Origin of the sequence: Pseudomonas sp. Irchel s3f7 (assembly GCF_900187615.1) — a bacterium.
Taxonomy (GTDB): Bacteria; Pseudomonadota; Gammaproteobacteria; order Pseudomonadales; family Pseudomonadaceae; genus Aquipseudomonas.
In genome coordinates this window covers 1-57,671 of the sequence record NZ_FYDO01000010.1, presented here as the reverse complement: position 1 = coordinate 57,671, position 57,671 = coordinate 1, and the positions used below count along the sequence as shown (strand labels likewise).

General features: G+C 58.2%; 44 protein-coding genes and 1 pseudogene (1 of these 45 running past the window's edge). 27 read left to right on the top strand and 18 right to left on the bottom strand.

What is annotated here, in order from left to right; translation table 11 throughout:
• Positions 1-24, bottom strand: partial view of an ATP-binding protein gene (locus CKW19_RS10655; protein ID WP_095057873.1) — the 5' portion only. The gene continues 1,137 nt to the left of window position 1, outside the view; only the first 24 of its 1,161 coding nucleotides appear in the window; it begins with the start codon at positions 22-24; its stop codon lies beyond the left edge, outside the window.
• Positions 25-190: 166 nt separating this feature from the next.
• Positions 191-1,618, bottom strand: a complete 1,428-nt coding sequence (locus CKW19_RS29480; protein WP_143500315.1) for a TnsD family Tn7-like transposition protein — start codon at positions 1,616-1,618, stop codon at positions 191-193.
• A gap of 657 nt (positions 1,619-2,275) precedes the next feature.
• On the opposite strand from CKW19_RS29480, the gene CKW19_RS10645 reads away from it, so the two are divergent.
• The 3 genes from CKW19_RS10645 (at position 2,276) to CKW19_RS10635 (ending at position 6,590) form a co-directional block, all read left to right on the top strand.
• Positions 2,276-3,238, top strand: a complete 963-nt coding sequence (locus CKW19_RS10645; protein WP_095057871.1) for a transposase — start codon at positions 2,276-2,278, stop codon at positions 3,236-3,238.
• Between the two features lie 104 nt (positions 3,239-3,342).
• Positions 3,343-5,244, top strand: a complete 1,902-nt coding sequence (locus CKW19_RS29030; RefSeq protein WP_256580319.1) for a transposase — start codon at positions 3,343-3,345, stop codon at positions 5,242-5,244.
• Positions 5,241-6,590 carry a transposase gene (locus CKW19_RS10635; RefSeq protein ID WP_095057870.1) on the top strand — a complete coding sequence of 450 codons (1,350 nt, stop codon included), beginning with the start codon at positions 5,241-5,243 and terminating at the stop codon, positions 6,588-6,590. The genes CKW19_RS29030 and CKW19_RS10635 overlap by 4 nt, the downstream gene beginning before the upstream one ends.
• Before the next feature lie 235 nt (positions 6,591-6,825).
• Here the strand turns inward: CKW19_RS10635 and CKW19_RS10630 are convergent, their stop codons facing one another.
• The 3 genes from CKW19_RS10630 to aspA all read right to left on the bottom strand — a co-directional run bounded on the left by CKW19_RS10630 (position 6,826) and on the right by aspA (position 10,623).
• Positions 6,826-7,824 carry an AraC family transcriptional regulator gene (locus tag CKW19_RS10630; RefSeq protein WP_095057869.1) on the bottom strand — a complete coding sequence of 333 codons (999 nt, stop codon included), beginning with the start codon at positions 7,822-7,824 and terminating at the stop codon, positions 6,826-6,828.
• A gap of 182 nt (positions 7,825-8,006) precedes the next feature.
• The gene (locus tag CKW19_RS10625; protein WP_095057868.1) at positions 8,007-9,011 is read right to left on the bottom strand and encodes an asparaginase; all 1,005 of its coding nucleotides are present in this window, start codon (positions 9,009-9,011) and stop codon (positions 8,007-8,009) included.
• Positions 9,012-9,198: 187 nt separating this feature from the next.
• A complete protein-coding gene (gene aspA, locus CKW19_RS10620) occupies positions 9,199-10,623 on the bottom strand; it encodes an aspartate ammonia-lyase (protein ID WP_008045549.1) in 1,425 nt (474 codons plus the stop codon).
• Between the two features lie 180 nt (positions 10,624-10,803).
• Between aspA and CKW19_RS10615 the strand changes: the two genes are divergently transcribed.
• Entirely contained in the window at positions 10,804-11,715 is a 912-nt protein-coding gene (locus CKW19_RS10615; RefSeq protein ID WP_095057867.1) for a LysR substrate-binding domain-containing protein, read from the top strand.
• A gap of 61 nt (positions 11,716-11,776) precedes the next feature.
• Here the strand turns inward: CKW19_RS10615 and CKW19_RS10610 are convergent, their stop codons facing one another.
• Positions 11,777-12,334, bottom strand: a complete 558-nt coding sequence (locus CKW19_RS10610) for a hypothetical protein (protein WP_095057866.1) — start codon at positions 12,332-12,334, stop codon at positions 11,777-11,779.
• An 85-nt stretch (positions 12,335-12,419) separates the two neighbouring features.
• Positions 12,420-13,010 (bottom strand): reprolysin-like metallopeptidase, encoded by a 591-nt coding sequence (locus CKW19_RS10605; protein WP_095057865.1) that lies wholly within the window; start codon positions 13,008-13,010, stop codon positions 12,420-12,422.
• 363 nt (positions 13,011-13,373) lie between these two features.
• Between CKW19_RS10605 and purE the strand changes: the two genes are divergently transcribed.
• From purE to CKW19_RS10585, 4 genes are all read left to right on the top strand, one after another.
• Entirely contained in the window at positions 13,374-13,865 is a 492-nt protein-coding gene (gene purE / locus CKW19_RS10600; protein WP_034149342.1) for a 5-(carboxyamino)imidazole ribonucleotide mutase, read from the top strand.
• An 11-nt stretch (positions 13,866-13,876) separates the two neighbouring features.
• Positions 13,877-14,959: a 5-(carboxyamino)imidazole ribonucleotide synthase gene (locus CKW19_RS10595; RefSeq protein ID WP_095057864.1), complete on the top strand. Its 1,083-nt coding sequence runs from the start codon at positions 13,877-13,879 to the stop codon at positions 14,957-14,959.
• Positions 14,960-15,072: 113 nt separating this feature from the next.
• A complete protein-coding gene (locus CKW19_RS10590; protein WP_095057863.1) occupies positions 15,073-15,318 on the top strand; it encodes a GlsB/YeaQ/YmgE family stress response membrane protein in 246 nt (81 codons plus the stop codon).
• Positions 15,319-15,400: 82 nt separating this feature from the next.
• Positions 15,401-15,937, top strand: coding sequence for a DUF3299 domain-containing protein (locus CKW19_RS10585; protein ID WP_095057862.1), 537 nt, complete (start codon positions 15,401-15,403; stop codon positions 15,935-15,937).
• A gap of 75 nt (positions 15,938-16,012) precedes the next feature.
• Here the strand turns inward: CKW19_RS10585 and CKW19_RS10580 are convergent, their stop codons facing one another.
• Together CKW19_RS10580 and CKW19_RS10575 are read right to left on the bottom strand one after the other, a co-directional pair.
• Positions 16,013-16,912, bottom strand: coding sequence for a D-hexose-6-phosphate mutarotase (locus tag CKW19_RS10580; protein WP_095057861.1), 900 nt, complete (start codon positions 16,910-16,912; stop codon positions 16,013-16,015).
• Between the two features lie 69 nt (positions 16,913-16,981).
• Positions 16,982-17,386, bottom strand: a complete 405-nt coding sequence (locus tag CKW19_RS10575) for an acyl-CoA thioesterase (RefSeq protein WP_053164119.1) — start codon at positions 17,384-17,386, stop codon at positions 16,982-16,984.
• A gap of 372 nt (positions 17,387-17,758) precedes the next feature.
• Between CKW19_RS10575 and CKW19_RS10570 the strand changes: the two genes are divergently transcribed.
• The 8 genes from CKW19_RS10570 to CKW19_RS10535 all read left to right on the top strand — a co-directional run bounded on the left by CKW19_RS10570 (position 17,759) and on the right by CKW19_RS10535 (position 28,521).
• Positions 17,759-19,057 (top strand): MFS transporter, encoded by a 1,299-nt coding sequence (locus tag CKW19_RS10570; protein ID WP_095057860.1) that lies wholly within the window; start codon positions 17,759-17,761, stop codon positions 19,055-19,057.
• A 235-nt stretch (positions 19,058-19,292) separates the two neighbouring features.
• Positions 19,293-20,294: a phosphate ABC transporter substrate-binding protein PstS family protein gene (locus CKW19_RS10565; RefSeq protein WP_095057859.1), complete on the top strand. Its 1,002-nt coding sequence runs from the start codon at positions 19,293-19,295 to the stop codon at positions 20,292-20,294.
• 465 nt (positions 20,295-20,759) lie between these two features.
• Complete coding sequence (locus CKW19_RS10560) at positions 20,760-22,793, top strand: ABC transporter permease subunit (protein ID WP_177408800.1); 2,034 nt, start codon at positions 20,760-20,762, stop codon at positions 22,791-22,793.
• A 16-nt stretch (positions 22,794-22,809) separates the two neighbouring features.
• Positions 22,810-24,480: a phosphate ABC transporter permease PstA gene (gene pstA / locus CKW19_RS10555; protein ID WP_095057857.1), complete on the top strand. Its 1,671-nt coding sequence runs from the start codon at positions 22,810-22,812 to the stop codon at positions 24,478-24,480.
• Between the two features lie 164 nt (positions 24,481-24,644).
• Positions 24,645-25,478, top strand: coding sequence for a phosphate ABC transporter ATP-binding protein PstB (gene pstB / locus CKW19_RS10550; protein ID WP_095057856.1), 834 nt, complete (start codon positions 24,645-24,647; stop codon positions 25,476-25,478).
• A 120-nt stretch (positions 25,479-25,598) separates the two neighbouring features.
• A complete protein-coding gene (gene phoU, locus CKW19_RS10545) occupies positions 25,599-26,360 on the top strand; it encodes a phosphate signaling complex protein PhoU (protein ID WP_008064514.1) in 762 nt (253 codons plus the stop codon).
• A 168-nt stretch (positions 26,361-26,528) separates the two neighbouring features.
• Positions 26,529-27,425: a response regulator gene (locus CKW19_RS10540; RefSeq protein ID WP_095057855.1), complete on the top strand. Its 897-nt coding sequence runs from the start codon at positions 26,529-26,531 to the stop codon at positions 27,423-27,425.
• Between the two features lie 175 nt (positions 27,426-27,600).
• A complete protein-coding gene (locus CKW19_RS10535) occupies positions 27,601-28,521 on the top strand; it encodes a peptidoglycan DD-metalloendopeptidase family protein (protein ID WP_095057854.1) in 921 nt (306 codons plus the stop codon).
• A 69-nt stretch (positions 28,522-28,590) separates the two neighbouring features.
• Here the strand turns inward: CKW19_RS10535 and CKW19_RS10530 are convergent, their stop codons facing one another.
• From CKW19_RS10530 to phoB, 3 genes are all read right to left on the bottom strand, one after another.
• Positions 28,591-29,931 (bottom strand): hemolysin family protein, encoded by a 1,341-nt coding sequence (locus CKW19_RS10530; RefSeq protein ID WP_095057853.1) that lies wholly within the window; start codon positions 29,929-29,931, stop codon positions 28,591-28,593.
• A 124-nt stretch (positions 29,932-30,055) separates the two neighbouring features.
• Positions 30,056-31,342 (bottom strand): phosphate regulon sensor histidine kinase PhoR, encoded by a 1,287-nt coding sequence (gene phoR / locus CKW19_RS10525; protein ID WP_256580321.1) that lies wholly within the window; start codon positions 31,340-31,342, stop codon positions 30,056-30,058.
• 75 nt (positions 31,343-31,417) lie between these two features.
• The gene (gene phoB / locus CKW19_RS10520; RefSeq protein WP_003229608.1) at positions 31,418-32,107 is read right to left on the bottom strand and encodes a phosphate regulon transcriptional regulator PhoB; all 690 of its coding nucleotides are present in this window, start codon (positions 32,105-32,107) and stop codon (positions 31,418-31,420) included.
• Between the two features lie 151 nt (positions 32,108-32,258).
• Between phoB and CKW19_RS10515 the strand changes: the two genes are divergently transcribed.
• A complete protein-coding gene (locus CKW19_RS10515) occupies positions 32,259-32,642 on the top strand; it encodes a hypothetical protein (protein ID WP_095057851.1) in 384 nt (127 codons plus the stop codon).
• A gap of 57 nt (positions 32,643-32,699) precedes the next feature.
• Here CKW19_RS10515 and ubiA read toward each other — a convergent pair whose 3' ends face one another.
• Together ubiA and CKW19_RS10505 are read right to left on the bottom strand one after the other, a co-directional pair.
• The gene (gene ubiA, locus CKW19_RS10510) at positions 32,700-33,590 is read right to left on the bottom strand and encodes a 4-hydroxybenzoate octaprenyltransferase (protein ID WP_095057850.1); all 891 of its coding nucleotides are present in this window, start codon (positions 33,588-33,590) and stop codon (positions 32,700-32,702) included.
• Entirely contained in the window at positions 33,590-34,153 is a 564-nt protein-coding gene (locus CKW19_RS10505) for a chorismate lyase (RefSeq protein ID WP_095057849.1), read from the bottom strand. The genes ubiA and CKW19_RS10505 overlap by 1 nt, the downstream gene beginning before the upstream one ends.
• A gap of 200 nt (positions 34,154-34,353) precedes the next feature.
• Here CKW19_RS10505 and CKW19_RS10500 point away from each other — a divergent pair, with 200 nt between their 5' ends.
• The 3 genes from CKW19_RS10500 (at position 34,354) to CKW19_RS10490 (ending at position 36,160) form a co-directional block, all read left to right on the top strand.
• Positions 34,354-34,521 (top strand): rubredoxin, encoded by a 168-nt coding sequence (locus tag CKW19_RS10500; protein WP_003437744.1) that lies wholly within the window; start codon positions 34,354-34,356, stop codon positions 34,519-34,521.
• 20 nt (positions 34,522-34,541) lie between these two features.
• A complete protein-coding gene (locus CKW19_RS10495; RefSeq protein ID WP_095057848.1) occupies positions 34,542-35,690 on the top strand; it encodes an NAD(P)/FAD-dependent oxidoreductase in 1,149 nt (382 codons plus the stop codon).
• A 194-nt stretch (positions 35,691-35,884) separates the two neighbouring features.
• A complete protein-coding gene (locus tag CKW19_RS10490) occupies positions 35,885-36,160 on the top strand; it encodes an HU family DNA-binding protein (protein WP_003195589.1) in 276 nt (91 codons plus the stop codon).
• Between the two features lie 93 nt (positions 36,161-36,253).
• Here CKW19_RS10490 and CKW19_RS10485 read toward each other — a convergent pair whose 3' ends face one another.
• From CKW19_RS10485 to CKW19_RS10475, 3 genes are all read right to left on the bottom strand, one after another.
• Positions 36,254-36,649 carry a DUF6124 family protein gene (locus CKW19_RS10485; protein ID WP_095057847.1) on the bottom strand — a complete coding sequence of 132 codons (396 nt, stop codon included), beginning with the start codon at positions 36,647-36,649 and terminating at the stop codon, positions 36,254-36,256.
• A gap of 553 nt (positions 36,650-37,202) precedes the next feature.
• Positions 37,203-37,541 carry a tryptophan synthase subunit beta gene (locus tag CKW19_RS10480; protein WP_095057846.1) on the bottom strand — a complete coding sequence of 113 codons (339 nt, stop codon included), beginning with the start codon at positions 37,539-37,541 and terminating at the stop codon, positions 37,203-37,205.
• 146 nt (positions 37,542-37,687) lie between these two features.
• Entirely contained in the window at positions 37,688-47,701 is a 10,014-nt protein-coding gene (locus CKW19_RS10475; protein ID WP_160012832.1) for a retention module-containing protein, read from the bottom strand.
• Positions 47,702-48,058: 357 nt separating this feature from the next.
• Between CKW19_RS10475 and CKW19_RS10470 the strand changes: the two genes are divergently transcribed.
• The 7 genes from CKW19_RS10470 (at position 48,059) to CKW19_RS10440 (ending at position 56,997) form a co-directional block, all read left to right on the top strand.
• A complete protein-coding gene (locus CKW19_RS10470; protein WP_095057844.1) occupies positions 48,059-49,411 on the top strand; it encodes a TolC family outer membrane protein in 1,353 nt (450 codons plus the stop codon).
• A 35-nt stretch (positions 49,412-49,446) separates the two neighbouring features.
• Positions 49,447-51,603, top strand: coding sequence for a type I secretion system permease/ATPase (locus CKW19_RS10465; protein ID WP_095057843.1), 2,157 nt, complete (start codon positions 49,447-49,449; stop codon positions 51,601-51,603).
• On the top strand, positions 51,593-52,960 hold the full coding sequence (locus CKW19_RS10460) for an HlyD family type I secretion periplasmic adaptor subunit (protein WP_095057842.1): 1,368 nt from the start codon (positions 51,593-51,595) through the stop codon (positions 52,958-52,960). Before CKW19_RS10465 ends, CKW19_RS10460 begins: the two co-directional genes overlap by 11 nt.
• A gap of 351 nt (positions 52,961-53,311) precedes the next feature.
• Positions 53,312-54,199 (top strand): TauD/TfdA family dioxygenase, encoded by an 888-nt coding sequence (locus CKW19_RS10455; RefSeq protein ID WP_095057841.1) that lies wholly within the window; start codon positions 53,312-53,314, stop codon positions 54,197-54,199.
• Positions 54,200-54,217: 18 nt separating this feature from the next.
• The gene (locus tag CKW19_RS10450) at positions 54,218-55,243 is read left to right on the top strand and encodes an ABC transporter substrate-binding protein (RefSeq protein ID WP_095057840.1); all 1,026 of its coding nucleotides are present in this window, start codon (positions 54,218-54,220) and stop codon (positions 55,241-55,243) included.
• A gap of 5 nt (positions 55,244-55,248) precedes the next feature.
• Complete coding sequence (locus CKW19_RS10445; RefSeq protein WP_095057839.1) at positions 55,249-56,109, top strand: ABC transporter ATP-binding protein; 861 nt, start codon at positions 55,249-55,251, stop codon at positions 56,107-56,109.
• Positions 56,110-56,130: 21 nt separating this feature from the next.
• Positions 56,131-56,997, top strand: coding sequence for an ABC transporter permease (locus CKW19_RS10440; protein WP_095057838.1), 867 nt, complete (start codon positions 56,131-56,133; stop codon positions 56,995-56,997).
• A 538-nt stretch (positions 56,998-57,535) separates the two neighbouring features.
• On the opposite strand, the pseudogene CKW19_RS10435 reads toward CKW19_RS10440, so the two are convergent.
• Positions 57,536-57,671: pseudogene (locus CKW19_RS10435) on the bottom strand (IS256 family transposase); the annotation flags it as partial.

Genomic DNA, 57,671 nt, shown 5'->3' with positions numbered 1-57,671 from the left:
GCGGTAAAAATTTTTCTGGGACATGGCTGGCCCTTGATGAGATCTATAGGGAATAAAAGCGTTTGAAGCCTAATTTGAGCGGGATTCAGCATCGCGTCCAGCCAGCGTTGAGAGTAGCCCGCTACCTTTGAAGACGCTTAGGATGGAACTGGCGACCTGATCATACCTTTGCCTAACGATCTGCTGGCAGCTATGGGGTTTGCGCTCCCTCTGATGGCGACTTTCCGCAACGTAGGTAACGTGTTTGTGCAAGCAGCCACACTCGATCATTTCTATATAGCCATGCATAAATGCCTGGTATCTCTAGGCGAATGCTTTTTGCGCTAGCGCCTGAATGGGCCAGGACGGTGTCATGCCATTTTGATCGATGTTCTCGAAGGGCCGTCTGCTGGAGCTGCTCAGCCCGCAATTTCAGTATCGTTGGGGCCGAGCTGGGCAATCCATTGGCAGTGCAAATGGGTTGCCCGAACTTGGCAGTGATTGAATCAGTAGAGTCACCATTCATAAGGCGCTTTAAGGCAGGGTCACGAATCTCCGGCTTGAGCTTTTCGGGTCTACAGAGAGTGTTTTCACTTGGCAGCTCATCGGTCATTGGTGCAACTGTCACAGCCAGGGGGGCCTCCTGCTGCGTGATGGGGCGCTCCGGGGGCTGGAGTAGACCTTCTAGCCGGTCATAAGCTTCGATGAACGATTCCAGTCGACCAAAAAGCCAAGTGATTATCGTTAGGTGCTTAAGCGGAGTGTAATAACCACAGGGATTACGGGTGAGCTGCTTGAGGACGGCTTCTGCGCCCTGCGTCGTCGTGGGCAGAGTATGGAGAGGAGCGTAGGTCTGAAGCAGTGATGCGTACTCTGAGAATGAGGTTGCGATCAGCGTTCTATCTTGGCCGGTGATGCACAGTCGGGTTAATGCATTCTGATAGACGGATCTCACAATCATTGGGTTAAAGCGCCTGGACATCGCGTAGCTCGCAAGATCCAACACACCCTTTCCTAATCGCTGAAGTGCTTCGTGAACTGCGGTAGAAGGTACTGACGCTGTCTGCGGCGCAAGAACATCGTCGCAAGGTAAAGCGAAGTGAAGACGTCCAGGCCATTGGTAATTCACGGCGCTTTCTCGTAGCACCAACCCGTGAATAGGGCACAGAACTACCCCAGGGTATTGGTGCGATAGGTGCCAGAAAGCTACCCGATGGATGTCTAGATCCGTAGCCATGCAGGCTGTGCAGGCTTTCAAAGGATGCTCTGCACCGAAACGCCCAGCTAGAAGTCCCAAGCGATACTTGATCGCCCCAATATCAGCTTTCTCCGCGCTTTGAACCAGTTCTGGGATCTGCTGATCCGACTGAAATGGAAAAAATAGTGGGAGAATCGTGTGTTCCCTGATGATCGATGTCGGATCACCCCATGCCGACGGTGCTTGGGTTGTTAGGGCGCCAAGATTCCGAGGAAAGTCCAGTGTGGTGGTGCCGTGATGACGGCTGAACAGCCAATCTAATGTGTCTGAGGTTTTCAAATTCCCCAAAAATTTATGCTGACGGCAACAAAGACTGTAGAGCGTCTCATCCTCGAACCATCGGACGAATAAGTCACGCGATTGACCGGCTGAACTATTCACGATTATGGCCGTTAACGAACCACACTCATGGTAAACACTTCGCCTTACTTTGCGAAGTGCTCTGTTAGCACTAAAAACAGTAGTGCCGTTACTGTTAAGTTCGATCCGCTATTTTGACAATGAATAGAAGAATTCGGTAACGATGGTGAGAGTGCAGAGGCACGCATCCAGAATGAAGCCGGAGTGGCTTTTGGTTGTCATCGAATAATTTTAAGCGGTACCATATTTCGTTTTACCGAAGAATTTAGTTTTCCAATCGTTCGTTTGTACCACGGGATCTCGAAGTTTGTACTACGCAGATCTCACATTCGTACCACAGACCTTTATATCGCCCGTGCTACGGGAGTGCTAATTGATAGCGGAGTTAAAATGAAAACTTAGCTAGTTCTACAGCTAGAAATCAGATAGACAAAGGCCCAAGTGCTACCTTGGGCCCTTGTGGATAAGTCAGAATTGCGCCCTGACAAATCCATTGTCTATTCCATACATGTGGGACGTCAAGTCTTGCACGACTTCGTTCGTCCACAAGTTGGTACGCGTTATCCACAGATACACGTGTGCTCAGCTGCCCGCTGGATAAGGGGTTCGTCCAACACCATAGCTGTTATCCCCAGCTAACCGTGCGTAGACGTTCCTATAAGACATTGGATTAGTAGTATGAAATTTCAGGATAAATTTACCCAGATCATGAGCCGTCAGAGTCGGTTCGAATGGGGAGATGAATACATTCCGTCAACATTGGCGGTCCCACGTGAAGCGCCCAAGGGCTCGCGCATAAGCAAGCTTAACAGTGCAAAGCTGGGCCGTGCGTTGCATGCTCTGTCGACACCCGAACGGGTGTTCGCACAACTTGCGCTTTGTCATCCAGACCTCCTTGATATCCACGAGCAAAAAATGCTGTGGCCTTTCAGCGCGGGTCATCCACTTCGAGGTCACCCGCTGACGAAAGGAACCTTTCCGGCGTCTGTACGTGGAACAGTAGAGATAGCCAAGGAAATAGGGTTCAAGCACCACCTGTTCGTGTACGAAGGTGTAGATGGTAGACGCCAGAAGATCCCTTTTCCCTACCAAGGGGACCTTCTCATATATATGAAGGGTCATGACGGCATCCCCTACGCCGTCAACTGGACGGTCAAAGACCGTGAGGAAGCATTTCGCGAGAGAAGATATTCGAAACCAAAAACACCAATCCAGCAGAAGAAAGATCGCGATCATGGTGAGTTGCGGACTGAGCTGGAGAGAGCCTACTACGCCAGCGCAGGAATCAGAACGGTGCAGGTTTCCCTAGATAGGGTAGAACCTGAGGTCATCGCAAATCTTGATCTGCTTTTCGTCGTGCACGACATCCCTCTGAGCCATGATTCGGCATTGCTCAATGAATTCAGCGCAGAAGTAATGGAGGCAGTTCTAGCGGGAAATCCGGTCGCGTATGTGGCGATACAATATGGAAAGCGCTGGGGTAGGCGTGATCAGTTTCTTACTAGAATCTATCAGGATATTTGGAATCAGAAACTTCCCATAAATTTTTTCGAAAACATTCATGTCGACCGTCCATTTAACACCGACGGAGGGGATCTATTTTCAGTCTATGGTTCGCTCTTTGAAGAGTCGGCGCCATGAGGATGGGGTCTCGAATCATTGCGCCTGAGGGATTTCTCTGTCTCTCCAAGGACGTTACATATCACTTTTTAAACAGTAATGGCAACCTCAACAGGGTTCGACTAGTGCTGTTTAGTGATGACGGTAAGATGTTGGGCGCGAATTTAATTACCCTAACCAGGATCGAATTTGAAGATGCGCTCGAGCATGGATTATTGTTGGAGGACGGTACTGTAGACAAATTTCCTCCTTGGCTTTCGGGCATTCAAGGTGTTTCTATCCAGCAGTTGGAAAGCCGAAGGCATTCTGCAAAAGAAACATATGATCAAAAGGTTAATAAGCGATATGCGGCCATATCCGATCTTGTAGGACGACGGGATGAAATTCTATCGTGTGATGATCCTGACGCATTTATTAACGCGCACGCTAAATCGATGCGTCCCGTGCAGAATACAGTGCGACTGAGATTATGGTTCTACACGTATATTATATTTGGAAATAACAAGTGGGCGTTAATGCCCCCCTTACATCGCATTGGCGGTTGGAATCGCCTTGATCCGGCACGAAAAAATAAGCTGGGCAGCCCTTCGCGGAAAGGTAAGCACTATGGGTATCACTCTGATGCCGAAATGAGGGAAAAGATAATAGAAGGATTTATAAAATATAAATCTATTACCAAGACATGGGAGAAAGTCTATGGTGATGTGGTTACCAAAATTTTTGGATGCAAATCATTTTATTTAAATGGCTCTATGCAATTTCAGCACCCTGAGGGCAAGGCTTTTCCCACGTTCAATCAGTATAGGTCGCACGTTAAGCGGTACTTTAGCCCGCGTGATCTTTTATTCGAATTAAAAGGCCAACACAAAGCAAAATTAAAGTTGGGTGCCGCGGGAAGCTTTGCTGATAGCATTACCAATATATATCAGCGCGTTGAGTTTGATGGATATTATATATCTGACAAGATCAGTGGGGTTATAGAGGGGAGCGCGATAGAGAGCTTTTGTGTAGTCCGTGCTGTATGCGGTTTGTCGGGTGCCATACTGGGTATAGGCTTTGCCGAGTCTAAAGAGAATATGGATGCTTACAATATGGCGCTGTTTTGTATGGCTATAGGTAAAGTTAAATATTGTGAGCTCTTCGGTGTTGATATAGAACCGTGGGAATGGCCAGGTGATGGGCTTTCAGGCGGCATCATATTTGATCGAGGGCCCGCTGCGTGTTACCCAAGTAAGCCACATGTCAACTGGCTGAAAGCTCACGAGTGTACTCCAAGTTACTCTGGACAATCCAAAGGAATCATAGAATCTTCTCATCGTAGGGATAAAAAATTATTAGGTCAGCCTTCGTATAAGCATAGCAAGTTTAATTTCGTTGAGATGTGTCGGCGGGAGATTGTGCAGGCAATAGAAGACAATCGTTGTTCAGATGCGTCCCGCCGGATGAACGACGATATGTATCGAGCCGGTGTCAAGCCCACCCCTCTCGGCATTTTCAATTATCACGACGGTATTGGTCGTAACTCGTGTATCAGCATGGAGTTTGATACGGCGGTAAGATCATTTCTGAAAGCGTGTCCAGCATGTATAAAAAAAGATGCAGTCTATTTTTACGGGCGGAAATACAGAACTCCAGAACTAGAGGCTAGTGGAGTATTCGATTTGGCTGCAAGGAGCGGCGTTATTAATGTCAGTGTCTTTGTGATGGCGATGTGTGTTAGGCATATATGGGTTGAAGTCAATGGGGTTTTGTACGAACTAGACTTTGTCCGACCTGCTAGTGCGCACCCAGGGATGGCGGACACTACATTGCGGGGTCTACAGGAAATTGACCAATTGCGACGTGATGCAAATGCGGATCATAGGGAAGAAAAGCCAGCAATTCAGCAATTCTACGGACAAAAAATCAAAAGCCTGACCGAAAAAGATCGGGATGCTGGCGAGCGAAAACTTGGGAGACCCCCTAAAAACGGAGCGGCTGAGCGTGATACGGCAGACTATAAGCGATTTCAAGGAAAAACCAAATGAACGTACAAGTAAGAGCGCGTTTTGACGATTGTTTGGACTTGGACCAAATCAGAGCGCGGGTAACTGTAAGGCCTCAACCACTAATTGAGTTGAGCGGTATTGATCCTCTTATTGCTGCAGAACTTATGGAGGAGTCTTTAAAGAATATTTACGTGCCTAACAAATTTTCACTGAGTTTCATTAAGGAAATGTTGGGTCGGGCGTCTCTCCATAATGCAGATTTATTTAAAAGCGAAACCGAGTATGTCTCCAGAGTTTACAATCCTCCCGAAGTAGAGAAATTTCCAGTATGTTTAACTGGTTTGGCGGGAATCGGCAAGAGTCAGACTATTGCAGCTTTGAGAAAAGTCTGTCCACCGGCTATGGATTTTAACTGCAGTCATTTCGAGGGGGCGATCGAGCTGATTTCTCATTGGTATGTCAGTGCCAGAGGAAAGTCTAGCGGTAAGCAACTGTTGTTAGACGTTGTGTTGGGCGATCTAGAGGCGGGAAAAAAAACGAACGTTGCAAAGTTACTCGTTGAAAGTCGGCGGCGAGCAAATCTATACGGCGTCTCACTCGCAATGCTTGACGAAACTCAGCACATAACCGGCTCCGGCGCATCTAAGGTAACTGACATTCTGTTGACGATGGCTGCTATCGGTCTTCCAGTAATATTCGTTTCTAACTACAGCCTCGTGCATAAGCTAATTCGCCGAAATAGCGAAGATAAGCAGAGGCTCCTCTCGGAGCCTCGGATCATGCTGCCTGATCATCCTGAGAGCCAAGACTGGAAAGATTATGTAAGTGAGTGCATTCGGGTCTGCAATGGGCAGATTCAAGTCGAGACAAATGACCTGATCATAGAGCTTTACCGTTCTACTTTTGGGATTAAGCGGCTCGCTGTACAACTCCTTAAGCTCGCTTACATAGAGTGTCGCAGCGCCGGCAGAGAATCTATAAAACTTGCCGATATAAACAAGGCATATAAGTCTAGTGCGTATTCAAGCAATTCGAAAGAGGTCGAAGAGCTAAACCTTCAGTCTCTGCAGCCTCGTACGACTGGTATTCATCTGGATTTGCGGTGTCCATTCGATCTTCCAATCGATAGAAATTCCAATGTTCTGAACTTTGCTCGTGAGGATCGAGACAATCGCGTGAACGCAGCCGTCTTTGACTCATCCCTTAATGAAAAAGAGCGAATGGCGATGAAGCATATCGGCCTGTTGCCTGGTGACGTTGCACGATCTAGTAAGCAGGTCCGTCGTCCGCCGGTACCGAAGGTTTCAGATGAAGAAATGACAAAGTCTTTTCTCGAAATCGTCGACTCATTAAAACCGACATCGAAGCCTAATAAACCTAGATGACGGCGCCACTGCGATACCTTGTGTCCAACCAGGATGGAACGGAAGGAAACAGAGATGCGCGATGAAAAAAAGCCTTAAAATTCAATTGGTTAATGGCGGGAGACAGTTTTTATTCCCTAGAGCATTATGATTAGGCAGTTTTTGTGATGATTGAGACAGTTTTGCCGCGTTGGTTTTCGGGTCCTGAAACCCGTGTAATACGGGGGCTTCGCAGGACAGTTTTTATTATCTAAATTCATCCGTGTGGGCGGAACTGGCTCGGCGCCACACCGCTCCAGCGCACAAACGCATGGCGAAAACTCGCGGTCTCGCTGAAGCCCAAAGCCTCGGCGATTTGATAGATCGGCAGCTGATCCTCACACAACATTTGCTTGGCCTGCTCGAAACGCAATTCGTCGAGCAATTCCTGATAGCTGCAACCCAGATCCTTGAGATGTCGGCGCAAGGTGCGCGCTGAGCAGTTCATCTGCTCGGCCAGCCCTTCGAGGCCTGGCGCGGCATTGAGCTGTGCGCTGAGCAATTGCCGAATCCGCCCCAGCCAGGCCTGACGTCCGGTGAACTCTACATTCTGTTTGCGGCAGCGCTCGGCCATCGTTTGATGGGTGATGATATCGGCCAGTGGCAAGGGTTGATCGAGCCAGCGTTTGTCGAAAGCGAACGCATTGTTGGGGCCCTCGAACTGCAGCGGGCAATTGAAATGCTCGGCGTAGGTCGCTTCGTAGTCGGGCGCGGTATGTTCGAAACGTGCGGCGAGCAAGGGCAGCGGGTGGCCGAGCAAGTCGTCGCAGGTGACTTTCAGTGAAACCAGGCAGAACTCGGCATTGAACACCGCCATCGAGGGGCTTTCACGATAATCGGCGGCAGAGAACCAAACCCGTTCGCCATCTTCTTCCAGGCTCAGCTCGAACACTGTTCCCAATAGCGCCGGATAGCGCATCGCCAGACGCAAAGCGTCACCGAAGGTGGCACTGGTGAGCAGGGCGTAACCGAGCATGCCGTAGCAGGAGACGTGCATCCGCCGGCCCAGTTCCAGGCCGATATCGCGTTTGAGCGCGACGGCGTTGGCGCAGACCTGCATCTCTTGATTGGTGGTGATGTGCGTGTCGGCCCGGCTCAGGTCCGCCGCACTGATACCGCTGCCGGCCAGCAGTGCCTCGCTGGACAAACCCTCGGCCTTGAAGGTGTTGAGGATCAGCGAAACGGCGTTGAGAGTGGTGAGGTGGGAGTGGAGCATGAGTACTTCCAGCCTTTGGGATGCTGGAACACGGAGCAAGTTGTGTGCCGAGACTGGTTGGGCTGGCATCGATCCTGTAGGAGCGGGCTTGCCCGCGATTGCGGTGTGTCATTCACGAGAATGCCGGATGTGCCGCCGTCATCGCGGGCAAGCCCGCTCCCACAGGTTTACAGGGTGTCAGGTCAATTCAGTTCGCCGCACAGGTCCAGTTCGACAAGTCGCCGTACTTCCTCTGTATCAAGCCCCGCACCCAGCAGAGCATGCAACTTGCCGAACGCCGCTTCGCGGGTCATGCCGCCACCCGACAACACGCCCACATCGCGCAAACGGCTGCCGGCCTCATACACATCCAGCTCGACGCCTCCTTCATGGCACTGCGTCAACGCGACCACCACCACACCCTTGTCCCGCGCACGGCCCAGGCTGGCGAGAAACTCGGGGTTGTCGCCCGGCCCGGTGCCGCTGCCGTAGCACTCCAGCACCAGACCCTGGATGCCGCTGTCGACCAGGCCATTGAGAATCCCGGCGCTGATGCCGGGAAACAGCGGCAGCACTGCAACGTTCGCCAGCTGTTTGGGTTGCTGGTAGTTCAGCTGTTGCGGCATCGAAGACACTTTCACGCCACCACCCTGGCGCTCCAGGCGCTTGAACGGATGACGACCGAAACTGCGGACCTTCGCGCAATGGGTCGGGTCAAGCAGCTCGCCGTGAAAGTACAAGTGAACGCCCGGCGCCAGGCCTTGGCCAAGGGCAACCAAAGCGCCGCCGAGATTTTCCCAGGCATCGCTGTCGGTCACGCCGGCCGGCAGCATGGAGCCGGTGAAACACACGCGAGCATGCAGGCCGAGCAACTGGAAACTCATGGCGGCGGCGCTGTAGGCCAGAGTGTCGGTGCCATGCAGGATCAGCACGCTGTCGCAGCCTTGCACATCCACCGCATCGACCACTGCTTCACGCAATTGCTGCCAATACACCGGCGTCATGTTGGCGCTGTCGATCAGCGGCGACATCTCGCGAAAGCGCCACTGCGGTACAACCAGTTCAGGCTGACTGTGCAGGTAATCGCGCATCCGCGCTTCGAAACCGGACGCCGGGGCCAGGCCATGCGCGCTGGCTTGCATGCCGATGGTGCCGCCGGTGTAGAGCACCATGACGTGCTGGGCGGCAGGGTAGGTCGAGGCATTCATGGTGGATCTCCGAAAAAACTGAAACGGCTTGAGGCGGAGCATGACGCTGAGCGTCAGCCGTGTCACGTCGTACGGTACCGAAAAAAAAGCAAAAAAAAGGGCCTGGAGAATGATCTCCAGGCCCTCAAAAGGTGAGAGGTGTCTAGTCCCTCGACCTGGTGAGCGGTGCTACAAGTAACGCGTCGGTTCAGGCTTTGAGCGGAACCAGACGCGGAGCAATCATGTTTTCCGGGCGCAGGATGTCGGCGAGCATGGCTTCGTCGAGCAGACCTTCTTCGCGCACCAGTTCCAGCACGCCGCGGCCGCTTTCAAGGGCGAGGCCGGCGATACGGGTGGCGTTTTTGTAGCCGATGTACGGGTTCAGCGCGGTGACCAGGCCGATCGAGTGCTCGACCAGTTCACGGCAGCGGGCTTCGTTAGCGGTGATGCCGACGATGCAGTGCTCGCGCAGCATGTCCATGGCGCGTTGCAACAGGCGGATCGAGTCGAAGATCTTGAAAGCGATCAGCGGCTCCATCACGTTCAGTTGCAGTTGGCCGCCTTCGGCTGCCATGGTCAGGGCCAGGTCGTTACCGATGACCTGGAACGCTACCTGGTTCACGGCTTCCGGGATAACCGGGTTGACCTTGCCTGGCATGATCGAGCTGCCTGGCTGACGTGCCGGCAGGTTGATTTCGTTGATGCCGGTACGCGGGCCGCTGGACAGCAGGCGCAGGTCGTTGCAGATCTTCGACAGCTTGACCGCGGTGCGCTTGAGCATGCCGGAGAACAGTACGAAGGCGCCCATGTCGGACGTGGCTTCGATCAGGTCGGCCGCCGGAACCAGCGGTTGACCGCTGATCAGCGCCAGGCGCTGTACCGCCAGCGCTTGATAACGCGGGTCGGCGTTGATGCCGGTGCCGATCGCGGTGCCGCCCAGGTTCACTTCAGTCAGCAGTTCCGGGGCCAGCGTCTTCAGACGGGCCAGGTCTTCGCCCATGGTGGTGGCGAAAGCGCGGAATTCCTGACCCAGGGTCATTGGTACGGCGTCTTGCAGCTGGGTACGACCCATCTTCAGGACGTGGTTGAATTCCTGGCCCTTGGCCGCGAACGCCTGAATCAGGCTGTCGAGGCTGGCCAGCAGCGCGTCGTGACCCAGTAACAGACCCAAGCGGATTGCCGTCGGGTAGGCGTCGTTGGTCGACTGCGCCATGTTCACGTCGTCGTTCGGGTGCAGGTATTGGTATTCGCCTTTCTGATGGCCCATTGCTTCGAGCGCAATGTTGGCGATCACTTCGTTGGCGTTCATGTTGGTGGAAGTACCGGCGCCACCTTGAATCATGTCGACCACGAACTCTTCGTGGAAATCACCGCGGATCAATCGTGCACAGGCTTCGCTGATGGCAGCGTGTTTGGCTTCGCTCAGATGACCCAGCTCGCGGTTAGCGTCGGCAGCGGCCTGTTTGACCATTGCCAGGCCCACAACCAGTTTCGGGTAATGCGAAATCGGAACGCCCGAGAGGCGGAAGTTGTTCACCGCTCGCAGGGTCTGGATGCCGTAATACGCTTGAGCCGGTACTTCGAGGGCGCCAAGCAGGTCGTTTTCTGTGCGGAAAGATGCAGCGGAGGACATGATAGAAATCATCTCGATATGAACCCGGTCTATGCCGGAACGCTGCGAATGCTAGGCTCGTGGAGATTTTTGGGCCAATGCTGTTAAACACTAGGCTATGCATATTCGGCATAATGCCCGTGTGACGCCGGATTGACGGCGAGCGTGTGACCTAAATTGGTGCGTGTCCGGGAGGACGTGATGAATCTGGAAAGCAAATGGCTGGAGGACTTTAGTGCTCTGGCTGCCACCCGCAGTTTCTCCCAGGCGGCTGAACGACGTTTCGTCACGCAGCCGGCGTTCAGTCGGCGCATCCGCAGTCTGGAGGCAGCGTTGGGGCTGCAGTTGGTCAATCGCTCGCGCACGCCGATCGAGCTGACGGCAGCGGGGCAATTGTTTCTGGTCACTGCCCGAACCGTGGTTGAGCAACTCGGTGAAGTGCTGCGCCATCTCCATCACCTGGAAGGCGGGCAGGGCGAAGTGATGCAGGTCGCGGCCGCGCACTCGCTGGCGCTGGGTTTCTTTCCGCGCTGGATCGCACAGCTGCGTAACGAAGGTTTGAACATCGCCACACGCTTGGTGGCGACCAACGTCGGCGACGCCGTGCATGCCCTGCGCGAAGGCGGATGCGACCTGATGCTGGCGTTCTATGACCCGGACGCGGCGATGCAGATGGACCCGGAAATTTTCCCCTCGTTGCACCTGGGGCACACCGAAATGCTGCCGGTCTGCGCGGCGGATGCGGATGGCAAACCGCTGTTCGATCTGGAAGGCGAGGGCAGCGTGCCATTGCTGGCCTACAGCGCCGGTGCGTTTCTTGGCCGTTCGGTGAACATGTTGTTGCGACAACGGGCATTGCGCTTCACCACCATCTACGAAACTGCCATGGCCGATAGCCTGAAAAGCATGGCCCTGGAAGGTTTGGGCATCGCCTGGGTACCGCAACTTAGCGTGCGCGCCGAACTGGCGCGCGGTGAGCTGGTGGTTTGTGGTGGGCCGCAATGGCATGTGCCGCTGGAGATCCGTTTGTATCGCTGCGCACTGGTGCGCAAGGCGAATGTGCGGTTGCTCTGGCGCAAGCTTGAAGGGGGCGCGGCGAGCTCTGCTGTATGAGGGCGAAATCCTCCTGGCCACGCGAGTGGCCTGGATCCAGCGGCGTTGTCGCAATCCTGTCTCAATCGTACTGACCGAGGTAACGGCGAATATTGTCCTCATTGCTTTGGCTGAAGCGGGCGCCGATACCGTCAGCGGTTGCATGCATGAGCGACTTGGCGGGTCCGTAGTAAGTCGTGATGTCGCCGCTGTCCTCATGGCTCGCACCGAGCATGTGACCCAGTTCGTGGGCCGCAGTGAAATAGTCCGTGATCGATGCGACTGCGAAAGCGCCTGGACTGGCAGCCACCCCCAGGGTTGTTTCGTTAATGATGTCGCGCGTTAACAGCATGTATTTGTGAATGGCATTTTCGAAACTACCGTTAGTATTTTTTACATAAAGTACGACTTCGGCATTAAATTTTTTAAGAAGGTGCTGAAGATCCTCGGTTTTGTAATCGATGCTGCTGATGCCAGGCGCGTCTGAAGGTTTTATGAATTCGGTATTCATGTCGCGACCTGAAATTACGGTGATGTGGTCTTCCAGCCAGTCAAAGTAATGACTGCAGAGCAGATTCAGGTTTTGGTCTTTCAGATCTTCATGCAAAAAAACGGTTAAGGTAATCGGAAGTAGCGGCATCAGTGATTCCTTTCTATGGAAGCGCTATATCGACAAGTCAGAATTTCAAAATGGGTTTTGGTGTCGGTTGTTGGCGGTACTTTGACTATGCAAATTTGTTGAGGTGTTCGCGAATGTTTTCCCTGTTCTTGTCACTGTATCGATAGGCGTTTCCGCGCACGCCTGAGAACGAGTCCGACAACATGATCGAATCGTGCCACCAGCCGTCATAGATGACTTCGCTGTCTTCATGTGTTGCGCCAAGCATGTGTCCAATTTCATGTGCGGGAGCGCGGACGGATGTGATTGCTGCAATTGCACAGTGCCCTTTGATTTCGGCGTATCCGAGTGTCACTGCGATAAGTCCGCCTGCCGTTGCGTTGATGTTGTTTCGAGTCAATAAAAGGACTTTGGTCAGGTTCGACTCATACTCGCCGGTTTGCGTCAGGCTTATATACCAGTCTTGTATCAAGTCTCTCCAGCCATCCAGCGATGCCGAAGCGTCTTCGTTCCTGAAGTTGTACTCTGCCAGTTTCGGTACTTCATCGTGATGAAGCATATAAAACCGGACATCCCGCCCGGAAATGGATTCGAGCTCTGGTTTTAGCCACGAAAAATAATCGGCATATAAAGCAGCTTTTTGATGGTTTTGAAGGTCTTTATGAATGACGATCATTATCGAGATGGGTTTTTTCATGTTTTGAACTTCCTGTTCAGTTACGTATCAATGTCATTGATAATTATCTTGGTGTAAGTCTTCTGGCAAGTTTCAAGTTGTTTTAAGTTATTTAAGGTGTTCGATATTTACTGATCCAGAAAATCAGGGAAGTTCACGATCGGCCGGCATTCGATTGACTGACTTGATAGTCAGGAAATACCTGTTTTTTGCCCGTATGACAGATGGTCACCACAGGGGCTGTTTATCTGCTTCTTTGAGGTATACTGCGCGGCCTTCGGCCGGTTACGACCGGCCATAATTTCGTACAATCAAGCCACGCATAATGCGTGGCTTGTTGTTTTTTGATGCGCCTGCGGGCGCCCAGAGAGAAGAGGCACGACGATGAGTGCATTGGTTGGCGTGATCATGGGCTCCAAGTCCGATTGGTCCACCCTTAGCCACACCGCCGATATGCTGGAAAAGCTCGGCATCCCTTACGAGGTGAAAGTGGTTTCTGCCCACCGCACCCCGGACCTGCTGTTCCAGTACGCTGAAGAAGCCGAGGCGCGTGGCATCGAGGTGATCATTGCCGGTGCCGGTGGCGCGGCCCACTTGCCTGGCATGTGTGCGGCCAAGACCCACCTGCCGGTGCTCGGTGTGCCGGTGCAGTCGGCGATGCTCTCGGGCGTCGATTCGCTGCTCTCTATTGTGCAGATGCCTGCGGGCATTCCGGTCGCCACCCTGGCCATCGGCAAGGCTGGTGCGATCAACGCTGCCTTGCTGTCGGCGAGCATCCTGGGCGCCAAGCACCCGCAGTTCCATGAAGTGCTGAAAACCTTCCGTGCTGAGCAGACAGACAGCGTCCTGGAAAATCCAGACCCACGCATCGCCTGAGGTTGTTGACGATGAAGATCGGTGTAATCGGTGGCGGCCAGTTGGGTCGCATGTTGGCGCTGGCGGGCACTCCGCTGGGCATGAACTTCGCTTTCCTCGACCCGGCGCCGGACGCTTGCGCGGCGGCGTTGGGCGAACACCTGCGTGCCGACTACGGCGATCAGGATCACTTGCGTCAACTGGCCGATGAAGTCGATCTGGTGACGTTCGAGTTCGAAAGCGTTCCAGCCGAAACCGTGGCGTTCCTGTCGCAGTTCGTGCCGGTTTATCCGAGCGCCGAGGCCCTGCGCATCGCCCGCGATCGCTGGTTCGAAAAGAGCATGTTCAAGGACCTGGGGATTCCAACCCCGGCGTTCGCCGACATCCAGTCCCAGGCTGATCTCGATGCCGCCGTGGCTTCCATCGGCCTGCCGGCCGTGCTCAAAACCCGCACCCTGGGTTACGACGGCAAGGGCCAGAAAGTCCTGCGCACCCCTGAAGACGTCGTCGGCACGTTTGCTGAGCTCGGTAGCGTGGCGTGCCTGCTGGAAGGCTTCGTGCCGTTCACTGGCGAAGTCTCGCTGATCGCCGTGCGCGCTCGAGATGGCGAAACGAAGTTCTATCCGCTGGTGCACAACACCCACGACAGCGGCATTCTCAAGCTGTCCGTGGCCAGCACCGATCACCCGCTGCAAGCCCTGGCCGAAGACTACTCCAGCCGTGTGCTCAAGCAGCTGAATTATGTCGGCGTGATGGCGTTCGAGTTCTTTGAAGTCGACGGTGGCCTGAAAGCCAACGAAATCGCCCCGCGTGTGCACAATTCCGGGCACTGGACCACCGAAGGCGCCGAGTGCAGCCAGTTCGAAAACCACCTGCGGGCCGTGGCCGGTCTGCCGTTGGGTTCGACGGCCAAGGTTGGCGAAAGCGCCATGCTCAACTTCATCGGTAAAGTACCGGACACCGAGAAAGTCGTGGCCATCGCCGATTGCCATCTGCATCATTACGGCAAGGCGTTCAAGGTCGGCCGCAAGGTCGGTCACGCCAACCTGCGTTGTGCAGACCGCGAGACGCTGGCCGCGCAGATCCTCAAGGTCGAAGCGCTCATCGCCGAATAGTTTCATGTGGCAGCGGTGGAACCATTGAGGTTGCACCGTTCTCTGATGGCAGGATGCCAAAGTCTGACTAGGCTTTGGCTAGGACTCAGCCAATTCAATCAGAGGGAAATGCCATGGGAATTATCGGAACCATCTTTATCGGCTTGATTGTCGGCCTGCTCGCGCGGTTCCTGAAACCGGGCGATGACAACATGGGCTGGATCATGACCATCCTGCTCGGTATCGGCGGTTCGCTGGCAGCCACCTACGGCGGCCAGGCCCTGGGTATTTATCATGCGGGTGAAGGTGCCGGCTTCATCGGTGCACTGGTAGGCGCTGTTGTATTGCTGGTGATCTACGGCCTGGTCAAAAAGAACTGATTCAAGTGACAAACCCTCTCGGCCGTGCAAGCCGGGAGGGCTAGAATGCTCGGCGATTTCCTTATCCTTGCCGAGCACCTTCATGCGCCGTCTTCTGCTGACTTTTCTATTACTGGGTGCGGGCCTTGCCCATGCCGGCGAGCTGCCGGAAACCGACTGGCTCGACCTGATGCCCAAGTCGGACCAGAAAGCCCTCGAGGCCATGCCCGAAATCGATCACGACTCGCCCGAAGCCACTGGCACCTTTACCGAAAAGGGTGGGATGAAGCAGGCCAAAGGTTTGCCGGCGGTGATGTATTCGACCAAAACCGTTGCGTCGATGAACGACAAGAACATTCGTATCGGCGGTTATCCGGTGCCGCTGGAAACCGACGCCAAGGGGCACAGCACATTGTTCTTCCTCGTGCCGTATCCGGGCGCCTGCATCCATGTGCCGCCTCCGCCGCCCAACCAGTTGGTGCTGGTGCGGTATCCGAAAGGCTTGAAGCTGAACGATATCTACACGCCGCTGTGGGTGACCGGTACGTTGAAGGTCGAGAAGGTCAGCAATGATCTGGCTGATGCGGCGTATGCGCTGGATGCGGCGAAGGTCAGAGTCGTGGAAGAGTCGGATTTGTAAAAGTACTGTAGGCGCCGGCTTGCTGGCGATAGCGATCTTGAGGGCGCCATCGCCGGCAAGCCGGCGCCTACAGGTTTACAGCGGTTTGCTGCCGATACTCACGCCAAGGGTATGACTGGCACCCGGTGCCAGATTCACCACATCACCCATCACGTTCGCCGTCTCGATGCACAGCATGCGTTGCCAGCCATCGTCAGCCATGTCGCTGAACGCGGCGGCGCGAGCGATCCATGGATTCCAGATCACCGCCGAACGCGAGCCGCTGCTGGTGAGTTCGATGCGTCGTTCCCATTGCGGATCAACGATGCTCAATTGCGCCGGCGTGTCGAGGTAGATGCGGTCGGTTTCGCCGGCAAAATGCAGGTCACCGCGCTGGGTGACAGTTTTCCAGTCGTCCAGGGTCTCGATGTAGTTCAAACCATCGAGGCCTTCGACATGCACCTGGCGCACATCACTGACGGCGAAATAACTGTGCAGCGCCTGGCTGATGCTGACGGTTTCAGCGCCCTGGTTATGGCTGGTCAGGCTGATATGCAGTTGCTCATCCAGACGAATGCTCAGCTTCAAGTCCACCTGGTGCGGCCAGCCTGGCAGGCCACCTTCGGGGTAGGGCAGAAGGAACTCGATCTTCAGGCTTTCGCCTTCGGCTTCGATGCCGCCCAACTCCCAGTCCATCGCTCGCACCAACCCGTGAGCCGGCGGCGCTTCAGCGCTGACGCGCATCGCCTGGACACTTTGCGGATTGCGCGTCAGGTTGCCAAACCACGGCCAACAAACTGGCACGCCGGCGCGGATGCTCTTGCCGGTCTTGAACACGGCCTCGTCATTGAGCCAGATCAGCGGCGGCTCGCCCGCCAGTTGATAACTGAGGATGTGCGCGCCTTGCTGGGCCACCAGTAATTCGGCCTGACCGTGGCGGATACGCCAGCAGTTCAGTTCATCCAGTTTTACCGCTTCAACGTTGGGCGTGTTCATGGGACAGCTCTCGATCAGGAACAATGACGACTACAGACCGCAAAACAAACGCCAGGTTTAGAATCGCCTTCAGCGAGCCCTTGCTGGAACCGAGCGGGTGCGACCGCTGCCATCGATGGCGACGAACACAAACACCGCTTCGGTCACTTTACGCCACTCGCTGGACAACGGATCGTCGCTCCAGACTTCAACCATCATCTTGATCGAGCTGCGGCCGATTTCCAGCGCCTGGGTATAAAAGGAGAGCTGAGCACCCACCGCCACCGGCACCAGGAACGCCATACGGTCGATCGCCACGGTGGCGACGCGCCCGCCAGCAACCTTGCTGGCCATCGCCGTGCCTGCCAAATCCATCTGCGCCACCAGCCAGCCGCCGAAAATATCGCCGAAGCCATTGGTTTCGCGAGGAAGCGCGGTGATTTGCAGGGCCAGGTCGCCTTGCGGGATTGGATCTTCTTGTTCGAGCTCTATCATGCCGGGGGTGCCTCTGACCCGTGACTCTTCGTTGGTACTGCTGGTGGTAGCCGTCTTCGGGAAAAACGATTCAGCACCGAACATACTACGTTCGTCACGTTTTCCTAAGGCGTCTAAAGGGAAACTCTGCGAAATCGGCTGGCCTCGGTGAATGAGGCCAACGACGTCTTCGCACAGCAACCCCTCGAAAACCGGAGCAGGCTGCGAGTATATCGGTCGGTAGACTCCGAGACGACCGTCCGGTTCTCATTTTGACCGTCAAAAACGCACCTCTATGTGCTTTTTCGAACAATTTGCTATCGTGCCCGACCTGCCCAAGCCTCTACCAGCGTTGTTGAGGTTGCAAATCCGACTATAAGAGAAGCCCTTGCCATGACCCCAGCGCCCTCGAGCATCGCGCAACCCGAGCAACCCGCACGTCCATTGACCGGCAACGACTACAAGACGCTGTCGCTGTCCGCTCTGGGCGGTGCGCTTGAGTTCTACGACTTCATCATCTTCGTGTTTTTTGCCACCGTGGTGGGCAAGCTGTTCTTCCCGCCGGACATGCCCGAGTGGATGCGCCTGATGCAGACGTTCGGCATCTTCGCTGCCGGTTACCTGGCGCGGCCGCTGGGCGGCATTGTGATGGCGCACTTTGGCGACCTGCTGGGTCGCAAGAAGATGTTCACCTTGAGCATTTTCATGATGGCGGTGCCGACCCTGATCATGGGCCTGTTGCCGACCTATGCGCAGATTGGCCTGTGGGCACCGATCCTGTTGCTGTTGATGCGGGTGATTCAGGGCGCGGCGATTGGTGGTGAAGTGCCGGGGGCGTGGGTCTTTGTTTCCGAACACGTGCCGCAGCGTCACATCGGTTACGCCTGCGGCACCCTGACCAGCGGCCTGACGGCGGGGATCTTGCTGGGTTCTCTGGTCGCTACCGCAATCAACAGCATTTATACCCCGGTGGAAGTGGCGGATTACGCCTGGCGGATCCCGTTCCTGCTGGGCGGCGTGTTCGGCCTGTTCTCGGTGTACCTGCGTCGCTGGCTGCACGAAACCCCGGTGTTCGCCGAGTTGCAACTGCGCAAGGCCCTGGCCGAAGAAGTGCCGCTGCGTGCGGTGCTGCGTGACCATCGTGGCGCCATCGCGATTTCGATGCTGCTGACCTGGTTGTTGTCTGCCGCTATCGTGGTGTTGATCCTGATGACCCCGACCGTTCTGCAAACGGTCTATCACTTCTCGCCCACCACGTCCCTGCAGGCGAACAGCGTGGCGATCGTATTCCTGAGTTTTGGCTGCATCGTTGCCGGCGCACTGGCCGATCGCTTCGGTGCGGGACGCGTCTTCGTCTTTGGCTGTGCGGCGTTGCTGGCCAGTTCCTGGACCTTCTACCACAGCCTGGCCGACCATCCCGACTGGCTGTTCCCGATGTACGCCCTGACCGGTCTGCTGGTCGGCACCATCGGCGCGGTGCCGTACGTGATGGTCAAAGCGTTTCCGCCGGTGGTGCGCTTCAGCGGTCTGTCGTTCTCCTACAACGTGGCCTACGCGATTTTCGGCGGCCTGACGCCGATGGTTGTCAGCTTGCTGCTCAAGGAGAGTGCAATGGGCCCCGCTTATTATGTGGCGGTGCTGTGCGGGGTCGGGATTGTGGTGGGTGCGTATCTCTGGAAGAAGGGTCGCTGATTTCGACTTTTTCATTGTCTGTACCGGCCCAATCGCCAGCAGGCTGGCTCCCACACTTGGCATGCATTTCAACTGTGGGAGCCAGCCTGCTGGCGATTGAGGGCGGCGCGAATCATCCTGCAAATAACCGAATGCTGGCCTTTCATCCAATTGTCATATTTCAGCCATAGAGTGTTCACACGGCCTGCTGATACTTGGCCCCGACTTAACACACCCTATCTGCTAGGAGTAAGGCATGAAACTGAAGCGTTTGATGGCGGCAATGACTTTTGTCGCTGCTGGCGTTGCGACTGCCAACGCGGTTGCCGCTGTTGACCCTGCTATCCCGAGCTACACCAAGACCACTGGTGTGTCGGGCAACCTGTCCAGCGTTGGTTCCGATACTCTGGCCAACCTCATGACCCTCTGGGCTGAGAACTACAAAAAAGAATACCCGAACGTAAACATCCAGATTCAGGCCGCTGGCTCCGCCACTGCGCCACCTGCGCTGACTGAAGGCACCTCCAACCTGGGCCCGATGAGCCGCAAGATGAAGGACACCGAACTGGCTGCCTTCGAGCAGAAGTACGGCTACAAGCCAACCGCTATCCCGGTTGCCGTGGACGCCCTGGCTGTTTTCGTTCACAAGGACAACCCGATCCAGCACCTGACCATGGAACAAGTCGACGCGGTCTTCTCGTCCACTCGTCTGTGCGGCGCTAAAGCCGACGTGAAAACCTGGGGTGACCTGGGCGTGACCGGCGACCTGGCCAACAAGCCGGTTCAACTGTTCGGTCGTAACTCGGTATCCGGCACTTACGGCTACTTCAAAGAAGAAGCCCTGTGCAAAGGCGACTACAAGCCAAACGTGAACGAACAACCAGGTTCGGCTTCGGTCGTGCAGTCGATCAGCTCCTCGCTGAACGGCATCGGTTACTCGGGCATCGGCTACAAGACCGCTAGCGTGAAGACCGTGCCTCTGGCCAAGAAAGGCAGCCAGGACTTCGTCGAAGACACCGAAGAAAACGCCCTGAACGGCAAGTATCCTCTGTCGCGCTTCCTGTACGTCTACGTCAACAAAGCCCCGAACAAGCCTCTGGCCCCGCTGGAAGCCGAGTTCGTGAAACTGATTCTGTCCAAGCAGGGTCAGGAAGTTGTGGTGAAAGACGGCTACATCCCACTGCCGGCCAAGGTTGCTGCAAAAGCACTGGCTGACCTGGGTCTGAAAGAAGGCGGCCCTGAAGTCGCAAAAAAGTAAAACCCTGAGTCCGGGCTAGTCCCGGACTCTGTAGGAGCCGGCTTGCTGGCGATGGTCATCCATCCGCAGAAAATGTGTCGGATGTACCATTTTCGCCAGCAAGCCGGCTCCTACACCCCCAAATTTCTCTATCCGCTGCTGGCTACCCCCAGCGGCGGATTTGTCGCGTCACTGCACTGTCATCTTTCTGTCATACAGGATCGCTAGGGTGTGCGAATGAATGATCTGGCCAATTCCAACATGACTACTAATCCCCCCAAGCGGATTGATTTCAATACGCCTGAGTTGCAACGCAAGCGCCGCATCCGCGCGCTCAAAGATCGGCTGACTCGCTGGTACGTCCTCGTGGGCGGCCTCGCTGTTCTCGGCGCGATCACCCTGATTTTCTTCTTCCTTGCCTACGTCGTTGCGCCCCTGTTCCAGGGTGCCAGCCTGACGTCCAAGGACGCCATCACGCCAGCCTGGATGCAAGACGCCGGCAAGCCGTTGATGTTCTCCCTGGAAGAGCAGAACCAGGTGGCCATGCGGGTTTCCGACAAGGGCCAGGCATTGTTCTTCGATATCGACAGTGGCGCCGAACTCAAGCGCGTCGATCTGCCTGTTCCGGCCGGTACCACCGTAACCTCCATCGGTAAAGACCAGCCAGGGCAACCGTTGGTAGCCGTGGGCTTGTCCAACGGCCAGGCACTGGTGTTCCGCCACACTTACAAAGTCAGCTACCCGGACGGCAAGAAAACCATCTCGCCGGCCATCGAGTATCCGTATGGCGAAGCGCCAATCGCGCTGAACGAAGCCGGCGGTGCCCTTGAGAACGTCAGCCTCAACGCCAACGATTCGACCCTGATGCTGGTCGGCTCCACCGGTTCGCAACTCAATGTTCTGTCGCTGACCAGCGAAGAAAACATGATGACCGGCGAAGTCACCAACGAGCAGAAGCGCATCGACCTGCCGCAAATGACCGAGCCGGTGAAGAACATCTTCGTCGACCCGCGTCAGCAGTGGCTGTACGTGATTAACGGGCGTGCCCAGGCCGACGTGTTCAGCCTGCGCGACAAGAGCCTCAACGGGCGCTACAAATTGCTGGAAAACGCCGACGCTGAAATCACCGCCAGCACTCAACTGGTGGGCGGTATCTCGCTGATCCTTGGCGATTCCAACGGCGGTCTGGCCCAGTGGTTCATGGCGCGTGACCCCGATGGCGAACAACGTCTGAAGCAGATCCGTACCTTCCAGATGGGCACCACGCCTATCGTTGAAATTACCGCCGAAGAGCGCCGCAAGGGTTTCATTGCACTCGACGCCTCCGGCAAGCTCGGCGTGTTCCACAGCACCGCCCACCGCACTTTGCTGGTGGAGCCGGTTGTTGAAGGCAAGGGTGTTTTCGGTCTGTCGCCTCGCGCCAACCGCCTGATCGTGGAAGCCGGTGGCAAGCTTCAACCGCTGCTGCTCGACAACCCGCACCCGGAAGTCTCGTGGAGCGCGTTGTGGAGCAAGGTCTGGTACGAGAACTACGACGAGCCTAAGTACGTCTGGCAATCGACCGCCGCCAACACCGACTTCGAACCGAAACTGAGCCTGTCGCCGCTGACCTTCGGTACCTTGAAAGCGGCGTTCTACGCGATGCTGCTGGCCGCTCCGCTGGCCGTTGCGGCGGCGATCTACACCGCGTACTTCATGGCTCCGGGCATGCGCCGCAAGGTCAAGCCGGTGATCGAGCTGATGGAAGCGATGCCGACGGTGATCCTCGGCTTCTTCGCCGGCCTGTTCCTCGCACCGTATGTGGAAGGGCATTTACCGGGCATCTTCAGCCTGCTGATGCTGCTGCCGATCGGTATTCTGGTTGCCGGCTTCGCCTTCAGCCGCCTGCCTGAGTCGATTCGCCTGAAAGTCCCTGATGGCTGGGAAAGCGCCTTGCTGATCCCGGTGATCCTGTTCGTGGGCTGGCTCTCGCTGTACATGAGCCCGTTCATGGAGAACTGGTTCTTCGGCGGCGACATGCGCATGTGGATTTCCCACGACCTGGGCATCACCTACGACCAGCGCAACGCACTGGTGGTCGGTCTGGCCATGGGCTTCGCGGTTATCCCGAACATCTACTCCATCGCCGAAGACGCCGTGTTCAGCGTGCCACGTGGCCTGACCCTGGGCTCTCTGGCCCTCGGTGCGACGCCGTGGCAGACGATGACCCGCGTGGTGATCCTCACCGCCAGCCCGGGCATCTTCTCGGCACTGATGATCGGCATGGGCCGTGCGGTCGGTGAAACCATGATCGTGTTGATGGCCACCGGTAACACCCCGGTCATGGAAATGAACCTGTTCGAAGGCCTGCGCACCCTGGCCGCCAACGTTGCGGTGGAAATGCCCGAATCGGAAGTCGGCGGCAGCCACTACCGCGTGCTGTTCCTCTCGGCGCTGGTGCTGCTGTTGTTCACCTTCATCATGAACACCCTCGCAGAACTGATTCGTCAGCGTCTGCGCAAGAAATACTCGTCGCTTTAAGCAAAGGTAGAAGTCTGTGAAACAGAACTCCCTGAAAGGATGGTTCAAGAGCGGCGCCCCCGGCGTCTGGATCAGCGGTGGCGCGGTGTCCATCGCGGTCATCATGACCATTGGCCTGCTGGCAGTGATTGCCGTGCGCGGTCTGGGTCACTTCTGGCCGGCGGACCTGATCCACGCCAGCTACGACGTACCGGGCCAGGCTAATCACCTGGTCATCGGTGAAGTGGTGCAGAAAGAAGAAGTGCCACGTGCGCGTCTCAAGAGCGCGGGCCTGCCAGTGCCGGACCAAGGCCCTGAGTTCATGACCCGCGAGCTGATCAAGGTCGGCAACCGTGACTTGAACGGCACCGACTTCACCTGGATCGTCGGCGAATGGCTGACCAACCAGAAGACGCCACCTGAGCTGATGGCTATCGAGCGTCGTGAATGGGGCAACTTCTACGGCTACCTGGTCAACGTCAAACAGGATGGCAAGGTCATCGCCGAAGGCGAGGCATCGTGGCCTGAGCTGCAAGCGCGGATCGACCGCGTGAACGGGCTTGCTGCGCAACTGAAGTCGCTGGAAAAGACCGACATCGGCGCGATCAACGCCGGTCTCGAACGTATCCGCCTGCACACTCGCAAACTGGAACTGGAAGGCAAGCTCGATGCCGCCGCGCAAGCGGACATGGAATCCGAGCGCGCCGAGCTGAATGCGCGTTATCAGGACGTTGAAGCGCGCTTGGCCGATCTGCATGCGCAGTTCAACCGCGACAGCCTGACCGCCCGCGACGCCAACGGTAAAGAAGTCGAAATCGGCCTGGGTAAAGTGGTTCACGCCTACCAGCCGAACGCCATGGGCACGTTCACCAAGATCGGTTTCTACTTCAGCAAGGTCTGGGAATTCCTGAGCGACGACCCGCGTGAAGCGAACACCGAAGGCGGGATTTTCCCGGCGATCTTCGGCACCGTGATGATGACCCTGATCATGGCGATGATCGTGACCCCGTTCGGCGTGCTGGCGGCGGTGTACCTGCGTGAATACGCCAAGCAGAACGCGTTGACCCGCATTATCCGCATCGCGGTGAACAACCTGGCGGGTGTTCCGGCCATCGTTTACGGCGTGTTCGGTCTGGGCTTCTTCGTTTACGTGCTGGGGGGTTCGGTCGACCGTCTGTTCTTCCCTGAAGCATTGCCGGCACCGACTTTCGGTACACCGGGTCTGCTCTGGGCTTCGTTGACCCTGGCGCTGCTGGCGGTGCCGGTGGTGATCGTGGCGACCGAAGAAGGTCTGGCGCGGATTCCTCGCACCGTGCGTGAGGGCTCGCTGGCCCTGGGCGCGACCAAGGCTGAAACCCTGTGGAAGATCGTGCTGCCGATGGCCAGCCCGGCCATGATGACCGGCATGATCCTCGCCGTGGCCCGTGCCGCCGGTGAAGTGGCGCCGCTGATGCTGGTGGGTGTGGTGAAACTGGCGCCGTCGTTGCCGCTGGACGGTAACTACCCGTACCTGCACCTGGACCAGAAGATCATGCACTTGGGCTTCCACATTTATGACGTCGGTTTCCAGAGCCCGAACGTCGAAGCCGCACGACCGCTGGTCTACGCCACGGCGCTGCTGCTGGTGCTGGTGATCGCGACGTTGAACCTGTCGGCGGTCTACATCCGGAACCACCTGCGCGAGAAGTACAAAGCGCTGGATAGCTGATCAACCCTGTAGGAGCCGGCTTGCTGGCGAAGGCATCACCATGGTGAGCCTGCTGGACCGAGTTGCCAGCATCGCCAGCAAGCCGGCTCCTACAAAGAATTGTGTAACCCGCGGGCACGGCCCGCGGTCTACTGAACCGAATTTGTTAGCACAGGGAGCCTCCCATGCAGCACGAAACACATACCCACGGCATCAACATGTCGGCGCTGGGTCGCGACAAGCAGAGCCTGAACCTCGAGCAGGAAACCGTAGCCATCGAAGTGCCGGGCCTGAGCCTGTTCTACGGTGACAAACAAGCGCTGTTCGACGTCAGCATGAACATCCCGAAACAGCGCGTGACCGCCTTCATCGGCCCGTCCGGCTGCGGCAAGTCCACGCTGCTGCGGACCTTCAACCGCATGAACGACCTGGTCGATGGCTGCCGCGTGGACGGGGCGATCAACCTGTACGGCAACAACATCTATCGCAAGGGCGAAGACGTGGCCGAGCTGCGCCGTCGCGTCGGCATGGTGTTCCAGAAGCCGAACCCGTTCCCGAAAACCATCTACGAGAACGTGGTCTACGGCCTGCGTATCCAGGGCATCAACAAAAAGCGTGTCCTTGATGAAGCCGTTGAGTGGGCGTTGAAAGGCGCGGCACTCTGGGAGGAAGTCAAAGACCGTCTGCACGAGTCGGCACTGGGCCTGTCCGGTGGTCAACAGCAACGTCTGGTGATCGCCCGCACCATCGCCGTAGAGCCGGAAGTGCTGCTGCTCGACGAACCGTGCTCGGCACTCGACCCGATCTCCACGCTGAAAGTCGAAGAGCTGATCTACGAGCTGAAATCCAAGTTCACCATCGTCATCGTGACCCACAACATGCAGCAGGCCGCGCGGGTTTCCGACTACACGGCGTTCATGTACATGGGCAAACTGGTGGAATTCGGTGATACCGACACCCTGTTCACCAATCCGGCGAAGAAGCAGACCGAAGACTACATCACGGGCCGATACGGCTAGCCGAACAGCCGCCAGCTACAAGCTACAAGCGGCAAGATAGAAGCGGTGCGATTTCAGGATTTATACATAACTGCTTGAAGCTTGCAGCTTGAAGCTTGCAACTTTCGCGGAGCGAAAAAGATGATTAGTAAAGAAGGCCTTACCCACCACATTTCCGCGCAGTTCAACGCCGAACTTGAGGAAGTGCGCAGCCACCTCCTGGCGATGGGCGGGCTGGTCGAGAAGCAGGTCAACGACGCGGTGACCGCGCTGATCGAGGCCGATTCCGGCCTGGCCCAGCAGGTGCGCGAGATCGACGACCAGATCAACCAGATGGAACGCAACATCGACGAAGAATGCCTGCGCATTTTGGCCCGTCGTCAGCCGGCTGCGTCCGACTTGCGTCTGATCATCAGCATCTCCAAGTCGGTGATCGACCTGGAGCGCATCGGTGACGAAGCGACCAAGATTGCCCGTCGCGCCATTCAGTTGTGCGAAGAAGGCGAAGCGCCACGCGGTTACGTCGAGGTTCGCCACATTGGCGACCAGGTGCGCAACATGGTTCGCGATGCATTGGACGCGTTCGCCCGTTTCGACGCCGATCTGGCATTGTCGGTGGCGCAGTACGACAAGATCATCGACCGCGAGTACAAGACAGCCCTGCGTGAGCTGGCGACCTACATGATGGAAGACCCGCGCTCTATCTCGCGAGTCTTGAGCATTATCTGGGTGCTGCGTTCGCTGGAGCGCATCGGCGACCACGCGCGCAATATTTCGGAGCTGGTGATTTACCTGGTGCGCGGTACCGACGTGCGACACCTGGGCCTCAAGCGCATGAAGGAAGAAGTTGAAGGAACCAGCGGCGAAACCGCTAATGTTCCGGGCAAATCTGACGATAAGTAAGGTTGCCCACGTAAAGCGCCCGGCCTTTTGGCCGGGCGTTTTCGTTTGCGGCTCACGAATTCGAAAAGCAGCACCCCGCGAACGAAAAGTCCGGCGTGACTGAAGGTTTTTGGCAAAGTGCCATCAGCAAAGCGGTATGCTGGCCGGGATTTTTTAAAGGGGTTTTGGATGAGTAAGGTCAGTGTGTTGGTCGTGGACGATGCCTCGTTCATTCGTGACCTGGTGAAGAAGTGCCTGCGCAACTATTTCCCCGGCATGCGGATCGAAGACGCGGTCAACGGCAAAAAGGCGCAAGCCATGTTGGCCAAGGAAGCGTTCGACCTGGTCCTGTGCGACTGGGAAATGCCCGAAATGTCCGGCCTTGAACTGCTGACCTGGTGCCGCGAGCAAGACAACCTCAAAACCATGCCCTTCGTCATGGTGACCAGCCGTGGCGACAAAGAGAACGTCGTCCAGGCAATTCAGGCCGGAGTTTCCGGCTATGTCAGCAAGCCGTTCACCAACGAGCAGCTGCTGACCAAGGTCAAACAGGCGCTGCACAAGGTCGGCAAACTCGATGCCTTGACCAACATCGCCGCCACCAAGACGAGCCCGGCCTTTGCCAACGACTCCTTGAGCGCATTGACCGGTGGCAAGCCTGCCGTGGTTGCAGCACCTTCCGCCGCGCCTGCCCGTGGTTTGCTCAACAGCCCTTCGGTCAAGGCCCCGGTGGCCGCCGCCGCCGGAGGAGGGCGTGGTCAGGGTCAACTGCGGTTGCCCAATGGCATTCAGCAATGCGTGATCAAAGCCTTGAGCCTCAAAGAGGCGTTGTTGTTGGTCAAGCGCACCGAGACCCTGCCGCAAATCCTCGACAGCGCCGTGCTGGACCTCGAGCAAGGCGACAACGCTGAAGTCGCCCGTCTCAACGGCTACCTGCACGCGGTCGTCGCCCACGAGCCAAAACCTGACAGCGACTGGCTGCAATTGACCTTCCGCTTTGTCGATCAGGATGCGCAGAAACTCGACTACATCTCCCGCCTGATTGCCCGAGGCACGGCGCAGAAACACTTCATTCCAGGCGCTTGAGGTGTGTCGCCTGATAGGCCCCATTGTCGGATCGCCGCGTGGAGCGAGCTCGCGATGGGGCCATCACGGCTACCGCACATCTGCTGAACACGCGTTCTGAAACATCTGCCGACTAGCCGGGTCCATTGCAGCTGCTAGGCTGAGTTCCAGGCCTAACTCGACAGAGCCTTTGCCCATGTTCACGCGCCTGCTGTTTTTATGTGGCCTATTCATGGTCGCCACCTCGGCCGTGGCGATGACCATCTACAAGTCCAAAGACGTCTACGGCGTGGTCACCTACAGTGACCGCCCCAGCAAAGGCGCCCACGTGTTCGTTTTTCGCGATCGCATGGAGGAGCACCTTGAGCGCCAGGTACGTCTGATCGTCATGAAGAAAAACGGCGTGCACAGTGTGTACGTGCGCAATGACCTGTATGCGCCGGTAGAGGTTGAATTGAGTTTCGCCGGGGTGAAGAACGCCAGCGGGGTGCCGAAGCGAACAATTCGGCGGGTGATACCGCAACGTTCCAGCGTTCGTCTGGCGCAGCTCACGGCGACCAATGCTGGAAAGCCCCTCGCGTATGTCCCGACGTTCAAATACTCCCTGGGCGACCCCTCAGGGCCCATGGTGGGTTATCGGTATCCATTGCCCTGGCGTGGCGGGCCGTTCCGGATAAGCCAGGGCGCCAATGGCCCCTACAGCCACTTCGGCCCCAAGAGCCGTTATGCGATAGACATTGCGATGCCTGAGGGCACGCCGATCATTGCCGCCCGAGGCGGGGTGGTGGTGAAAACCGAGAACAGACAGCGCGGGCGCGGCAGCGATGCATCCGGCAATTTCGTGCGGGTGTTGCACGAAGACGGGACCATGGGGGTTTACCTGCACTTGAAGAAAGGCTCGGTAAAGGTTCGAGAAGGGCAACAGGTGGCGGTGGGCAGTGCCTTGGCGCTGTCGGGCAACACCGGCAACAGCACCGGGCCGCATTTGCACTTTGTGGTGCAGCGCAATACCGGGCTGGGGCTGGTATCGATTCCGTACCAGTTCAACCAGCCGGTGAGCGCACTGCCCAACTTTGCGTTGGGCAGTAGGAGCCGGCTTGCTGGCGATGAACGATAACGCGGTATCACATGACACCGCGGCGCACCCATCGCCAGCAAGCCGGCTCCTACAGGTTCGCGAAAGACGTCAATCCAGCATCAACACCTTGGCCAGAACGATCTTCGGTCCTTTCATCTTCTTGATGATGATCCGCAAACCTTCGACTTCCAGCACTTCTTCCTCTTCCGGAACCCGTTTCAGGCTTTCGTAGACCAGCCCGGCGAGGGTTTCGGCTTCGACGTGGTCGAGGTCGATGCCCAGCAGGCGCTCAACCTTGAACAGCGGCGTATCGCCCCGTACCAGCAGCTTGCCCGGTTGATAGGCGAGAATGCCGCGTTCGGCCTTGCGGTGTTCGTCCTGAATGTCGCCCACCAGCACTTCCAGCACGTCTTCCATGGTCAGGTAGCCGATGATGTTGCCATCGGCCTCTTCGACCACGGCGAAGTGCGAGCCACCCTTGCGGAACTGTTCCAGCAATTGCGACAGCGGCATGTGCCGCGACACACGCTCCAGCGGGCGGGTCAGTTCAGCCAGGTTGAACGACTCCGGGATGTGGTCCAGGGCTGCCAGTTCCAGCAGCAGGTCCTTGATGTGCAGCAGGCCGACGAACTCCTGGCGCTCGCTGTCGTACACCGGATAACGGCTGAACTTGTGGCGACGGAACATCGCCAGAATTTCCTTGAGCGGTGCGTTGAACTCCAGGGTCACCAGGTCTTCGCGGGAGTTGGCCCAGTCGACCACTTCCAGCTCGCCCATTTCCACTGCCGAAGCCAGTACGCGCATGCCTTGGTCACTCGGGTCCTGGCCACGGCTGGAGTGCAGGATCAGTTTCAGTTCTTCACGGCTGTAGTGGTGCTCGTGATGCGGGCCGGGCTCACCCTGGCCGGCGATGCGCAGAATGGCGTTGGCACTGGCGTTGAGCAGGTAAATGGCCGGGTACATGGCCCAGTAGAACAGGTACAGCGGCACGGCGGTCCACAGCGACAGCAATTCGGGTTTGCGGATGGCCCAGGATTTCGGGGCCAGCTCGCCGACCACAATGTGCAGGTAGGAAATGATGAAGAACGCGGTGAAGAACGACACGCCCTTGACGATCTCGGCCGACTCGACGCCGACGGCGCTCAGCAACGGCTCAAGAATGTGCGCGAAGGCCGGCTCACCGACCCAGCCAAGGCCCAGGGAAGCCAGGGTAATACCCAGCTGACAGGCCGACAGGTAGGCATCGAGCTGATTGTGCACGGTGCGCAGGATGTGCCCGCGCCAGCCGTTCTGTTCAGCGATGGCCTCGACCCGGGTCGAGCGCAGTTTGACCATGGCAAATTCCGCCGCAACGAAGAATCCGTTGAGCAAAACCAGGATCAAAGCAAAAAGAATCATGCCGAAGTCGGCGAAAATGGTAGCGAGGGTCAAACCAGGGGAAGGGTCCATGATGGAGTTTTGCGGGTTCCGTGTAATTCAAAAGGGAAGAAAAAATCGCGCCTGAAAGGCAGGCACAAGTCAGCCAATGTAGCGGCTGACTTGTCGATTGCCTAGTGGCGCGTGCTGGCCGGTATCAATCCGTGGTGCTGATAAGCCGGGATCGAGTGACCTGGGCCGGTGCGAAATGGCAGGTAAAGGTGCTGCCGTGACCGGGCACGCTGCTGATTTCCATCCGCGCGCGGTGGCGCAGCAGTACGTGCTTGACGATTGCCAGCCCAAGGCCGGTGCCGCCGGTGTTGGAGTTGCGGCTGGAGTCGACGCGATAGAAGCGTTCGGTCAGGCGCGGCAGGTGTTTGCTGTCGATACCGATCCCGGAATCCTGCACGCTCAGGTGTGCACCCTGGTCATCGCCCCACCAGCGAATGCGGATATTGCCTTCGGCCGGGGTGTACTTCACCGCGTTGAACACCAGGTTGGAAAACGCGCTACGCAATTCGGCTTCGCTGCCCTTGAGCAGAATCGTCGCATCGGCTTCCAGGGTGATGCGCTGGTTTTTCTGCCCCGAGAGCTGTTGGGCATCACTCTTGATCGATTGCAGCAAACCGTCGATGGGCACGGGCTGGTTGTCCGACGGGTAATCGGTGGCTTCCAGTTTGGCCAGCAGCAGCAAATCGTTGAGCAGTGTCTGCATGCGCCCGCCCTGTTGCTGCATCTGCTGCAGGGCTCGGGTCCAGCGCGGGTTCACTTCCTCGACGTTGTCGAGCAGGGTTTCCAGGTAGCCGCAGATCACCGTCAGCGGCGTGCGCAGCTCGTGGGAGACGTTGGCGATGAAGTCTTTGCGCATCTGTTCCAGCTGATGAATGCGCGTGACGTCGCGTACCAGCATCAGGTGCTCGTTGTTGCCGTAGCGAGTGATGTACAGCTGGATGCGCACGCGGTCGTTGGTCGGCGAAGGGATTTCCAGCGGTTCGGCGTAGCTGTCCTGCTCGAAGTATTCTTTGAAGCGCGGATGGCGCACCAGGTTGGTCACCGGTTGGCCGCTGTCTTGCGGGGTCTTGAGGCCCAGCAGGGTTTCGGCGGCGCGGTTCCACCACTCCAGGTTGCCATCGGAGTCGAGCATGATCACCGCATCTTTCAGCGCGGCGGTGGACTCCTGAACCCGGTCGATCACCGCTTGCAGGCGGCCGCGCACCCGTTGGTCGCGGCGTTGCAGGTGATAGATGCTGTCGAACACCTCGCCCCACAAGCCGTAGCCGTCGGGTGGCGCTTCATCGGGTTTGTGCAGGCGCAGCCATTCGTGCAGGCGCAGCAACTGTTTGAGGGTCCAGGCCAGGTAGATTCCCAGGCCAACGGCAAGGCTCCAGCCGTAGTAGCCGGTGATCAGGCCGATCACCAGGCAGGCGGTGACCAGTAGCAGCATGTGGCGAATCAGGGTGCCATGCCAGTTTTGATTCACGGAAAATTTGCGTCCTTGTCAGCGAGTCTGGCGGTCGGATCAGGCTTTGGTCGAGAACCGATAGCCAGTGCCGCGCACGGTTTGTACCAGATTTTCGTAAGCATCGCCGAGGGCTTTGCGCAGACGGCGGATGTGCACGTCGACGGTGCGCTCTTCAACGTAAACGTTGCCGCCCCAGACCTGATCCAGCAACTGGCCACGGGTGTAGGCACGTTCCTGGTGGGTCATGAAGAATTGCAGCAGACGGTATTCGGTCGGGCCCATCTCGGCAGGACGGCCGTCGATGGTCACGCGGTGGCTGATCGGGTCCAGCAGCAGGCCACCGACTTCAATCGGGGCCTCGCCATCGGTCGGGCCGGCGCGGCGCAGCACGGCCTTCAGGCGTGCCACCAGCTCGCGAGGGGAAAACGGTTTGGTGATGTAGTCGTCGGCGCCAACTTCCAGGCCCTGGATCTTGTTGTCCTCTTCACCCTTGGCGGTGAGCATGATGATCGGGATGTCCCCGGTCAGTTCATCACGCTTGAGGCGTCGCGCCAGCTCGATGCCAGACGTGCCGGGCAGCATCCAGTCGAGCAGGATCAGGTCCGGTTTGCGGTCGACGATAATGGCATGGGCCTGCTGTGAGTTCTCTGCCTCCAGGCAGTCATAGCCGGCCATTTCCAACGCCACGGCGATCATTTCGCGAATGGGCGCTTCGTCATCGACGATCAGAATGCTCCTGCCAACCATGCCTTAATCCTCTTGTCATTTAACTGTCTTGCGCCGCATTAGATAACGGAATTATTGCAGTCGTGTGACAGTATTTTAGCCGCCCGGTGATTGGCTGGATCCTGAACTAAGCTTTAAGTCCGAATCCTGACAACCACAAAGGAAGGTTTCCATGACACAACACGCGCATTCCTTTAAAGCGTTGCTACTGGCGGCCGCGCTGCTGTTGCCTTCGATGGCCTTTGCTGGCGAACCGGCGATGATGAAAGACGGCATGATGACCGACCATAAAGGCATGACCTTGTACACCTTCGACAAGGACACGGGTGGCAAGTCGGTGTGCACCGGGCAATGCGCAGAAAACTGGCCGCCGCTGAAGGCCGAGGCGGGCGCCAAGCCTGAAGGTAAATGGACAGTCATCACCCGTGACGACGGGACGATGCAGTGGGCTTACGGTGGCAAGCCGCTGTACTACTTCGTCAAGGACAAAGCGCCCGGAGACATGACGGGCGACAAGATGAAAGACGTCTGGCACGTCGTCCGCGAACATATGTAAATCGCAAAATGATCGCAGCCTTCGCAGGCGCTGCCGAAGGCTGCGATCTTTCAACGGTCACCGCAACGCATAATCCAGCACAATCCCGGCAAAAATCGCCAACCCCGCCCAATGGTTGTGCAAAAACGCCTTGAAGCAACGTATCCGGTCCTTGTCGCGGGTGTACCAGAATTCCCAAGCAAAGCAGCCCGCCGCCGTCAGCAAGCCGAGGTGGAACCAGCCGCCAAGGTCGAACTTCGACCCCGCCAGCAACAGGCAACCCAGCGCCAACCCTTGCAGGGTCAGGATGATCACGCGGTCCGCCTCGCCAAACAGAATCGCGGTAGATTTCACCCCGATCTTCAGGTCGTCATCGCGGTCGGTCATCGCGTAATACGTGTCGTAACCCACCGTCCACATCAGGTTGGCGATCCACAGCAACCAAGCGACAGCTGGCAATTCACCGGTTTCTGCGGTGAACGCCATCGGCATGCCCCAGGAAAACGCCGCGCCCAGCACCACTTGCGGGTAATAGGTGTAGCGCTTCATGAACGGGTAACTGAACGCCAGCGCCAGCCCGCCCAGCGACAGCCAGATCGTGGCGGCGTTGGTGCACAGCACCAGCAGGAAACTCACGCCCATCAGCAGCGCAAAGAACACCAGCGCTTCTTTGGAGCTGATCTTGCCGCTCACCAGCGGGCGTTGCTCGGTGCGTTTCACGTGGCCATCGACCTTGCGGTCGGCCCAGTCGTTGATCACGCAACCGCCTGCGCGGGTCAGCACCACGCCGAGGACGAAAATCACGATGTTCGCCAATGAAGGCGAGCCCTTGCCGGCAATCCACAACGCCCACAGCGTCGGCCACAGCAGCAGGTAAATGCCGATCGGCTTGTCCATGCGGGTCAACTGAATGAAATCCCACGCCCGTGGGTTCAAGCGGTTCAGGGACTTGAGCAGGCTCTGGTACATCAACGGTTCTCCGGTTGGACGCCGGCGGCGTTCCACAGGGTCGGCAGGAAAATTTCAGCCACCAGGATGCTCAACGCACCCCGATCGAAACGCGAACGGCGGCCCCATAATTCAGGTGCCCGCACGTCGCTCGGCAACCACGCTTGCGGGTAATGGCAAACCTCAATGGCCTGGCGCTGGAACGCCCGGTCGCAAAACAGCAATTCGCCCAACGAGCGGCTGCCCAGTTCATCCATGTGCAAGCCGTCGCCTTGCAAGGCACTGCGTGATGCCACGCTGCGGGCGAACACCCACGTTTCGCCATGACCACGCAAATACACCTCGCGCACCCAGCCTTCACTGCCTTCGGCCAGGTCCAGCGCAGCGCATTCATCGGTGCGCAGCGGCTGCCAGCCTTCGAACAGCGGTGTGACGCTGAAGGCATCATTCGACAGGTGAATAAGGCGTCGGGTCAGCGAGCCTTCGTCGAAAAGCCAGTCCAGAATGGGGGCGTCGGGAAGGCGCGCCAATCGGCTGCGGGAAAGCCAGAGCGGGGCCGGGGAGGGGGAGTCTGTGTGTTGCACAATGAGTCATTATTGGCAGCAAATGAGGCGGCGAGCTTACCATGTCAGCCACCGATATTGATTCAACGGCCCGCCGTTGCGCCGAACAGGCTTGCATCTGCCGGGCTCGATCAGTACAAAACGCCCTGAGCCGGACGGCAGCGCTTCAACCATCGACCGTTCGCGCCGGCAAAACGCCTGAAACCTGAGGAAGTACCTGAATGAAAAAGTGGCAATGTATCGTCTGCGGCCTGATCTACAACGAAGCCGACGGCTGGCCGGATGACGGCATTGCGCCTGGCACTTTGTGGCAGGACGTGCCCGAAGACTGGCTGTGCCCGGACTGCGGCGTGGGCAAAATGGATTTCGAAATGATCGAAATCAACTGATCAAACATTGGGAGTTAGGAATGAACGCACCTGTCGTAATCGTTGGCACCGGGCTCGCTGGCTACAACGTGGCCCGCGAGTTTCGCAAACTCGATAGCGAAACCCCGCTGCTGCTGATTACCGCCGATGACGGGCGCTCCTACTCCAAACCGATGCTCTCCACCGGTTTTGGCAAAAACAAAGACGCCGACGGCCTGAGCATGGCCGAACCCGGCGCCATGGCTGAGCAACTGAAGGCCGAAGTGCGCACCCATACGCGCATCAGCGGCATCGACCCGGGCCACAAGCGCCTGTGGATCGGCGAAGAAGCGGTGATCTACCGCGACCTGATCCTGGCCTGGGGCGCCGAAACCGTGCGCGTTCCGATTGAAGGCGACGCCGCCGATAGCGTGTTCCCGATCAACGACCTCGAGGACTACGCCCGTTTTCGCGCCGCAGCGGCCGGCAAACGCCGTGTCTTGCTGCTCGGTGCCGGCCTGATCGGCTGCGAATTCGCCAACGACCTGACCTCGGGTGGCTACGAAGTGCAACTGGTCGCCCCGTGCGAACAAGTCATGCCGACCCTGCTGCACCCGGCCGCCGCCGCCGCGGTGCAGGCTGGCCTCGAAAGCCTTGGCGCACGTTTCCACCTCGGCCCGGTGCTCAATCGCCTGCAAAAAGTGGCGGACGGCCTGGAGGCGCACCTGTCCGACGGCCAGGTGATCCCGTGCGACGTGGTGGTCTCGGCCATCGGCCTGCGCCCACGCATCGACCTGGCCGCAGCGGCGGGCTTACAGGTCAATCGCGGCGTGATGGTCAACCGCCACCTGCAAACCTCCCACGCCAACATCTACGCCTTGGGCGACTGCGCCGAAGTCGACGGCCTGAACCTGCTGTACGTCATGCCCCTGATGAGCTGTGCCCGGGCGCTGGCCCAGACCCTCGCCGGCAACCCGACCGCCGTGACCTATGGTCCGATGCCAATCACCGTGAAAACCCCGGTGTGCCCGTTGGTGGTTTCCCCGCCACCACGGGGTGCAGAAGGTATTTGGACCGTCGAAGGGCAGGGCGCCGACATCAAGGTTTTATGCCGCGATGCCTCGGGCAAACTGCTCGGTTATGCCCTGACAGGCGCGGCCGTGATGGAAAAACTGGCCTTGAACAAAGAGCTTCCGGCTCTGTTGGCGTAAATACTGGTCGTTCTGTCGGAATCACCCCCCTTTTGCCCTAACAATGGCCGCGTCGATACTGGCGCGGGGCCTCGCTGCGTGCCATCCTCACTCCCGTCTGCCGCAGAGTAGAGCACCTGCGGCGCTTTGGGCGCTGCTCCGCAGAGAGCAGCACGGACATAACAACAACAAACCGTCAAAGGGGCTTCACTCATATGCGTAAACCAGATCTCGCCGCCGCCATTGCTGAAAAAGCAGACCTCACCAAAGAGCAAGCCAACCGCGTTCTCAACGCCGTGCTGGAAGAAATCACCGGCGCCCTGCACCGCAAAGACAGCGTAACGCTGGTGGGCTTCGGCACCTTCCTGCAGCGCCACCGCGGTGCCCGCACCGGCAAAAACCCGCAAACCGGTGAACCCGTCAAAATCAAGGCCAGCAACACCGTAGCGTTCAAGCCAGGTAAATCGTTGAAAGACAGCGTTAATCCGTAAGTGATATCCACCGCTCGCGTATCGCGGGACGGCATTAAAAATGGGCACGCCAATCAGGTTGGGTGCCCATTTTTTTGTTTCTGGTTCAGCGGATCAGCCCGCCTGGCCTTGTTGCCTGGCAATGATCGCGGCCATTTCGGGTTCATTCAGATGATCCAGTGCCTGCTCTATCAACAAATGCACCCCGTCGGCCATGCGGCTGACCGCCAACGCAATGGAGCGGCGTGAGCCATCCACATCATCTGCGAGGCCGGCGGCGATGGCGCTGATGGACAGCAAATCTTCTGATGCGTTGGCCAGGAGTGCTTCAGTGTTGATGCCCGGGCAGACGCTGAAGAGTTGGCCGTTGCGCTTGGGCGGTTTCTTTTCTGCCGGTGGAATGTGAGGGTCGAGGGCGCGTTCGGCGGCTTCGTGAAGCTTGTGGGAGTCGAGGGATTCGTAGGGCGATGCCGGATCTGTTTCCGGCGGATTGGGTGTCACCTTGAACATGTTTGCAAACTCCCTGAATGGAGCCGCAACCGCCTCGCTACTAAACGAAGTGGGTGGCGGCTGTACGCAGGTTAGTAGACCGGGGGAGTTAGCAAACCGGCGCACCCGAAGGCGCCCTACGCACAGCCACCATCAAGTGCAGGCCTATGAGCCTGACTGACGAGAACGCTATGCACCTTGCTAACAACCCATGGCTACTAAACCCGATCACTGATAGGCAGTGACGGGGATCAAGTTACTGAGCTGCGCCAAGGCGCACAAGCCGGCGGATTCTGGCGCAACTGTAGGCAATGGCACAAGGTGTTGTGGCTTTCATGAAGTAACTATGAAGGCCGCTAAACAAGGTTTATCGGGTTGTGTTTTCTGGGTGTAGGAAGAGCGTTTTCGCGTGATGAAACCGCCCAAAACATCGAGGAAAAATCCGACGTTTTGCCAGGGTATTAGCAGCGAAGAAGACCAAGCCCAAGGCTTGATGGCGGTCAGCAAGACCGAGTGATACTCATCGCGGAAAAACCCGCGATGGCGTCAGTACAGGCAACGATGGCGGGGGGGGTTAGATCAACCCTCCCTCATCTTCATCAATCAAATGGCTCAAGCCTCCCAACGCTTCACGGGCCTGGGTTCGGTCCATGAGCTTGGCTTGTGCCGCCGGCGGCAGGTCGGTGACGCGGATTACACCTTTCTGGGTCAGCACCTGAATCAAGTCGTCGAGTACCCGGATCATTTCCGAGTCGCTTCGCTTGAGGTGGTTCAGGCTGTGCTCAACGGTTTCGTTGGCGTACCAGGCCTGGATTTCATGATGGTCGGCCGACAGCGTTTCCGTGGCCTCGGCATAAGCCGCGGCTTCCACGCGAACCAATTGGCCTTGCGCATCGCGTTGCACGTAAAACATTGAGCATCCCTCAGAATGAACCAGCGTCATGCTGTCAGCAGCATAGGCCAACTGCACGCCAGTATGAGGCGCGCCGACGAAATCGTCATCGGGCCTTGATCACAAACGTGACGGCCGCCCCACAAGGGGCGGCCGTTATTCGTGCATCAGCTGTTGTTATGGTCGACCTTAATGGTCGGGTCGCTACCGGCAATCAGGTTGTGCAGGTTGGCGGATGACCAGTTGTTGCCTTCCAGTTTGATCGTCACGTCCGGCGTAGCGGCGGCTGCGTTGCCCGAGTTGAACTGGCCTGTGCTGCTGACTTGTAGTACGCCAGCGTCCGTGATCTTCAGGAAGTTGTCGATGGTGCTGCCGGTTTCACCCTGCAACAGATCGCGCAGGTCGATGCGATCGCCTTGGTCGGCGTTGAAGTCCTTGATCACGTCGTTGCCGGTATCGCCTGCTTTCCAGACGAAGGTGTCGCCACCCAGGCCGCCGATCAGGGTGTCATTGCCTTTTCCACCCAGGAGAACGTCATCGCCGGTACCACCGAGCAGAATGTCATTGCCGGTACCGCCGTCGAGAGTGTCGATGCCACCCTGGCCAAAAATGATGTCGTTGCCGGCACCACCCAACAGCGTATCGCCGCCATCATGAGCGCCAGACACATCGAACACGTTGTAATGCTCGGTGATGTACTGGTGCACGTTGCTTGGGGTGACTTGGCTGGTCTCGGCGCCGGTTTGCAGGCCGACGAAAGACTGAAGCGCGGTGTAGCCCTCACCGGTTACGCCATTGAAGCTCACCAGGTCGCCGAAAATCAGGTCATTGCCTTCGCCGCCGCTGATGGTGTCATTGCCCGGCAGTGTGGCCGCGCTGTGGCCAAGAATCGCGTTGGCCAGATCTGACGGGTCGATGTTGGCCAACGGCTTGCCAGCGGTGGTGTTGTACGGGGCCAGTTGGTTTTCGTGGACGCTGTTGTTCAGCCCGATGGCTTGAACAGTGGAATTGGCAGCGGCCAGTAACGCAAATGCCGCTGCCGCATGGCTGGCAGAGGTACTGACAGAGGAAAAACCACTGTTGTAGGACAGCTCGTAGGTGCCATCGCCTTGCGCATGAATTGTCCCATCGAGCAAGGACGATGACCATTTGCCTTTGTTGTTTTGGCTCCATTTGTACACATTGCCGTCGGAATCGATCAACGTACGAACGACACCTTCGATCTTTGTGGTGAACACATTGCCTGGCTGGTAGTTAACAAATTTCAACAGCCCGTCTAGCGTCGCGTCCGGGGTGCTGTTTTGTTTTTCGTGGTAGTCGACGAGGACCGGGTTGACCTGTTCATTGCTGGTGTAAGCGGTCGGCTCACCGTCGGTAATGAAGTAGGTGAGGTTGATCGCATTCGCGTTGCTCATCGCATCGGCGCTTTTGAACCAGTTGGCGGTGGTTTTGAACACGTCCTCGTAGTTGGTGTTGCCACCCGATTCCATGTTCTTGAGAATGGACTTCAATTGATCCAGAGCGCCATTTTTCGACAGGTCGACCGCAACCGATTCCCTGACCGTCGAATCGAAGTCCACGAGGAAGACTTTCACGACGCCCGGGTTGCCGTCTTTCGACGTTGCACTGGCAATCAGCGAGTTAAACACCGCTTCCAGGGATTTCTTCGCCGCCGCCATGGAGGCATCACCCATACTGCCCGAGCTGTCGACCATGAACGCGATGTTGTAATTCTGGCCCGGTACGACCGACAGCCCACCGATGTCGGCAACAATGATGTCGTTGCCGTTGGTGCCGCTGAAATTGTCATCTCCTGCTGTGCCAGTGACCGAGTTATAGACCGCAGGATTAATCGTGATCGGAATTTGAGTCGTATTGCTGGCCGAATCACCCGTGCTTTCGGTCGAGACTGCCGTAACTGTCAGCGTGTTGGTGCCGGTGGCATACGGAGCCGGCGTGTAGCTCAGCTTGCTCACATCCCATCCGTTGAGGTTGACGACAGCGTTGCCGGTCGTGCCGGTAAAGGTATGGATGCCGTCGGTCAGCGTCGCACCGACCGGGATGCCGCTGATCGAGGTGATGGTCTGGGTTTCAGAGCCATCCGTATCCACGGACGTAACCTTCAGACCCAACGCAATGCTGCTGTTCTCGGCCACCTGAGTCGTGGTGGCGGTCACGATCGGTGCATCGGCAACGGCGGTCACACTGATGTCCAGCGTCGCAGTCGAACCGGTGCTGGTGATGTAGGTCACCGTCGGAACCTTGCCGCTCCAATTGCTGGCAGGGGTAAAGCTGTATTCACCGTTGGCACCGAGCGTCAGCCTGCCGACGTTGGCGATGGTGGCCGTGCCCCCTGCTGTGTACTCGATGCCACCCACCGTGAACTTGGCAACGCTGAGAGCGTTATCCACATCGCGGTCGTTGGTCAGTACGTTACCGGTCGCGACCTTGTCCTCAAGGACAAAGGTGACATCGGCAGCCAGCACGCTCGGGTCATCGACCGGCGTGACGTTGATGTTCAGCGTCGAGGTGTCGTTGGTGCCTGAACCGTCGGTGACGGTGTAGGTCACGGTCGGCACGGTGCCGTTGTAGTTGACGGCTGGCGTGAAGGTGTAGGCGCCGGTTGCAGCAATGATCAAGGTGCCGACGTTGGCGATGGTCGCAGTGCTGCCGGCGGTATAGGTGGTCGAACCGATGGTGAAGTTCACCACGCTGACCGGGCCGTCGACGCTGGTGGTGTCGGCGAGGACGCTGCCGGTGAGGGCGGTGTCTTCCAGGGTCGAGTGGTTTTCGTTGGCGTCGGTGAAGCTGTCGTCGACCGGCGTGACGCTGATGTTCAGCGTCGAGGTGTCGTTGGTGCCTGAACCGTCAGTGACGGTGTAGGTCACGGTCGGCACGGTGCCGTTGTAGTTGACGGCTGGCGTGAAGGTGTAGGCACCGTTCGCGCCGATGACCAGCGTGCCGACGTTGGCAATGGTTGCTGTCTGACCGGCCAGGTACTGAGTGTCACCAATCGAGAAGTTGAGCACGCTGACCGGACCGTCGACGCTGACCGTATCCGTCAAAACGTTACCGGTGGCCGTACTGTCTTCGTTGATCGTTACCGATTCGTTGGCATCGAGGAAGTCATCGTTCACCGGCGTGACGCTGATGTTCAGCGTCGAGGTGTCGTTCGTGCCTGAACCGTCAGTGACGGTGTAGGTCACGGTCGGCACGGTGCCGTTGTAGTTGACGGCTGGCGTGAAGGTGTAGACACCGTTCGCGCCGATGACCAGCGTGCCGACGTTGGCGATGGTCGCTGTCTGACCGGCCAGGTACTGAGTGTCACCAATCGAGAAGTTGAGCACGCTGACCGTACCGTCGACGCTGACCGTATCCGTCAACACGTTGCCGGTGGCGGTACTGTCTTCGTTGATCGTTACCGATTCGTTGGCATCGAGGAAGTCATCGTTCACCGGCGTGACGCCGATGTTCAGCGTCGAGGTGTCGTTGGTGCCTGAACCGTCGGTGACGGTGTAGGTCACGGTCGGCACGGTGCCGTTGTAGTTGACGGCTGGCGTGAAGGTGTAGGCGCCGTTCGCGCCGATGACCAGCGTGCCGACGTTGGCAATGGTCGCTGTCTGACCGGCCAGGTACTGAGTGTCACCAATCGAGAAGTTGAGCACGCTGACCGTACCGTCGACGCTGACCGTATCCGTCAACACGTTGCCGGTGGCGGTACTGTCTTCGTTGATCGTTACCGATTCGTTGGCATCGAGGAAGTCATCGTTCACCGGCGTGACGCCGATGTTCAGCGTCGAGGTGTCGTTGGTGCCTGAACCGTCAGTGACGGTGTAGGTCACGGTCGGCACGGTGCCGTTGTAGTTGACGGCTGGCGTGAAGGTGTAGGCACCGTTCGCGCCGATGACCAGCGTGCCGACGTTGGCAATGGTTGCTGTCTGACCGGCCAGGTACTGAGTGTCACCAATCGAGAAGTTGAGCACGCTGACCGGACCGTCGACGCTGACCGTATCCGTCAAAACGTTACCGGTGGCCGTACTGTCTTCGTTGATCGTTACCGATTCGTTGGCATCGAGGAAGTCATCGTTCACCGGCGTGACGCTGATGTTCAGCGTCGAGGTGTCGTTCGTGCCTGAACCGTCAGTGACGGTGTAGGTCACGGTCGGCACGGTGCCGTTGTAGTTGACGGCTGGCGTGAAGGTGTAGGCACCGTTCGCGCCGATGACCAGCGTGCCGACGTTGGCAATGGTTGCTGTCTGACCGGCCAGGTACTGAGTGTCACCAATCGAGAAGTTGAGCACGCTGACCGGACCGTCGACGCTGACCGTATCCGTCAAAACGTTACCGGTGGCCGTACTGTCTTCGTTGATCGTTACCGATTCGTTGGCATCGAGGAAGTCATCGTTCACCGGCGTGACGCTGATGTTCAGCGTCGAGGTGTCGTTGGTGCCTGAACCGTCGGTGACGGTGTAGGTCACGGTCGGCACGGTGCCGTTGTAGTTGACGGCTGGCGTGAAGGTGTAGGCGCCGTTCGCGCCGATGACCAGCGTGCCGACGTTGGCAATGGTTGCTGTCTGACCGGCCAGGTACTGAGTGTCACCAATCGAGAAGTTGAGCACGCTGACCGGACCGTCACCGCTCGTGGTGCCGGTCAGCACGTTACCGGTGGCCGTACTGTCTTCGTTGGTCGAAACGTTTTCGTTGGCGTCGGAGAAGCTGTCGTCGACCGGCGTGACGTTGATGTTCAACGTCGAAATGTCGTTGGTCCCCGAACCGTCAGTGACGGTGTAGGTCACGGTCGGCACGGTGCCGTTGTAGTTGACGGCTGGCGTGAAGGTGTAGGCACCGTTCGCGCCGATGACCAGCGTGCCGACATTGGTGATGGTCGCTGTGCTTCCAGCGTTGTAGGTGGTCGTGCCGATGGTGAAGTTGAGCACGCTGACCGGGCCGTCAACGCTGCTCGTGCCACTTAGGACGCTGCCGGTGACGGCGGTGTCTTCCAGGGTTGAGACCGATTCGTTGGCGTCGGTGAAGTTGTCGTTAACCGGTGTGACACTGATTTTCAGGACCGAAGTGTCGTTGCTGCCCGAACCGTCGGTGACGGTGTATCTGACCGCCGGGACCGAGCCGTTGTAATCGGCATTCGGAGTGAAGGTGTAGGTCCCGTTCGCCGCGATCACCAAGGTGCCGATCTTGGCAATTGTCGCCGTAGTGCCTGCCGCGTAAGTGGTTGAACCGATGCTGAAGTTGAGCACACTGACTGGACCGTCAACGCTGCTTGTGCCGGTGAGGACACTGCCGGTGAGGACAGTGTCTTCCGGTGTGGAGACCATTTCATTGGCGTCGGAGAATTTGTCGCTGACCGGCGTGACGCTGATGTTCAGCGTCGAGGTGTCGTTGGTGCCCGAACCGTCGGTGACGGTGTAGGTAACGGTCGGCACGGTGCCGTTGTAGTTGTCGGCCGGGGTGAATTTGTAGGCCCCGTTCGAACCGATCACCAGCGTGCCGACGTTGGCAATGTTTGCTGTTTGACCCGCCACGTACTGAGTACCGCCCACCGTGAAGTTGACCACGCTGACCGGACCGTCGACGCTCGAAGTACCGGACAGTACGTTTCCGGTGGCCGCAGTGTCTTCATAGATCGTTACAGTTTCGTTGGCGTCGGTGAAGCTGTCATCCACTGGGGTGACGCTGATGTTCAGGGTCGAAGTGTCGTTGGGGCCGGAACCGTCAGTGATGGTGTAAGTAACGGTCGGTACGGTGCCGTTGTAATTGGTGGCCGGGGTGAAGGTGTAGTCCCCATTCGAACCGATGAGCAGCGTGCCGACGTTGGCGATGTTTGCTGTTTGACCCGCCACGTACTGAGTGCCGCCAACCGTGAAGTTGACCAGGCTGACCGGGCCGTCGAAGCTCGAAGTGCCATTCAGCACGTTACCGGTGGCCACGGTGTCTTCCAGGGTGGAGACCGTTTCGCTGGCATCGGTGAAGTTGTCGTTGACCGGCGTGACGTTGATGTTCAGGGTCGAAGTGTCGTCAGCGCCCGAACCGTCGGTGACGGTGTAGGTGACGGTCGGCACGGTGCCATTGTAGTTGGCGGTCGGAGTAAAGGTGTAGGCCCCATTCGCACCGATCACCAAAGTACCGACGTTGGTGATGGTTGCTGTTTGACCAGCCTGGTACTGAGTGCCGCCAACGGTGAAGTTGAGCACGCTGACCGGGCCGTCGACGCTCGAAGTACCGGACAGCACGCTGCCGGTAGCCACGGAGTCTTCTGGACTGGAGACGGTTTCGTTGGCGTCGGTGAAGTTGTCGTTGACCGGCGTAACACCGATGTTAAGCGTAGTGCTCGATCCCGTGTTGGTGGTGTAGGTCACCTGCGGAACGTTGCCATTCCAGTCGGCGGCCGGTTTGAAGGTGTAGTCGCCGTTACTGGCGATGATCAGCGTGCCGACACCGGCGATGGTTGCGGTCTGACCCGCCGTGAAGTTGCCCTTGACGCCCTGCACATTGAAGCTGGAGACGCTCAGGACATTATCGACATCCTGGTCGTTGGTCAGCACGTTGCCAGTCGCGTTGTGGTCTTCGTCGACGGTGATCCTGTCAGCCAGCAGCACGCTGGCGTCATTGACGGCAGTCACGTGTACCACCAGTGGCAATGAGGTGCTGGCGCTTGGTGCATCGCCGTCTTTGGCGGTGGCAGTTACGGTCAGCGCGATGTCGCCATTGAAGTTCGTCGGCGGTGTCAGCTTGAGCGTGGCCAGGTTCCAGCCCGTAATGTCCACCGATGTCGAGCCGTTGGCGGCATCGAAGGTGTGGGTCCCGTCAGTGAGTTTCGAGCCCGCCGGCAAGCCGTTCAATGTGAGCGTCAGTGTTTCCGAACCGTCGGCATCATTGGTGTGAGCCTGAATGGTCGACAGCAGAATCGCGTTGTCTTCAAGGCCAGAATTGAGCACTTGAGTGACATTGATGTTGTCCAGCACACCGCCCAGGCTGTTGCTGTCACCGGCGCGGAACTCGAGTTTCTGGTTGCCATCGGCAGTGACCGGAACGTTGAAGCTGTAGTGCTGCATGCCGGTGGTCGAGGTGTTCAGGGTGCCAATGAGTTGGCCCCCCCAGTACACATTGATGAGCGAGTTATCGATGCCGGCACGCGGTGCATAGTCGAAGGACACGTTATAGGTAGTGCCGGCCTTGGCATCGATGTTGGTATAGAGGTTGCTCGCATCGCCGGAATTGCGCTCCAGTTCGATGACCTGGTTATTGCCGCCGGCACCGTAGACGCTGGCCTGGCCGATTTCGACCTTGCCACCGGCGTTATCGGTGTGCCAGACGCCGTTGCCGAGCTTGCTGACATCGATATTGGTATAGGAGCCATTCACAGCGACTTCCTGGAAGTCGGTCGATGCAACGACACCGCCACCGGTCAGTGACAGGCTCGGCATATCGGTGACTGGCGCGACAACGATGGCGCCGGTCGCCGAAGAAGCGGAAGGCATGCCTGCATTGTCGGTGGAGCTGTAGGTGAAGCTGGTGGTGCCACTCCAGTCGCCAGTAGGGCGGAAGTAAACCGTTGCGCCGTTGGCGTTTGCAGCGATCACGCTGCTGGTGGACAACGCGATGGTTCCGGCGGCGTCTGCGTAGAACGTGCCATTGGCCGGCAGGCTGCTCAGGGTGAAGTGGTCGACGTTGCCATCAATGTCATTGCCGCCGAGCTGCACGGCGATCAAGTGATCTTCATCACCGCTGGCCGAAGTGGAGTTGACGGTCGGAGCGTCGTTGACGGGGTTGACCGTGATGTCGAGCGTACTGACAGATTGGGTGTTGGTGGTGTAGCTGATCTGTGGAACGTTGCCGTTCCAGTTCGCGGCAGGGGTGAAACTGTAGTCGCCGTTGGTGGCGATCGTCACAGTACCAACGCCGGAAATCGTCGCGGTTTGGCCTGCGGTAAAGAAACCAGGGACGCCTTGCACGGTGAATGTTGCGACGCTCAGTGCGTTGTCGACATCGCTGTCATTGCCAAGCACGTTGCCGGTTGCAGCGTGCTCTTCATCGACAGTGTTGGTGTCGCCGAGCAGGACGCTCGGATCGTCCACCGGCGTGACGCCGATGTTCAGGGTTGAAACGACGTCAGTGCCGGAACCATCTGTGACGGTGTAGGTGACGGTCGGTACTTCGCCGTTGTAGTTGGCGACCGGGGTAAAGGTGTACGCACCGTTGGCGCCGAGCACCAGGGTGCCGACGTTGGCGATGTTCGCGGTTTCACCGGCCTGGTACTGAGTACCCGCAACGGTGAAGTTCAGGACGCTGACCGGGCCGTCGACGCTGGTGGTGTCGGTGAGAACGCTACCGCTGACCGGGGCGTCTTCGTTGGTGGTCACGTTTTCGTTGAGGTCGGTGAAACTGTCGTCAACCGGCGTGACGCCGATGTTCAAGGTCGAAACGACGTCAGTGCCCGAGCCGTCGGTGACGGTGTAGGTGACGGTTGGTACTTCGCCGTTGTAGTTGGCAACCGGGGTAAAGGTGTACGCACCATTGGCGCCGAGCACCAGGGTGCCGACGTTGGCGATGTTCGCGGTTTCACCGGCTTGGTACTGATTGCCCGCAACGGTGAAGTTCAGGACGCTGACCGGTCCGTCGACGCTGGTGGTGTCGGTGAGAACGCTACCGCTGACCGGGGCGTCTTCGTTGGTGGTCACGTTTTCGTTGAGGTCGGTGAAACTGTCGTCAACCGGCGTGACGCCGATGTTCAGGGTCGAAACGACGTCAGTGCCCGAGCCGTCGGTGACGGTGTAAGTGACGGTTGGTACTTCGCCGTTGTAGTTGGCAACCGGGGTAAAGGTGTACGCACCATTGGCGCCGAGCACCAGGGTGCCGACGTTGGCGATGTTCGCGGTTTCACCGGCTTGGTACTGATTGCCCGCAACGGTGAAGTTCAGGACGCTGACCGGGCCGTCGACGCTGGTGGTGTCGGTGAGAACGCTACCGCTGACCGGGGCGTCTTCGTTGGTGGTCACGTTTTCGTTGAGGTCGGTGAAACTGTCGTCAACCGGCGTGACGTTGATGTTCAGGGTCGAAGTGACATCATTACCGGAGCCATCGATCACGGTGTAAGTCACCGTCGGCACCGTACCGTTGTAATTGGCGGCCGGGGTAAAGGTGTAGGCGCCATCGGCGGCGATCACCAGCGTACCGACGTTAGCGATGTTGGCTGTCTGGCCGGCGTTGAAGGTGCCATTGACGCCGTCGATGGTGAAGGTAGCCACGCTCAGGACGTTGTCGATGTCGCTGTCGTTACCCAGCACGTTGCCGACGGCTGCGGTGTCTTCTGCAATGGTTTGAGTGTCTGCAGTCAGGACGGTCGGATCGTCGACTGCCGTCACGGTCAGATCCAGCGTGCTGGTCGACCCGGTGTTGGTGGTGTAGGTGACTTGCGGTACGGCGCCGTTGTAGTTGGCTTCCGCGGTGAAGGTGTAGTTGCCGTTCGCGCCGATGGTCAACGTACCAACGCCGACGATGGTCGCGGTCTGGCCCGCGGTGAAACCGCCCGCCATGCCGGCGACAGTGAAGCTGGCGACGCTGAGCGGTGTTTCGGCATCGCTATCGTTGCTCAGCACATTGCCCGTCGCGACGCTGTCTTCGGCCAATGTGCCGGTATCAGCGGTCAGTACGCTGGGAGCGTTAATGAACGTGGTGTCCTGATTGCCGATATCGAGCGTAGTGGCGTCGGCCGCGGAATCAGGGCCGCCAGTCGGGAACCCGATGGTCGGGTCCACGCGGCCAGCCGTGGCGTCGAGCATCACGAAGCTGTGACCACCGCCGGCGGCACCACCGCCAGAGCCCGAAGCCGACGGACCGGCTGCGGTGGCTTCCAGGTCTTTTGTCGGGTCAGCGCCGGCAACGATGGCTTGTTGCAGTTCTTCAACCGACGGTGCGGCCTGCGCAGTGGCTTCTGCCAGATCAGCGCTGGAGTCGGGTGTAGAGGCGCTCCACTGAGTGTCACGGCCCAGGTCGATGGTGCGGCCATCGGCCAGTTCCAGGGACACGGCACCGGACAAACCGGTGTCGATCTGGTCGCCGACGGACAGGCGGTCGCCTTCAACGAGAATGCGGCGGATGCCCTCTGGGGACACCACGAAAACCTGACCAACAATGCTTTTGACGATGGCAACAACACTGCTCATTGAAGACTCTCCGGGTGTCATGTTCAGTTGGGCTTCCATGGACCTGATGGCATCGCGCCGATCGGCCTGGATTGACTATTGCAAAATAAGTGCACAAATTTGACGCGGTTATTAGTCAATAAATTGGCTATATCTTTTCGCGATTAACTTTATGCCAAAGTATTGACCTTCTTGTGAGCATCCTAAACAATCGTCCCAGTAATGTCACATTGATATTTATGTGGCGACCCTGTCCTCAGTGTGTGATCCAGTTCCTCTTTTGAAACTTCCGACATACGGTCATTACGGTTGCCATCTTCCGATGCAGCGCTTTCTTTTGCTGTGATTCAAGACAAGAAGTCCCGGGAAATACCTACCATGCGTCCGCTTCTGTTCATGGCTATACCCTTCACCCTCGCAACCTCTTTTGTTCAAGCTCAATCCTTGCCTCAGGCCATGCAACAGGCGCTGGATGTCCATCCAGAGGTCCAGGCCGGCGTTAACAGCCGACTGGCCGCGGATTATCAATTAAAGGCTGCGAAGGGCGGATATCTGCCAAGGGTCGATGTACTGGGCGGTTATGGTCGCGAGGGGACTGATTCCGTTACCACGCGCACCGATGGCAGTAACAACCACTGGGAAACCCTGAACCGCAGCGAGTCAAGTTTGCGTCTCTCGCAAATGGTTTTTGACGGTTTTGCGACGTCCAGCGAAGTAGGGCGTCAACAAGCCACCGTTAACTCCCGTGCCTACTCGCTGCTGGGTACGTCCGAGCGCACCGCGTTGACCGTGGCCCAAGTTTATCTCGATGTGCTGAATCGCCGCGAGTTCGTCCGTCTGGCCGAGGACAACCTCAAGAGCCACCAACGTATTTATGACCAGATCCAGCTGCGCACTCAGCGTGGCGTCGGCAGCGGTGCCGACCTTGATCAGGCCGAAGCGCGTATGGCCCAGGCTCGCAACAACCTGCTCACTGAGCAGACCAACCTGGCCGATGCGGAAACCAACTACCTCGCCGCGGTTGGTCAGATGCCCGATCAACTGGAGCGTCCTGCCAATTTCATGGCGCTGTTGCCGGCCAACCTGAACGAAGCCCGCGCGCAAATGCTGGAAAACAGCCCGATCCTGCGCTCGGCCGAATCCGACATTGCAGCGGCCGAGAAGCAGTACGAAACCGCCAAATCGACGTTCTACCCGCGTTTCGATGCTGAATTGGGCCGCACCGCCGACAACGATATCGACGGTCAGAATGGCCACAACAACGAATGGCAAGCCATGCTGCGCATGCGCTTCAACCTGTACGCCGGCGGTAGCAACAAGGCCGATCTGGAATCCAAGTCCTACCTGTCAAACCAGGCGCTGGACATCCGTAACAACGCCCTGCGTCAGCTCAATGAAGAGCTGGGCCTGGCCTGGAATGCCCTGAACAACGCCAATGCCCAGGTGCCGATTGCCCAGCAGTACGTCGATCACAGCACCGCGGTGCGCACGGCTTACCAGCGTCAGTTCAGCCTCGGTGAGCGTACTTTGCTCGACTTGCTCGACAGCGAAAACGAGCTGTTCACCTCTTCGCTCCGTCTGGCGCAGATCAAAAATATTCAGTTATTTACTCAGTACCGAATCAAGGCGACCATGGGCGAATTGCTCAAGAGCCAGGGCGTAGTCGCGCCGTTGGCATCCGTTGTGCAGAACGACATGAAGCCCAAGGTGCAGCTGCCTGGGATGAATTGAGTTGTCCCTTTCCAACTGTATAAAGAGTGTCGAGCGTGGAATCAGAAGTCAGTCGGGTTAATCTCAGCCATGATCCACGCGCGTTGCATGATGATCCGCTGCTGGATGGTCTGCTCGCTTTGTGCATGTTGCACCAGAAACCCGCCAGCGCGGCCATGCTCACAACGGGCCTGCCGCTGCCCAAGCAACGCCTGAGTGTCGAGCTGCTGCCCCGTGCAGCGGCCCGCGCCGGCCTGCAAGGGCGAGTCCTGCAGCGCAAGCTGCAAGACATCCCGGCGATTGCCATGCCTGCGCTGTTGCTGCTCAAGGACGGTCGCAGTGCCGTGCTTCTGGGTTGGCAAGGCGAAGACCAGGCGCGGGTGCTGCTTAGCGAAAGCGACGGCGGCGAGTCCCTGGTCAGCCGCGAACTGCTGGCCGATGACTACACCGGCCAGGTTTTTTTCGCCCAACCCCAGCATAAATTCGATGTGAATCACGGCACGCTGATCCCGCGGGCACGCTCGTGGTTCCGCGACACCCTCAAGCGTTCACGCTGGCTGTATGCCGACGCCATCGCGGCGAGCCTGCTGATCAACATCATCGCCATGGCCGCGCCGCTGTTTGTGATGAACGTCTACGACCGCGTGGTACCGAACCAGGCTGAAGCCACCCTGTGGGTGCTCGCCCTGGGCATCACCGGTGCCTACATTTTCGACCTGATCCTGAAAAGCCTGCGCAGTCTGTGCCTGGATCTGGCCGGCAAGAAAACCGACCTGATCATCTCGGCGACGCTGTTCGAGCGCATCGTCGGCATGTCCATGAAATACCGCCCGGCGCGGGTCGGCAGCTTTGCCCAGAACATCCATGAGTTTCAGAGCCTGCGCGACTTCCTCGCCTCCTTGACGCTCACCAGCCTGATCGACCTGCCGTTCACGATTCTGATTTTTACCGTGATCGCGATCCTCGGCGGGCACCTGGTGTGGATTCCGGTGCTGGCGTTCCCGATAGCCCTGGTCATCGGTTATGCCTTGCAGAAACCGCTGGTGGCGACCATGGAGCGTACCATGGCGCTGGGGGCCGAGCGTCAGTCGAGCCTGATCGAAACCCTCGCCGGCCTGGATGCGGTGAAGGTCAACAACGCCGAAAGCGAACGCCAATATCAGTGGGAACAGACCATTGGCACCCTCAGCCGCCTCGAGCTGCGGGTGAAAATGCTTTCGGGTCTGGCGATGAACATCACCTTGCTGATCCAGCAATTGGCCGGGGTGATCATGATCGTCTTCGGCGTCTACCAAATCATCGCGGGCAACCTGAGCATGGGCGGGCTGATTGCCTGCTACATGCTCAGCGGCCGCGCGCTCAGTCCGTTGGCCTCGCTGTCCGGGCTGCTTACCCGTTATCAGCAAGCGCGGGTGACCATGACCTCGGTCGATCAAATGATGGAGTTGCCGCAAGAACGCAATTTCGAAGAGCGCCCCCTCAGCCGCAAAGTGCTGCAAGGGGCCATTGAGTGCCGGCAGCTGAACTTCACGTATCCCGAACAGCAGAACCCGGCGCTGAAGAACATCAACCTGACGATTCAGCCAGGCGAAAAGATCGGCATCATCGGCCGTAGCGGCTCGGGCAAAAGCTCGCTGGCGAAACTGTTGGTGGGCCTGTACCAGCCGGACGACGGCGCGTTGCTGGTGGACGGTGTGGATATCCGCCAGATCGACGTCAGCGAACTGCGCTACAACATTGGCTACGTCCCTCAGGACATCCAGTTGCTCGCCGGTACCCTGCGCGACAACCTGGTGTCCGGTGCGCGCTATGTCGAGGATGAGCTGGTGCTGCAAGCGGCAGAACTGGCCGGTGTCCACGAATATGCGCGTTTGCATCCGAAGGGTTATGAACTGCAAGTCGGCGAACGCGGGCAGAACCTTTCCGGCGGTCAGCGACAGAACGTCGCCCTGGCCCGTGCGCTGTTGCTCAACCCGCCGATCCTGCTGCTCGACGAACCGACCAGCGCCATGGACAACACCGGTGAAGAACGTCTCAAGCAACGCCTGGCGGCGGTGATCGAAAACAAGACCATGGTGCTGGTGACACACCGGGCATCGCTGTTGTCGCTGGTGGACCGACTGATTGTGATCGATCGCGGGCAGATACTCGCCGACGGCCCGAAAGCCGCGGTGATGGAAGCGTTGAAGAAGGGGCAGATCAGTGTTGCTTAAGTCGGGTGTCAAAGATTCGATCCGCCGCTACTTCAAGGGCTCCGCTTCGCTTCAGGGCCAACCGCTGCCAGAGGTCAACAAGGCGTTGATCGAGGACGCGCCTCGGGTGGTGCGGCTGACGATCTGGGCGATCATCGCGTTCTTCGTGTTCCTGATGCTTTGGGCCAACTTCGCGGTGATCGACGAAGTGACCAAGGGCGACGGCAAGGCGATTCCATCGTCGAAGATCCAGAAAATCCAGAACCTTGAAGGCGGTATCGTTGCCGAACTGTTCGTCAAGGAAGGCCAGATTGTCGAGGCCGGAGCACCGCTGATTCGCCTGGATGACACGCGTTTTGCCTCGAACGTCGGCGAAACCGAGGCCGACCGGCTGTCGATGCTGTTGCGGGTGGAACGCCTGAGCGCCGAGGTGGATGACCGCCCGCTGAATTTCCCGCAGGACGTGCTCAAGGCTGTGCCCGGGCAGGCCCAGAGCGAAGAGTCGCTCTATATCAGCCGCCGTCAGCAGTTGCACGACGAAATCGGTGGCTTGCAGGAGCAGCTGATTCAGCGTCAGCAAGAGCTGCGCGAATTCACCTCCAAGCAGGCGCAATACCGCCAGCAACTGGGTTTTCAGCGCCAGGAAATCGGCATGTCCGAGCCGTTGGTGGCCCAGGGCGCGGTTTCGCCGGTGGAAGTGCTGCGCCTCAAACGTGCCGAAGCAGAGACCCGTGGTCAGCTCGACGCCACGACCCTGGCGATTCCTCGGGCCGAATCGGCGATCAAGGAAGTGCAGCGCAAGATTGACGAAACCCGCGGCAAATTCCGCAGCGAGGCGCTGACCCAGCTCAACGAAGCGCGCACCGACCTGAACAAGGCCCAAGCCACCGGCAAGGCCCTGGAAGACCGGGTCAGCCGTACGCTGGTGACCTCGCCGGTGCGAGGCATCGTCAACAAGTTGCTGGTCAATACCATCGGCGGGGTTATCCAGCCAGGCAGCGACCTGGTGGAAATCGTGCCGCTGGACGACACCTTGCTGGTGGAGGCGAAGATCCGTCCGCAGGACATCGCGTTCCTGCACCCGGGGCAGGAAGCAACGGTGAAATTCACCGCCTATGACTACACCATCTACGGTGGTTTGAAGGCCAAGCTCGAACAGATCGGCGCCGACACCATCACCGACGAAGACAAGAAAACCACGTACTACATCATCAAAGTGCGCACCGAGCGCAGCCACCTCGGCAGCGATGACAAACCCTTGCTGATCATTCCGGGGATGGTCGCTTCGGTGGACATCATCACCGGCAAGAAAAGCGTGCTGAGTTATCTGCTCAAGCCGATCATCCGGGCGCGCGCCGAGGCGTTGCACGAGCGGTAGATCTCCATTGAGGCGACTGGCCTCATCGCGAGCAAGCTCGCTCCTACAGGAGTCAGTGGAAACACAGACCTACTGTAGGAGCGGGCTTGCCCGCGATGGCGTCCGTGAAAACACCACAACCCTGCCCAAAAGTGACCAATAACGTCACGCCTCAAGCGAACCAGTCCGTTAATAATCGCCATATCGTTATTCGCTAACGGTATTTAAATTTCAGTTCTTATATCTATAAAGTCAATCTCCTGCGTACCTGCCGACCAATCGGCGCGCCGCACGACACGAACCAACACGGGACCTCCGTGAGTTTCTGATCGACGCGCGCGCCTTTGAGCGTGCCGTGCGTGGGAGTGATTTATGTCTGCAGCTTCAGCATCGCCAAGCATCGCGCCACAATTTTTCGACATCCGCCCGTTCGACGGCGCGGTAGGCGCCGAGATCATCGGTCTCGATTTGTCCCGTCCGATCAATGATCAGGACTTCGCCCGCATCCACCGCGCGCATCTGGATCATCACGTGGTGGTGTTCCGCGACCAGCGCATTACCCCTGAGCAGCACATCGACTTCAGCCGCCGTTTCGGTGTGTTGCAGATCCACGTGCTCAAGCAGTTCCTGCTGGCGGGGCATCCGGAAATCCTCATCGTTTCCAATATCGTCGAGAACGGCCAGAACATCGGCCTGGGTGACGCCGGCAAGTTCTGGCATTCCGATCTCTCCTATAAGGAATTGCCGAGCCTGGGCTCGATGCTGCATGCCCAGGAGTTGCCCTCCGAGGGCGGCGACACGCTGTTCGCCGACATGCACAAAGCCTGGGACAACCTGCCGCTTGCGTTGCGCAAAGCGGTGGAAGGTCGCTCGGCGGCGCACTCCTACACGGCGCGTTACAGCGAGACCAAATTCGAAGGCAATTGGCGCCCGACCCTGACGCCTGAGCAACTCGCCCAGGTCGCTGAAGTGGTGCATCCGGTGGTGCGTACTCACCCGGAAAACGGCCGCCAGGCGTTGTTCGTCAGCGAAGGGTTCACCACCCGCATCGTTGGCCTGCCGGAAGACGAGAGCCAGCAACTGCTGACCGAGCTCTACGCCCACAGCGTGTTGCCGCAAAACATCTACCGCCATCAATGGCAGCCCCATGACCTGGTGTTCTGGGACAACCGTTCGCTGATCCACCTCGCCGCCGGATGCCCCAGCCATCTACGCCGCAAGCTGTTTCGCACCACCATCCAGGGCGACGCGCCTTTCTGATTTGTCGGAGATTTGATCATGACCAAACGTCTTCCATTTGCACCGCTGGCCGCCGCTATCGGCCTGGGTTTCAGCCTGATCGCCGGTAGTTTGGTGGCGCCGACCGTGGCCCACGCCGAAGGTGAAATCCGCATTGCCGAACAGTTCGGCATCGTTTATCTGCTGCTCAACGTGGTGCGCGATCAGAACCTGATCGAGAAGTACGGCAAGCAGGAAGGCATCGACATCAAGGTCGACTGGACCCAGCTCTCCGGCGGTGCAGCGGTCAACGATGCGTTGCTCGCAGGCTCGATCGACATTGCCGGTGCCGGCGTCGGCCCGCTGCTGACCATCTGGGACCGCACCCACGGCAAGCAGAACGTCAAAGCCGTCGCCTCCCTGGGCAACTTTCCGTACTACCTGGTGAGCAATAATCCCAAGGTCAAAACCATCGCCGACTTCACCGAGACGGACCGCATCGCGGTTCCGGCGGTGGGCGTGTCGGTGCAGTCGCGCTTCCTGCAATACGCGGCCGCCAAGCAGTGGGGCGACAAGGAGTTCAACCGCCTCGACAAGTACACCATTGCCGTTCCGCACCCCGACGCAACAGCCGCGCTCTTGGCCGGTGGCACCGAGCTGAACGGGCACTTTTCCAACCCGCCGTTCCAGGATCAGGAACTGGCCAATCCCAATGTGCACGTGGTGCTGAACACCTATGACCTGCTCGGTCCGAACTCACCGACGGTGTTGTTCGCCACCGAGAAATTCCGTAATGAGAACCCGAAAACCTACAAGGCGTTTATCGACGCGCTGACCGAAGCCGCGCAATTTGCGCAGAACGACAAAGGCGCGGCAGCCGACACTTACATCCGCGTCACCAAGGCCAAAATCGACCGCGCCGCGTTGCTGAAAATCATCGACAACCCGCAGTTCGAATTCAGCGTCACACCGAAAAACACTTACCCGCTGGCCGAGTTCCTGCACCGCGTCGGCGCGATCAAAAACAAACCGGATTCATGGAAGGATTACTTCTTCCAGGACGCCAAGCCGCTGCAAGGGAGCTGACCGACATGAACGCCCCTTTGCAAGGCCACACGGTCAGCAAACCGATCACGGCAGCCCAAGCGCTGCTGTCGGTCGATAACGTCAGCCTGGAATACCGCACGCCGCAGCGTGTGGTGCGGGCGACCCATCAAGTCAGTTTCGAGATCGACCCGGCGGACCGTTTTGTCCTGCTCGGCCCGTCCGGTTGCGGCAAGTCAACGTTGCTCAAAGCCGTCGGCGGATTCATCCAGCCCGTGGAAGGCGAGATTCGCCTACAGGGGCAAACCGTCCACGCACCGGGACCGGACCGGATCGTGGTGTTCCAGGAGTTCGATCAACTGCCGCCGTGGAAAACCGTAAAGCAGAACGTGATGTTTCCGCTGCTGGCGTCAAAAACCCTCAAGCGCAAGGAAGCCGAAGAACGGGCGCTGCACTATCTGGAGAAGGTCGGCCTCGCTGCGTTTGCCGATGCCTACCCGCACACCTTGTCCGGCGGCATGAAAGCGCGGGTCGCCATTGCCCGGGCGCTGGCGATGCAGCCGAAAATCCTGCTGATGGATGAACCCTTCGCCGCCCTCGATGCCTTGACCCGACGCAAGATGCAGGAAGAACTGCTACTGCTCTGGGAAGAGGTGCGCTTCACGCTGTTGTTCGTCACGCACTCCATCGAAGAAGCATTGGTGGTGGGCAACCGCATCCTGTTGCTGTCGCCGCATCCGGGGCGGGTGAGGGCGGAAGTCCACAGCCATCAATACGATTTGCACAGCCTTGGCGGCGTGGCGTTTCAGGAATCGGCGCGGCGCATCCATCGGTTGTTGTTCGATGAAAATCAGTCACCGCAAGCCGAGCACGAGCTGGATTTCGCCGACATCCGCATCGCTTATTGAGCCAGTTGAGAGGAGGGTCCGATGAGCCATTTATCATCCCCGCGTGAAGAGTTCGAAACGCTGTTGCAGCCACTGACCAGCGTACCGCTGGAGCGTGAACTGCCGCTGGGCCAGCGCCTGTGGCAACAGGGTTGGCTGCGCAAAAGCCTGATCCTGATTTTGCTGGCCGTGTTGTGGGAGGCGGTGGCCCGCTATCAGAACAACGACTTGCTGCTGCCAAGTTTTGTGCAAACCGCCTATGCGCTGTATGACGGGCTGCTCAGCGGCGAGTTGCTGGGCAAGGTGTGGATCTCGCTGGTCGTGCTGCTCAAGGGTTACCTGATCGGCATTGTCCTGGCGTTTGCCCTGACCACGCTGGCGGTGTCGACCCAGTTCGGACGCGACCTGCTCAGTACCCTGACCTCGATGTTCAACCCGTTGCCGGCCATCGCGCTGCTGCCGCTGGCGCTGCTGTGGTTTGGACTGGGGCAGAACAGCCTGATTTTCGTGCTGGTGCATTCGGTGCTCTGGGCCTTGGCGCTGAACACCTACGCCGGATTCCTCGGCGTCTCGGAAACCCTGCGCATGGCCGGGCGCAACTACGGCCTCAAGGGCATGCGTTTCGTGCTGTTCATCCTGATCCCGGCGGCACTGCCGTCCATCCTCGCCGGCCTGAAAATCGGCTGGGCCTTCGCCTGGCGCACGTTGATCGCGGCTGAACTAGTGTTCGGCGCCACCAGCGGCAAGGGCGGGTTGGGGTGGTACATCTTTCAGAACCGTAATGAGCTGTACACCGACAAGGTGTTTGCCGGGTTGGCCGTGGTGATTCTGATCGGGTTGCTGGTGGAGAATCTGGTGTTTGATTCGCTGGAGCGGGTGACAGTGAAGCGGTGGGGGATGGTGCGGTAATCTGAGGGATTGTTTCTCTATTTCCTTTGTCGGATTGTTGTCGACGCGGGGAGACCGTCCATCCGATTCAAGAGCTCTTGCCGACGTTGAGGTAGATATCTCGGGGGGGAGGTCCCAAATACGCCAATGGGCGTTGGAGTAGGTGAACGAATCTGAGCATTGTTTGCGTCAATCAATGGCGTCGTAAACAAGGTCGGATCTTGTCTAGAGTACATTGGAGCTTTTTCACCGGCTGATGTAGGTATTAGGGTTGCGCGATTAAGTGGGTAAGGAGGGGGCGAAGGTGGCTTAATTCTAGTTGCGCCGCTTTGTGGATAAACATCGAAGTAGGCTGGAGGACTGTTTGATGGCCTGCTGAATGGAGCCTCATGCCACCCGAGATGTCTGAAGTTTGCTCGCATTGCCCGATAGCCTAGAAAGGTTGAGGCTGTACCCGAAATCAAACTTGTAGCGGTGAGTGCTTGAGATACCTGAGGCGGGACTGTCAGATATTTTGTGTGCAGGCCGGTAACGGCCTGCCGTTAGGCAGGCCATTCTTTTACCAGGCTGGCCTGATAAATCGATCTCCGTACAGAATCGCGAATTGATTCATCGCACTTTTCCAGTCATGGGCCGCTGAGCCCCAGTTTGCTGTGATGTTGCGCAGCCCAAGCCAGATCAGTTTTGTCGCCGCA

Coding starts and splice junctions, on each gene's coding strand:
- CKW19_RS10500 (WP_003437744.1), top strand. CDS start 34,354: ATGAAAAAGTGGCAATGTATCGTCTGCGGCCTGATCTACAACGAAGCC.
- phoB (WP_003229608.1), bottom strand. CDS start 32,107: ATGGTTGGCAGGAGCATTCTGATCGTCGATGACGAAGCGCCCATTCGC.
- CKW19_RS10455 (WP_095057841.1), top strand. CDS start 53,312: ATGTCTGCAGCTTCAGCATCGCCAAGCATCGCGCCACAATTTTTCGAC.
- pstB (WP_095057856.1), top strand. CDS start 24,645: ATGCAGCACGAAACACATACCCACGGCATCAACATGTCGGCGCTGGGT.
- CKW19_RS10485 (WP_095057847.1), bottom strand. CDS start 36,649: ATGTTCAAGGTGACACCCAATCCGCCGGAAACAGATCCGGCATCGCCC.
- CKW19_RS10480 (WP_095057846.1), bottom strand. CDS start 37,541: ATGTTTTACGTGCAACGCGATGCGCAAGGCCAATTGGTTCGCGTGGAA.
- CKW19_RS10635 (WP_095057870.1), top strand. CDS start 5,241: ATGAACGTACAAGTAAGAGCGCGTTTTGACGATTGTTTGGACTTGGAC.
- ubiA (WP_095057850.1), bottom strand. CDS start 33,590: ATGTACCAGAGCCTGCTCAAGTCCCTGAACCGCTTGAACCCACGGGCG.
- CKW19_RS10625 (WP_095057868.1), bottom strand. CDS start 9,011: ATGAATGCCTCGACCTACCCTGCCGCCCAGCACGTCATGGTGCTCTAC.
- CKW19_RS10445 (WP_095057839.1), top strand. CDS start 55,249: ATGAACGCCCCTTTGCAAGGCCACACGGTCAGCAAACCGATCACGGCA.
- CKW19_RS10570 (WP_095057860.1), top strand. CDS start 17,759: ATGACCCCAGCGCCCTCGAGCATCGCGCAACCCGAGCAACCCGCACGT.
- CKW19_RS10575 (WP_053164119.1), bottom strand. CDS start 17,386: ATGATAGAGCTCGAACAAGAAGATCCAATCCCGCAAGGCGACCTGGCC.
- CKW19_RS10615 (WP_095057867.1), top strand. CDS start 10,804: ATGAATCTGGAAAGCAAATGGCTGGAGGACTTTAGTGCTCTGGCTGCC.
- CKW19_RS10565 (WP_095057859.1), top strand. CDS start 19,293: ATGAAACTGAAGCGTTTGATGGCGGCAATGACTTTTGTCGCTGCTGGC.
- CKW19_RS10440 (WP_095057838.1), top strand. CDS start 56,131: ATGAGCCATTTATCATCCCCGCGTGAAGAGTTCGAAACGCTGTTGCAG.
- CKW19_RS10590 (WP_095057863.1), top strand. CDS start 15,073: ATGGGAATTATCGGAACCATCTTTATCGGCTTGATTGTCGGCCTGCTC.
- CKW19_RS10495 (WP_095057848.1), top strand. CDS start 34,542: ATGAACGCACCTGTCGTAATCGTTGGCACCGGGCTCGCTGGCTACAAC.
- CKW19_RS10475 (WP_160012832.1), bottom strand. CDS start 47,701: ATGAGCAGTGTTGTTGCCATCGTCAAAAGCATTGTTGGTCAGGTTTTC.
- CKW19_RS10470 (WP_095057844.1), top strand. CDS start 48,059: ATGCGTCCGCTTCTGTTCATGGCTATACCCTTCACCCTCGCAACCTCT.
- CKW19_RS10580 (WP_095057861.1), bottom strand. CDS start 16,912: ATGAACACGCCCAACGTTGAAGCGGTAAAACTGGATGAACTGAACTGC.
- CKW19_RS10450 (WP_095057840.1), top strand. CDS start 54,218: ATGACCAAACGTCTTCCATTTGCACCGCTGGCCGCCGCTATCGGCCTG.
- phoR (WP_256580321.1), bottom strand. CDS start 31,342: ATGCTGCTACTGGTCACCGCCTGCCTGGTGATCGGCCTGATCACCGGC.
- aspA (WP_008045549.1), bottom strand. CDS start 10,623: ATGTCCTCCGCTGCATCTTTCCGCACAGAAAACGACCTGCTTGGCGCC.
- phoU (WP_008064514.1), top strand. CDS start 25,599: ATGATTAGTAAAGAAGGCCTTACCCACCACATTTCCGCGCAGTTCAAC.
- CKW19_RS10585 (WP_095057862.1), top strand. CDS start 15,401: ATGCGCCGTCTTCTGCTGACTTTTCTATTACTGGGTGCGGGCCTTGCC.
- CKW19_RS10540 (WP_095057855.1), top strand. CDS start 26,529: ATGAGTAAGGTCAGTGTGTTGGTCGTGGACGATGCCTCGTTCATTCGT.
- CKW19_RS10535 (WP_095057854.1), top strand. CDS start 27,601: ATGTTCACGCGCCTGCTGTTTTTATGTGGCCTATTCATGGTCGCCACC.
- CKW19_RS10645 (WP_095057871.1), top strand. CDS start 2,276: ATGAAATTTCAGGATAAATTTACCCAGATCATGAGCCGTCAGAGTCGG.
- CKW19_RS10595 (WP_095057864.1), top strand. CDS start 13,877: ATGAAGATCGGTGTAATCGGTGGCGGCCAGTTGGGTCGCATGTTGGCG.
- purE (WP_034149342.1), top strand. CDS start 13,374: ATGAGTGCATTGGTTGGCGTGATCATGGGCTCCAAGTCCGATTGGTCC.
- CKW19_RS10490 (WP_003195589.1), top strand. CDS start 35,885: ATGCGTAAACCAGATCTCGCCGCCGCCATTGCTGAAAAAGCAGACCTC.
- CKW19_RS10610 (WP_095057866.1), bottom strand. CDS start 12,334: ATGCCGCTACTTCCGATTACCTTAACCGTTTTTTTGCATGAAGATCTG.
- CKW19_RS10530 (WP_095057853.1), bottom strand. CDS start 29,931: ATGGACCCTTCCCCTGGTTTGACCCTCGCTACCATTTTCGCCGACTTC.
- CKW19_RS10605 (WP_095057865.1), bottom strand. CDS start 13,010: ATGAAAAAACCCATCTCGATAATGATCGTCATTCATAAAGACCTTCAA.
- CKW19_RS10515 (WP_095057851.1), top strand. CDS start 32,259: ATGACACAACACGCGCATTCCTTTAAAGCGTTGCTACTGGCGGCCGCG.
- CKW19_RS10560 (WP_177408800.1), top strand. CDS start 20,760: ATGCAAGACGCCGGCAAGCCGTTGATGTTCTCCCTGGAAGAGCAGAAC.
- CKW19_RS10630 (WP_095057869.1), bottom strand. CDS start 7,824: ATGCTCCACTCCCACCTCACCACTCTCAACGCCGTTTCGCTGATCCTC.